We start from the raw sequence: 55,802 nt of genomic DNA, 5'->3' as shown, positions 1-55,802 counted from the left end.
TCGGCACTCAGTATTTTTGCTTTTCAATCAGTAGAGATTGTACATGCATTTCTTGAAACGTTTAGACGCCGCTAACGCTTAAAAAGAGCACCATGCAGCAGGAATACCCGGCTTTCGGGTATTCCTTTTTATGTATCCGCATGTTGGAATCAACAAGAAAAAACCTCCCTCCAAAAAGGAGAGAGGTTCATATATGGCTTAATTAGTTTTTAGTAACGTTCGCAGCTTGTGGGCCACGGTCGCCTTCTACTATTTCGAATTCTACCGTTTGTCCTTCTTCTAAGGTTTTAAAGCCTTCTTCCTGGATAGCGGAGAAGTGAACGAAAACATCGTCTGCACCTTCGCGTTCGATGAAGCCAAAACCTTTTTCTGCGTTAAACCACTTAACTGTACCTTGTTCCATAAAAATAATCCTCCTGCGTGCCCTGTGGCACAAATAATACTTATCTTGCAAACCGCGTAGTTCCAAGTTCAGAAGCTAAAACCCTAACCTTGTTCAAACTAACGGATCAAAATAGTAATTTCATTGTATCATGTCACCCAAATTATAGCAACAGACTTTAATATTTAAATATTAAAGAATGGGTAATTTTTTTGAAAAGAAAAAGCCATTCTCCCGAGAGAGAGCGGCTTTGTATGGTTTAATTAGTTTTTAGTGACATTTGCAGCTTGTGGGCCGCGGTCGCCTTCTACTATTTCGAATTCTACCGTTTGTCCTTCTTCTAAGGTTTTAAAGCCTTCTTCCTGGATAGCGGAGAAGTGAACGAAAACATCGTCTGCACCTTCGCGTTCGATGAAGCCAAAACCTTTTTCTGCGTTAAACCACTTAACTGTACCTTGTTCCATAAAAATAATCCTCCTGCGTGCCTCATGGCACAAATGTTACTTATCTTGCAAACCGCATAGTACCAAGTTCAGAAGCTAAAACCCTAACCTTGTTCTGACTAACGGATCAAAATAGTACATTCATCGTATCATGCGCTCCAAACAATAGCAATACATTTTGCGAATCAATTTTAATGATATTAATATCAGCTGTTCCGCTGTTTGAAACGAATAGCATCCTTTACTGTGCCGAAGGTCTGGAAAGTGGAGAAATCGAAGTCCATATCTTTGGATCGTACCGCAAGACTTGGTGAAATACCGGTGACAATCAGTTCAGTGCCAAGCAATTTTAGAAGATCATTTAAAGTGAAGATCCCTTTCATAATATCATCATTTAATGTAGAAAGGCCGGAAAGGTCGACGATGAGTGTTTCTACTTTGGAGTTGTGAATCACGTCAGTAATATTGGTAAAAATAATCTTCAGCCGCTGCTCGTCAACGTTGCCGATTAGTGGCATGGCGTAAACGCTGTTAATGATTGGAACGATGGGGGTAGAAAGAAGGTTAATTTCATTGAAATACTCTGAAGCATCTTTTTCTGCATTCTTTTGTTTCGTAATATCTTTTTGTACTCCGATAAAGTAATATTTATCCTCTTCCGGTTCATAAACGGGGTCAATGTGGAGTTCGTTCCAAAATTTAGTGCCATCTTTCCGGTAGTTAATAATTTCGATGGAAATGGGTTCGTATGTTTTCAGGGCTTGTCTCATACGCTCAATAGTATGAATGTCGCTTTCCGGCCCCTGAAGAAAACGGCAGTTGCTTCCAAGAATTTCTCCGGCGGAATAACCGGTTAAATTGCAGAAACCACTGTTTGTATAGATAATAGGGTTGTCTTCTATAGCTGGATCAGTAATGATAACTCCAACACGGGTATGGTCAACTGCTGTGAGCAGTAAAGAATTAGTAGGGGTTTTTAATGGGAAGTCCTGATTCATGATTTCGCCGACTCCTTTATTGTGGATTTGTTATTCGAAATGGAAAGCCTTCTGACAGTTATTTTTACTTAATCTTCAATGATTCTATAACAGCTTCCTGCCATGGGCAACTGCCGTATTTACTATTTCTTCAGCTTATGTGAAAAGTGATCGTATAAATTACTTTGGAACGCTGGATGTTTAAAAAATAGATTAAAAGTGTATAGGTACTATTGGAATCAATCGTTATTAAGTTGAATGGAGGAGTTATGTATGGCAGAAACAATATTTACTTCGAAAGCTACTGTAGAAGGTGGCCGTGAAGGACATGTCCGTTCTGAAGATGGAATGATTGATGTGAATCTGGAACAGCCGGGCTCAGGTTCTTCCAAATCAGGATCCAATCCGGAACAGCTCTTTGCATCGGGTTATGCTGCCTGCTTTGACGGCATGCTGAACCTTCAGGCAAGCAAGAAAAATAAAGATGTTTCTTCTAAGACAACTGCAGCTGTAAGTCTGCAGAAGGACGACTCCGATGGTATGTTCCAGTTGGCTGCTGAACTTACAGTAGAAATTAGCGGTGTATCAAAAGAGGAAGCAGACGAATTAGTGGATCTTGCTCACCAGTACTGCCCTTATTCCAAAGCTACACGAAACAACATTGAAGTAAAAGTTCAATCCGAAGTTAAGTAAAGACGTAAAGAGGGCCCGCAAAAAACGGGCCCTCTTTATATGTATACCGCTGCTTTCAGAGAAAGCAGGGCAGAGATTAACGTGAAAGGTTTTCTTTAAAATCATTCATTGGAGAACGGAGGGTGATGATACACTCTTTATGGTAGTACTCTTTAACGCCCTGGAGGAGCTCCTGTTCAGAATCGCAATAATAAATCTGCCCACGGCCTAAGTCCATTTGTTCGATATCTTTAAGTGTTCCCACCGTGACTTGTCTTCCGGAACGGTCAACAAAATATGCAAATTTGTTCCCCACAGCCATTTGCCCGTCCTCCTTACATAATTATACGCGTAATTAAATGAAAATTTTGTAATTTAATTATATCGTCATTTACATAAACTGTTCAATGTAGTTTATGTTACATTTTCATTACAATTAAATAACCAGTGTGAATTTATAGTTAATTGCTGTGAAAAATGAAAATTAGATAGATTTTTTTTCATGAATATGGTAATATTAATTAGTTCATACGAAATGATCGAATAAGCATAAAAGGGGAATATATACTTGACTTTATTTTCAGAACTAAGATTGGAATCACCTATTCTTCAAGCTATTGAAGAGATGGGATTTGAAGAAGCAACACCCATACAATCGGAAGTTATTCCAAAAGCGAAGAACGGAACAGATATTATTGGCCAGGCACAGACTGGTACAGGAAAAACTGCAGCTTTCGGCATCCCGCTTCTTGAAGCAGCCGATCAAACAGCTAATGCTCCGCAGGGAATTGTACTTGCACCTACAAGAGAGCTTGCTGTGCAGGTATCCGAAGAATTAAACCGCCTAGGAAAGCACAAACGTGTTACAGCAGTAGCCGTTTACGGCGGCCAGGATATTCAGCGTCAGATCAAAGCGCTGAAAAGAAAACCGCAAATTATTGTAGCAACACCGGGCCGTTTAATGGATCATGTGCGCAGAAAAACGATTGATCTCGGAAAAATGAATACGGTTGTGCTTGATGAAGCTGACGAAATGCTCAGTATGGGATTTGTGGATGACATTGAAGAAATCCTAAAGGATATCCCAGAGCCTAGACAGATGCTTTTATTCTCGGCTACAATGCCTCCAAAGCTGAAGCGCGTAGCAGATAAATTCATGACTAACCCTGAACAGGTTCAAGTGAAAAACAAAAGCATGACAGTGGCGAAAATCGATCAGTATTATATTGAAGTGAACGAACAGGAAAAGTTCGAAACTCTTTGTAATATGCTCGATTATACCCCGCCGGAGCTTGCGATTGTCTTCGGACGTACGAAGCGCCGCGTGGATGAACTCGCTGAAGCTTTATCAAGACGCGGTTATGCAGCAGAAGGCATTCATGGCGACATGAAGCAGGCTCAAAGAGACAAAGTGCTTCAGAAATTTAAAAAAGGCACGATTGAGCTGTTGATCGCGACAGACGTAGCTGCCCGCGGCATTGATGTGAGCGGCGTTACACACGTCTACAACTTTGATCTTCCACAGGACCCGGAAAGCTATGTGCACCGGATCGGACGTACAGGAAGAGCAGGAAACGAAGGCGTAGCTTACAGCTTCGTACCGTCGAGAGAAATGACGCACCTGCGTCTTATTGAAAAAACCGTACAGGCTAAGTTGAAAAAAGCGCCTAAGCCGACGAGAAATGATGCAGTTGAAGGGCGTGCCCAACAGGCTGTACAGAAACTGGTCGGATCAATGCAGGACGATGATAATGAGTACTGGGAGCGTACAGCAGAAGAACTGCTTAACGAATACGAGGCAAAAGAAATCGTAGCAGCAGCGCTGAAAATGAACTCACGCGAGCTGAAAGAAGAGCCGGTAAAACTTACTTCGGAAGCACCGCTTCGTAATAAGGGTTCCAAAGGCCAGGGCAAGCCTTCCTCGAAATATAAGCAAAAGCGCCCGCAGGGCCACGGCTCCAATAAAAACAGCCGTCCGCCAAGAAACAAAAAGAAAAAAATGGATCTTTCCTAAATCTAATTTTTCGTATAAGAGCACTTTCCCAGCCTGATGGGAAGTGCTTTTTTGTTTTTTGGACTTTAAACAGCCCTGTGTTTTTCAGGAGCACGAGCAAGTATGCTAAGATAGGAAAGGACGAGAAAGGAACGGTGAGAACATGAGTCTGCTTGTAGCAGAAAATCTATACCAGACAACCGGCACCAAGGTGCTGTTTGACCATATTTCATTTACGATCGAGCCCGGAGACCGTATCGGACTGATCGGCGTTAACGGCACAGGGAAATCTTCGCTTCTCCGCGTGATTTCTGAAATTGATTCTTCGGAAAAAGGAAAGCTTCAGCACTCCAAACAGCTGAGAATTGAATACCTTCCACAGGATCCTGAGCTGCCGGAGGAAGAAAATTTGATTGATTATTTGTATGAAGGCTCTTCCGATATCATGAAAGCAGTGAAAGATTACGAAAAAGCTCAGGCCCGTCTGGAGCAGGAGCCTGAAAGTGAAGCTGCACAGGAACAGTGGATGAAGGCCCAGCAGAAAATGGACCAGCTCGGAGCATGGGAAGCAGGTACTGTAGCCCAGCAGGTGTTAAACAGACTGGGGCTGACGGTCTATAACCAGAAAATTAATGAACTCTCCGGCGGCCAGCGTAAAAGAGCTTCTATTGCCCGGGCTCTCATTCAGGACTGTGACATTCTTATTCTTGACGAACCGACGAACCATCTCGACGACGAGTCCATTAACTGGCTTGAAAAATATTTATCCAACTATAATGGAGCTTTAATATTAGTCACACACGACCGTTATTTCTTAAACAGAGTAACGAATAAAATCTTTGAATTGGAACGCGGCCGTCTGTATGAATATGACGGCAACTATGAACTGTTTCTGGAAAAGCGGGCCGAGCGCGAAGCAAATGAAGCGCACGCCGAAGCAAAACGGCAGAACACATTAAAGCGGGAGCTGGCCTGGCTTCAGAAGCAGCCGAAAGCTCGCGGCACAAAACAAAAAGCCCGGAAAGAGCGGGCGGAGTCTTTGAAACAGCAGGAGGGCCCGCCGAAAAAAGAAGAGCTGCAGGTTCCGGTAGGGTCTACGAGACTTGGAAAGAAAGTAATAGAGGCGGAGGACCTGGAAAAGTCCTACGGAGACAAGAATATGTTTTCGCAGTTTAACTATATGTTTACCCCTGGAGAAAAAATAGGGATTGTCGGTCCAAACGGAACTGGGAAAACGACGCTTTTAAACATTCTTGCCAACCGTATCGACCCCGATGCGGGGAATGTAGTGTACGGCCCAACTGTAAAGCTTGGCTACTACTCGCAGCAGCAGGAAGAATTGGATGAATCAAAGCGTGTGCTCGAATATATTCGTGATATTGCTGAAGTTATTTATACTGTTAACGGTGAAAGTATTTCGGCTGAACAGATGCTTGAACGCTTTCTATTCGAACGGGAGGATCAGTGGACGTATATTTCCCGGTTGTCCGGCGGAGAAAAAAAGAGGGTGTACCTGCTCAGTATTTTAATGACCGAGCCGAACGTATTGTTTATGGATGAGCCAACAAATGATCTGGACGTGCAGACACTCAGCGTACTCGAAGAATACCTGCAGCAGTTCCCCGGCGTAGTCGTCACTGTTTCCCACGACCGCTATTTTCTTGACCGGGTAGCTGAAAAGCTGTTTGTTTTTAATGAATCATCCCAGGTTACCTTATTCGAGGGAAATTACTCAGAATTTATGAGTTCAGAAAAGGATGCTTCCCGGCCGGCGCTAAGTAAAGAGAAGAAGCCGGAGCCATCAGCTGTCAGGAGCGCAGTTGGGGAGAAGAAAAAAATGTCCTATAAAGAAAAGCAGGAATGGGATCAGATCGAAGAGCGTATTGCCCGCCTTGAAGATGAACTGGCGGAAGCAGAGCAGCAGATGGAGCAGAGCGGCAGTGACCTCGCGGCCATCGAAAAGTGGTCCAGCATCCAGAAAGAAACCAATGAAAAGCTGGACCAGGCGATGACACGCTGGGCCGAGCTCTCAGAAATAGCAGAGGAACAGTAAAAGCCAGCAGTCTCTTAAATGAGGCTGCTGCTTTTTTTGACGAAACAGGTTCTAAACGTTTATTCACTTGACTTTAAGGCTATAATACCTACATATAATATATTTGCACATACTTATATTGGAATATATAGTAGTGTCTTTTTTTAGATTAAAGGAGTGAAAGAATGACCATAGAAGAAAGAGAAAATATAAAAATAACGCTCGACAAAGTATGCGGGAAATGGAAAGCAGTCATTCTAATGGAGCTCGTCGGGAAAACGCTCCGTTTCAGTGAGATTAAACAGCAGCTGCAGCAGATTAATCATCAGACATTAATCAAGCAGCTCAAAGAGCTTGAGCATGACGGCTTAGTATTGCGCCACGCTTACGCGGTAGTACCGCCAAAAGTGGAATACTCCCTGACAAGCTACGGGGAGTCACTCGAATCTCTCCTTCGGGAACTGGAAAAATGGGGAAGAGAACACAAAATGAAAATGGAGGAAGAAGGCAAAAGCTCCTCCGGAAGCAGTGGGTGCTGATGAGTATGATGGAAAATGATGTATGGAAACTTGGTATCGTGGAAGCCATAGAGCCGATGGGAGAAGGATCGCGTGTCTGCATAGACGCAGCAGATATCTTATCTCCAGCTGAAGGTCTGCTTGTCGGAGACACAGGGCACGGGTACGTTTATACGCTTTCGGAAAACCGTACAACCAGTACGTATCCAGCCCGCGTGTTTCGTATCAACGCCGGCGCTGTGCATCAGTATATTTTCGAAGAAGAGAAGACAAGGTATCTTGCAGAAATAGAACATGATGAGCCGGTAACTGTGTACGAAGGCACAGCTTCACGCCAGGTGCCGGTAGGCAGGGTGAAAATTGAAAAACGCGAACTCGTGAGAATAAAGGTCCGCGCAGGGGACGTAAATTTGTCAGCTACTCTGCAGTGGGCAGACAGCGTTTATTTAATGACGGATCAATATGAGCCGATGGCTTTAAAAGACTGCCGGCCCGGAGATCGGATCTACTGCAGAATCGATGAGCCGGGACGCCATCTCGGTCAGTCCATTCAAGAAGAAATAGAAGAGCGGTAACGAAAAGCATGCTTTGTGTAAAAGCGTGCTTTTTTATGAAAAAATATATTTTTATAAACTGCTTTGATTGAAACGATAGGGTTTAGTATAGTATCTTTTTATTTCAAGTGATTAAAAAGTGAAAGGAATACGAATTACATACAAGATTAAACCCAAAGATAAAAAATGGGAGTGGAAAGAAGGGAAAATATATGCTGGACTCTCTATTGTTTCAACTAATGCTGATCGGTGCCGTCGGAATCGGCTCCCAGTGGCTTGCCTGGTTCTCCAGGCTGCCGGCCATAGTCGTTATGTCTGTTGCCGGACTTTTGATCGGGCCGATATTTGGGCTGATTAATCCTTCCGAAGCATTTGGCGATCTGTATGGCCCCATCGTATCGATTGCTGTAGCCATAATATTATTTGAAGGAAGCCTGAATCTTGATTTCAGGGGACTTCAGGGGCTTCAAAAGCCTGTGTATCGTATCATCACAATAGGAGCCCTTCTGGCCTGGATACTTGGTTCATTAACAGCCCATTTTGTGGCTGGCTTATCATGGGAAGTATCCTTTATTATCGGTGGTTTGCTGATCGTTACAGGCCCTACCGTCATCCTGCCGCTCCTCCGGCAGGCCAAGCTGAAGCCGAGGCCGGCCCGAATACTTAAATGGGAAGGTATTGTCGTTGACCCGTTTGGTGCTCTCCTGGCAGTGTTTGCGTTTGAAATTATCCGAACCTTTACCTCCGAAGAGTCCACCTTCGTCTCGCTCGTCAATTTCTTTATGGCCTCGTTGTTTGCTGTTTTTCTGGGGATTCTATTCGGTAGAATTATCGGGTGGACCTTTGAACGTGGTCATGTGCCGGAGTTCCTGAAATCTCCGGTCGTTCTGTCCATGGTGATTGCAAGCTTTGTCATTTCTGACGTGGTTATGCATGAGACGGGATTGTTGGCCGTCACTGCGATGGGAATGACGCTTGCAAATCTTCATATAAGCTCCATCAGCGATATGCAGCACTTTAAAGAAAATATTTCTGTGCTGCTGATTTCGGGTATATTTATTATGCTGACAGCATCACTCGACCGGGATACACTGATGCAGATTTTCGATCCGCAAATTATTGCTTACGTTCTTTTGATGCTGTTTTTAGTTCGCCCGCTTTCAATCTGGCTGTCGACCATGGGGACCGATTTAACATTCGGGGAAAAAGCTCTTATCGGCTGGATCGCTCCCCGGGGAATTGTAGCTTTGACGGTAGCAGGGTATTTTGCGAATGTCCTTGAAGAATACAACTACGCCGGGGCTTCCATTATTACCCCGCTTACGTTTGCGCTCGTGTTTGCGACTGTATGCTTCCACGGGTTTACGATTGGGCCGCTTGCCAGAAAGTTAAACCTTTCAAAAGAGGGACTTCCGGGAGTTCTGTTTGTAGGAGGAAGCTCCTTCACTACAAGCCTTGCCCAAAAGCTGAAGGAAATGAATGTGCCGGTATTGATTGCCGATTCTTCGTTTGAACATTTGTTCAACGCACGTAAAGCAGGAATCGCTTACTACCGGGGAGAGATTCTTTCCGAGCAGTCGGAGTATTCACTGGACATGACTCCCTATAATAAAATTATCGCGGCTACTGACCGGGATTCTTATAATTCGCTCGTGTGCACCACCTTTGTCCCTGAATTCGGAAGGAAGGATCTGTTTCAGCTCAGCTGGCATCAATCAGACCGGAATGAACCCGATGAATTGATGAGAAAGGTCGGTGGCCGCGTTCTGTTCGAAAAAGGCGCGACATTTGAAGAGCTGAACTGGAAAGTAGATGCGGGTTACGTGTTTAAATTAACGTCTTTAACAAAAGAATATCCGTACCAGTCCTATTTAAATGACCGGGCGGAAGACGTAGTGCTGATCGGTATTCAAAAACCGACTGGACGTCTGGAATTCTTTGCTGTTGATAATGCAATAAAGCCTGAGGCCGGAGACAAAATTCTCAGCCTGAGTCCGCCAAGCAACCATGAAGTAAAAAAGAAAGAGGAACTAAAGGAACAGTCGAGAGAAAAACAGACCGTTCGAAAGCCTTCAGGTCCCTCCTTAAATTAATGAAACTATAAAAAGCCGCCTGTCCAATGTATGGATAGGCGGCTTTTTCGCAGTGTGCCTCCTGCGGCGCGTGAAAGCAGCGGCGTTTTGACTTTATTGGGAAACATCCACGAGCAGCTTGCCCGTGTTCCGACCGGTGAACAAACCGATGAATGCTTCTGGAATACGATCAAACCCAGTGAGAATTGTTTCTTCATACTGCAGGTCCCCGGAAGCTACCCAGGCTGCAAGCTGTTTGGTTGCTTCTTCAAATTCATCAGCGTAATCGCCTACAATGAAGCCTTTCATCAAAGCGCTTGATTTAATGAGCTTGAATTGGACTCTCGGTCCGTAATTGTCCGGATCATTATACGTAGAGATTGCCCCGCACTGGACCACCCGGGCGAATTTATTTAAATGATCGAGCACAATATCGCTCATTTCGCCCCCGACGTTATCGAAGTATACGTCTACTTTGTCGGGACACGTCCGCTTGATGGCTTTTGTTAAATCTTCTGTTTTGTAATTAATTACTTCATCAAATCCAATGCTTTTCATATAATCCAGTTTTTCATCGGTACCTGCAATACCGACCACCCTGGCGCCCTGCATTTTGGCAATCTGGCCGGCAAGCGAACCAACAGCGCCGGCTCCCCCGGAGATAACGAACGTTTCTCCCTGCTTAGGCTGACCGATACTGAGCGTGCCGAAATAAGCAGTGAGTCCGGGCATGCCGACAGCGTTCAAATACGCAGAAACCGGAGCTGCTTCTGCCTGTACCTTTCGTACATCCGAAGCACTCACGTTAACGTATTGCTGCCACGGCAGATTGCCGGTCACGTAATCACCTTCGTTTAAAGAATCATCGCGGCTTTCAACCACCTTCGCAATGGCGCCGCCGGCAATTGGTTTGTGAAGCGGAAAAGGAGGGACGTATGATTCGCGGTCGTCCATTCTTCCTCTCATATAAGGATCCACAGAAATGTAAATCATTTGAAGAAGCACTTCTCCTTCAGCGGGAGCGCCTATTTCTATATGCTTAAATGCAAATGTGTTTTTGTCAGGGAGGCCTTTTGGTCTTTCGTGTAAAAGTATTTGTCTCGTTTTCGTCGCCATTTTATACTAGCTTCCTTTCGTTTATGAAAAGTTTTTCCAATAAGTAAATAGTGGTCCTTCTAAGCCGAAAACGGGATCGGAATCGGGTAGAGGAACGCGGTAAATATTATTAATTTTTTCAGGGCGCTCGGAAGGGTCACCGGTACACATATCATAATCTGAGCCGCCTGGATAAGCACCAATAACTGCAAAGTCTTCACTCTGCTCAATGAGCTTATGGCCGTATCCAGCGGGAAGAATCAATATGTCGCCGTGTTTTACATTAAGCTGCCTCCCCTGTTCGCCGCCTATATGCAAAAGGGCGGAACCACTTACGCAGCCAAGCACCTCATGCGAATTACTGTGATAATGATGGTATTTAAAGACACTTCCTTTCCATGCTCCCAGCCAGTTATTTTTATTAAAAAGTTCTTTAACATCCTCAGAGCCGGTGACAGTCTGTTCATAAACGAGCACAGGAAAACTAGGATGATTAGGTATTGTACCGTTATCTCCCACGGTAAATGTTTCTATATGAACTTCTTCGCGGCTTTTCATACAAGTACCTCCCTTTTTGACTGACTGGCGGCATACTCTCTCAAGTATATTCCACATAAAGACAGAATAAAAACTTCGGGCTCAGGAATAAACATTGACATTGAGAATCGTTTTCAATAAACTATACATAATAAATGAGAATTATTTTCAAATAGGAGGATAAACATGGACGGATTGATGATCATCGGGGCAGACAGACTGGGAGCCATTCCCGACCGGTTAAAAGAATTAGGCTTTCAGGACATCAAGCATGTCAGCGGGCGAAAAGTAAAAATGGTGCAAAAGGAAATTCCGCCAAATATTGATCTGGTGCTTGTGCTTACTGATTTCATCAATCACAATGTTTCCGCCAAGTTAAAGGAACGGGCCAAAAATCAAAATGTACCTATTTGTTATGCGAAAAGATCCTGGTGTTCTATTTATAAAGCATTGAGTAACAGTGACGAAGTGTGTGCAAAGTGCCCGATGCTTCAAAAATGTGATTAATGAAGGAGCAGTATAGAGATGAAAAAACAGCATCATGCGAAAAGAATAACGCCTGAAATTAATGATTTATTTATTTCTATTATTCAGAATGTAATGAAAGAATTAACTGGAGCAAAGATTGAAAGTCAGCTGGATGTAGTAAAATGTGTGAAAAAACATTGGAAAAAAATCGGTATTTCCTCGCCGGAACAGGAGTCGCAAAAAGTTGTGCTGTATGCAGCCCTGATGGATGAATGCCTGAAGGCTTACCGGAACATAAAAACGCTGCGGGGAGCACAGTTTATTTCTCTCGAAAAAGGAGGGGCCTGGCTTACCGGAAAAAACCCAAGGGAAGTGCATGTTTTGACATATACGGAAAGCGCAAGCATGAAATCGGTATGGAGACGCCAGCCCTGCCCGCCCGAAGCAGAGCGCATGTATTGGTCTAATTTATATACTGGCACCAGACGGATGATTCTGCACTGCAAATAGTAAGCATCTCCCTTGTTTTTTTCTCTCTGGAAATGGGAATATACGGTTAGCGTCTTCTAAATAAGAAGCCGTGTATTTGACAGGATAGGGGAGACGTTCATATGTATCAAAAAGCTTTACTTATTATTAACGGAAACAAAGACGTTAATGAAAAACAAAAGCAGTTAAATACATTTATCCAGGTATGGGGAACTTCCATTGTGGAGCTTGTTATCAGGCAGACACAATCCAAAGACGATGTGCGTGAAACATGCGCTTCGATAGATGAACAGGTAGAGGCGGTATTTATTGCCGGCGGTGATGGGACAATTCATGAAAGCATCAACGGGCTGATGGAGTCACCATATGCCCCTGATGTAGGCGTGCTCCCGTACGGCACCTGTAATGATTTCTCCAGGTCTCTCGGTTTGGCACAGAACCCAAAAAAGGCTATGACAGATATGCTCGAAAAGAATACGAAAGAAATTGATATAGGCTCCATGAATGAGCGTTTCTTTGCTAATTTTTACGGGATAGGTTTAATTGTGGAAACGTCGGAAAACATTGATGAAAACTTAAAAGGTGCTATCGGAAAGTTAAGCTATTTCATCAGTACACTGCAAACTGTTCAGAATCCGGAAGTTTTTTCTTATCAAATGAAAATTGACGGAGAAAACTATACTGGGGAAGCGGTAATGATTCTGATCATGAATGGCCACTCCATCGGTACAAACCAGGTGCCGGTAGGAGACACCACGATGCAGGATGAGCAGTTCGAAATCTTCATTATCCCGGAAGGCGGCAACAGCCTGATGAGAGAATTTTTTGCAACAATGGGGACTAAGGAAATTGATAATGAAAACAGTCCTATTGAGCACGTGCTTGGCAGAGATATTGAGTTGACTACAGATCCAGTAAAACAGGCAGACACGGACGGGGAGGTTTATACGGAAACGCCTGTGAAAATTAAGCTAGGGGAGAAAAAAATACGGTTTCTCGTTTCCGCAACCCCTGCACAATAGGAGAGGCCAATCCGGCCTCTCCTTTTTCTATTCTTTGAAGATGTTTTGTTCAAGCTCTGCATCTTTCACATTGGCAAGCGGCTGCATAATAAGAGTAGGATCGAAGCTGTTCATCGACTGACCATGGAGAATGCGGTGGGGAGCGTCGGGATTAGCCAGGGCAGTTCTGCCGAGAGAAACAAAATCAGCAGCACTTTCATTGATAGCATGGGAGGATTTTTCGGGATCTCCAAGATTCCCATTGGCAACGACGGGTAGGCCACTGTATTCTTTAGCCGCCTGGGCCATGCTTAAGGTGTCATTTCCAAACCCCTCGCCGAGGCCGTCGCCGTCTGTAGTATGAATATAATCGAGTGGCGTCTTACCGAGCTCGGAGAATATGACTGTGGCGTCTGCTTCCCCTCCCGGCCAGCGGTAAGACCCATCCGTAACTTTGGCCTGCGAAATACGGATGCCAAGAATAGGAACCGGCCCTATGGCTTCGCGAACGGCTTCGACGACTTCATTAAGAAAGCGTACGCGATTTTCTACAGGACCGCCGTACTGGTCTGTACGTTTATTAGTGGATTCAGAAAGAAACTGATCAAGCAGATAGCCATTCGCCCCGTGAAGCTCTACACCGTCAAATCCTGCTTCTGCGGCACGGAGGGCTGCCTCCACAAATCCCTGCTTAGCGGTGTTCATATCATTTTCATCCATGGCCTTCGGGACGGGGAAGGCCCCCTGTCCGCCGTAGGAAGATACTTTTTCAGCGGGAGGCTGTACGGGAGAAGCGGAAGCAGTCTCGCTTGTGTATTGATTATACTGGGACTGAGCGCCGGCATGCATGAGCTGGGCAATCATTTTGCTTCCATGCTCTTTGACTGCTTGAGTAATCGGCTTCCATCCTTCCTGATGATGTTCATTGGCGAGTCCGGGCTGATTGGCGTATCCCTGGCTGTAGATTTCATCGGTGTAAATCCCCTCCGAAATAACAGCGGAAAAACCTCCAAGAGCATAACGCTCATAGTATCTGCGCATCCGGTCATTCGGCGTACCATTATCATCTGCGCTAATCCGTGTCATCGGAGCGACAATCAGCTTGTTTTTAAAAATGTGATTGCTTATATGCTGCTGGTTAAATAAAATATTTTCAACTTGTGACATACTACTCCTCCTAAATCTTCGTATCTTTCTCTACTATGTCTTTCCCTTTTTCAGCATTAGGAAACTGACTGAAAGTTCATAAGCGAAGGATAAATAAAAATAAGAATTGCGTAATTTAGAAAAGTACGATATCATAATTTTCAAACATATTACTCCTCTGGTAAAAGGAACCTTTACCCAAAGCGTTCTTCTTTTAGCAATCAGGTGGTGAAAAACATTTGTACAACAAGAATACTATTTACATTGTGGGAGAGGCTAAATCTCCTTCGAATAACCCGATCACTGAACAATATCAGGTATTTTTTATTGGATTTGTAGTGGATACTCTAACGGATGAAATCCTGGAGGCAGAATGTTCTGCTATTCTTTCTTTAACAGCCCGGTTTGTAAAAGAAATATTCGCAGGTGCTTCGATTCAGGAAAGTGAGCATCTTGTAGAAATTATTCAAAAACGTTATCACGGCTCGTCCCAGAAAGCGATGATTGTTGCCCTGCGCAACGCCAGCTTAAAGTATAAGCAAATAAAGGCTGATATGTAAGCAGTGCTGCTTTATCTTACCGGATAAAACCCAGCAAAGAGATCTTTTCTCTTTGCTGGGTTTATTTATATTTAACAATCTAAAGGAGGTTATTCAGCATGATAGAAAACGGAGCTCTTTACATTAGTGTTTTGATTGCGATGGTTGCACTTCTCGTAGGTACGGAAAAAGTGACAAAAAGTAAATTTTTTAAGTACGTGCCTACAGTGGTGCTCATCTACATCGTTGCCGCTCTGTTAAACACCTTTGGGGTATTCAGTGGCTCCGAGGCTCTCGGTGAGTTAAATTCAGGCATACGTTCTCTTCTACTGCCGGCAATGATATTTCTATTTTTATTAAACTGTAACATTCTGCAGATTATCAAACTGGGGCCAAAAATGCTGCTTAGCTACGTTGTAGCTGTGATTAGTATAGTTGGCGGTTTTACGGTTACATATTATATTATGCAGGGTTTTTTAGACACGGAAACGTGGAAGGCTTTTGCAGCCCTGGCTGGTTCATGGACGGGAGGTTCAGCAAATCTTGTAGCGCTGCAGGGGATTCTTGAAGTCCCTGAGAATTTATTTGGCTATGCTTTAATTATGGATACAGTAAACTATTCGTTTTGGGTAATGCTTTTATTTTGGCTTGTTCCTTTCCAATTCGCATTCAACCGGTTTACAAAAGCGAAAACAGAAAGCATTGATCAGATGCAGTATAATTTGTCTCTTGAGGAAAAAGAAACAAAACCTCTAACATACGTAGAAATTATTGTCTGCTTAGGATTTTCTATGCTGGTAGCTTCGCTTGCCATTGCAGTAGGAAATACGCTTCCTGAAGCTGGTAATGCTGTGAATGCAACAACGTGGACGATATTAATTGTTACCGTTTTGGGTCTGGGTCTTGCTGTAACGCCGGTTGCCAGGTTAACGGGGACAATGGATATAGGCTATTTGATGCTTTACACGATCATAGCTCTAATTGCTTCCAACGCAGATTTTTCAAATATTGCTGAAGTTCCAGCGTATATTATCTCCGGATTTATGGTTTTATTTTTCCACGGAGCTATTATGCTGCTTTTAGCAAAACTGTTCCGGCTTGACCTTTTTACCCTCGGCATCGCAAGTCTGGCCAATATTGGAGGTATGGCCTCTGCTCCGGTGCTTGCAGGAGCCTTCAGCCGTACTCTGGTCCCAATAGGCGTAATGATGGCATTAATTGGCTCATTTATGGGCACAGTCGTCGGTGTCGCGGTAGCGGAAATCTTATCAAGAATTTAAGAGGCGGGATGTTGAATGGAAATAGCTTCTCTTAAAACGAAAAGAAAAATCATTCCTTTGAATCGACCGTTTGTTACGTCCATAAGGACAGTTACAAGCATTGAAAATGTTGAAGTAAGTGTAATACTGACTGACGGTACTATAGGGAAAGGGGGAGCAGCTCCAGCTCTTGCTGTGACGGGGGAATCTCCTTCAAGCATCGAAACAGTTATTAACGGTCCGGCTGCAGAGGCACTTGCAGGAGCAGAAGACGAAGCTCTGCAGAAAAATGTACGGAGACTTAAGAAAAGCTGCTACGGGAACCCCAGTGCCAAAGCAGCAGTGGAAATGGCTGTTATAGATGCATTTGTTCAAAAGCGCCACTGCAGTCTCCTGCAGTGGCTGGGAGGAACACCGGCTGTATTTGAAAATGATATGACGATCAGTATGGAAGAACCAGCACAAATGAAAAATACAGCAGAACAATATATAAACGAAGGTTATCTCTATTTGAAAATGAAAGTCGGGGATGATATCAAAAAAGATCATCAAAGAATCCGCGCCATCACTGAAGTGCTTCCCCAAGGCGTCATGTTGAGGATTGATGCCAACCAGGGGTGGACTTCTAAAGAAGCAATAGCATTTATTCAGCAGCTTGAAAAAGAACACATCCCGGTACAGTTTATAGAACAGCCCGTAGCAGCCGATGACTGGGCCGGTTTAAAAAAAGTCACAGAATCTACCAGAACGCCTATTATGGCGGATGAAAGCTGTAAAACGTATACAGATGCCAGCAGGCTCATCGAACAGCGTGCCTGCGACATGATTAATATTAAACTCATGAAATGCGGGGGGCTGCTGGAGGCGTGGAAAATTGCTGATATTGCAGAAGCGTCGGGTGTTCCGTGCATGATGGGAAGCATGATGGAATCGACTATAAGCGTTTCGCCGGCAGCTGAGCTGGCGCTTGCCCATCCTAATATTAAGATGGTGGATTTGGATGCTCCAAAATGGCTGCAGGAAAATACTGTTACTGCCGTATCTTTTGAAGGGCATCAGGTACAAGTAATGAATCCCGCGCAGAGGGCGCATATCAAATATGAAAAGGGGGAACTGCGATGAAGAGAGGTCACTGGATTTCAACTGTTATGATTGCAGTTATAGGAGCAGCATTCACGGCCGGCTCTGCGAGTGCAGCAGAAGTGAATGAGACGGCTTATACAGAGGTGAGTGCAATGACGATGTGGACGGAGCCGGATATTCTCCGGGAAATTGATCTTCCCGCAGCCTCCAACCCGGCCAGCCTGAATGAATGGACAGCGTCGATGAGCGTAGATGAAAAGCTCTGGCTCGTTGGGAATCTGGAAAGCCAGGCGTTGTTTGGCTCAAAGGTGCACGTTCTTGAACAAAAGAATGGATGGGTAAAAGTAGCAGCGGAAGGCCAGGAAACTCCAAGAAATGAATTGGGTTATCCCGGGTGGGTCCCGGAAGAACAAATAACCGAGAGTAATCGGATGGAAAAATTAGAAGATGAACCATTTGCTCTCATTACTTCTCCGACCGCAGAATTAACTTATGATAAAAAGGGGAGAAAAAATTACAAAGACCTGAGCTATAACACCCGTTTACCGGTTGTAAAGGAGCATCAGGGAGAAGTCTTGGTAGCTACCCCTTCGGACGGAAATAAGTGGGTTGATGCATCAGATATTGAAATATATGGTAGCGAGGAAGATATTCCATCCCCAGGGGCGGAGGATATTATTGCAGACGGAAAACAGTTTCTCGGCCTTCCGTACCTATGGGCAGGGATGTCAGGGTTTGGATTTGACTGTTCAGGGTTCACACATACTATTTTTGCCGCTAATGGCATAGAAATTCCGAGAGATTCCAGTGTACAGGCAGAGCAAGGTCATCGAGTAGCTAAAGAAGACCTGGAGCCGGGGGATCTTTTGTTTTTCGCCTATGATAATGGGGAAGGACGGGTCCACCACGTCAGTATGTACATCGGCGGTGGTGACATGATTCATTCGCCGAATTCCCGGAGCGCAGTTGAAATCGTAAATCTGGAAGATTCCGGGTATGCAGATGAGTATGCGGGTGCAAGAAGATATTTAGATAAATAATTCGATATAAAAGAAAAGCGGGCCAGTCGCGGCCCGCTTATTTATTGTATTCCCTAATTTGTGTATTAATCTCGTGCATTTCCTTTTCAAGAATGTCGAGCTCGCGCATAATGCCGTCTGTGTTGCCTCCGAAAGATTCAAGTTTTTCCAAATCTCCCTGTATGCGTACATAATCTGATTTTAACATGTCCAGCTTATGATCAAGTTCACGAAGAGTCATAGCAGCATCCGCCTCCATAATAAATTTGTGCATCTGTTTGCTATTTTAACTCAAAATCGTTATAATTTTAAATGAAAATCATTATCAATTTTATAAACGGCCTGGAATAAGATTAAGATTGCAGAAAAGAAAGGGGCTTGCGACGGTGGCAAGACTTCAAGCAGAGCAAGTAGACGTTTCTTACGAAAATAAACAAGTCCTGAAAAATATCAGCGTTGACATACCTGAAGGGAAAATCACTTCTATTATCGGGCCAAACGGCTGTGGGAAATCCACGATCCTGAAATCCCTGTCCCGTATACTGACCCCTGAAGAAGGCGGCGTGTACTTAGACGGCAAATCCATTCATGAAATGAAAACAAAAGATGTGGCCAAAAACATGGCAATGCTTGCTCAGACTCCGGATATTCCGCTTACGTTGACAGTGGAACAGCTGGTATCATTCGGCCGGCATCCGCATCGCAAGCGTACCCGGAAATTAACTTCAGAGGACCACGAGGCTATTCAGGGCGCCATGAAAGATACGGGAGTTTTAGAATTTGCGGGTCGCACGCTAGATTCCCTGTCCGGCGGACAGCGCCAGCGGGCCTGGATCGCAATGGCCCTTGCCCAGGATACGGACCTGCTGCTGCTCGATGAGCCGACTACTTACCTGGATATGGCCCATCAGCTTGAAGTTCTTGAACTGCTTCAAAAGCTGAATGAGAAAGAAAGCCGAACGATTGTAATGGTGCTTCATGATTTAAATCATGCTGCCCGCTTTTCCGATCATTTAATTGCCATGTGCAGCGGAGAAGTACAGTGTATTGGCTGCCCTAATGACGTTATTTGTAAAAATGTACTCAGGCAGGTATTTGGCATTGATGCCCATGTGGTAACCGATCCAAAGAGCGGCAAACCCCTTTGCATGACGTATGATTTAATCGAGCGCACCCCTGCTTCTGCCACGGACTTATCACAGACGAATTAAAAAAAGTAAAGCCAAGAACCCCTTCCGCGGGTTCTTGGCTTTCTTTCTGCATGATTATTACGATTTAGAGCTTCTGTGCATCAGCCATAAAAAGAACGGGGTGCCGATCACAGCAGCCACGAGTCCCGATGGGATTTCATCAGGGGCGAGCACGGTGCGTCCGATCGTGTCGGAAAACACAAGAAGAGAGCCGCCGATAAACAAAGCTACAGGAAAAATGCGCATGTAATCCTGCCCGACAAGCATACGGGCTAAGTGAGGCGCTACAAGTCCGATGAAGCCAATCGTGCCAACGGCAGCTACTGCCATGGCGGCACAGAAGGTGGCAAGCAGTACAGCGGTCCAGCGGGCAAAGGTTAAACGTTCTCCAAGAGCGATCGCTGTCTGGTCCCCGAGCGCAAGCACATTTAGGGAAGGCGCTAAATACCAGGCAAGCGGTATACTTACGGCAAGCGGGAGCAGCAGAAACTGCTGAAGCTCTTCGTAGCCAGTCGCATACGTACTGCCGGACAGCCATGTTAAAGCAGCGGCAGCGTTTAAATTAAAACGGGTTATCATAATTTGTGACAGGGCGCCGCCCACAGCAGACAGGGCGATACCGAGAAGCGCCAGTACAGCGGGGTGAAATTTAGTTTTCCAGGAGAAAAACAAAATCACACCTACCGCTGCGAAAGCCCCGGCAATAGCGCCAATCGGAATAAAGGCAGTTGGAATGTCCCTGAAAAGAAAAAGCACAAACAGAGCACCCGCGCCTGCTCCTGAAGTCACCCCGAGCACTGAAGGATCTGCGAGGGGATTGCGCAGAATACCCTGATACAGCATGCCGCTTAGTGCAAGCAGCATGCCAGCTGTAAGCGCCGTTAAAAGCCTTCCGAGCCTTAAGTCGAATATGATGAACCGCTGGCCGCTGCCTTCCTCTGTGAAGAGTGCCTGCCAGGTGTCCACAAAGCTGAATCCTGTGGAGCCACTGGCTAATCCCGCATAAAAAACGAGAGCGGTAAATGTTACAGCACCTGTTAAAACGACAGGGTATTTCAGCTCCCGCCTTTTACGCCCGCCCCCAATAGCACTTTGCTGCTCTGTGCCGAAAAAAGAGCCCCGGTGCTTTAAAATCAGCCACACAAGAAACGGAGCGCCGACTATCGAGGTAACAGCACCAACAGGGAGCTCACTGAGGGAAGGGTCAACGGCTCTTCCAAGCACGTCGGCCCCGATGAGGAGCACGGCCCCCCAAAGCATGGAACCAAACAGAAGGTTGGAATGAAGCTGATACCCCATCAATCGTGTCAAATGAGGAGCTACCAGGCCGATAAAGCCTATGGGTCCAACAACACTTACGACGATGGCAGTAAGACCTACGGCAAGAAAAAACATCAATGCCTGCGTAGCCCGTACGTTTTCTCCAAGTGTAGCCGCCTGGTTTTTACCGAGAAGCAGGATATCGAGGCGGGGAGCGTAAAAGAACACCAGAAATAAAAGCACAATCAGTACAGGAAAGACAAAGCGGACTCCGCTCCAATCCTGCTGCACAAGAGTGCCATTTCCCCACAAGAACAAGCCGGCTGTCTGCACTTCAAAAAATATTTGCAGAACAGCGGTAAATGACGAAAAGGCGATAGAAAGCACAAGCCCGGCCAATGCCATCCGGACCGGTGTAGCTTCAAGTCCGCCGGCCATCGTAAACACCATCAATGCTGCCAAACACCCGCCGACAAACGCAGCAATGAATCCGCTTAGGCCCAGCCAGTCCGGCAGTATTGTAGCAAAAGCAACGATAAAGAAATAGGCTCCCGCATGGACGCCTAAGGTACTCGGCGCTGCCAGAGGATTTTTTGTGATAGTTTGAAAAATAACACCGGAAGCAGCTAAAGCTATACCAGAAAGTATGCCGATAACGATCCTCGGCAGATACACAGTCCGGAAAATACTGCTTTCTGTAGATTCGGTATTCTGAAGGAGATCCCACCAGAAACGAACTGAAAAAGTACCGGTGCTCTGCACAAGGTGCAGATATACTAGCAGCAAGAGAAGAGCTGCTCCGCTAGTATACAGCAGAACAGCTCTTGAAACGAAAGGCGAATTCATAATTACTCCTCATTTGTTAAAGCGTCTGCAACCTCTTCAGCGAATACTTCGGATGAAAGCGGACCGCCATAAGGCCATGTAGAGCTCGGAAGACGGTGAACATCATCGTTTTCGACGAAAGAAAGGCTGTTCCATACTTCATTATTATTCAGCGTTTCTTCAATATTATCACGATCGCCTTCCGGTGTGGGGATATCTATAAACGTCTGGTCCTGATAATCCTCGAGAGCGTCGACGCCTGTTTCGGTATAGCCGTATTCTTCAAACTGTTCAGCCTCATAGGCATTCTCCACACCAATCTGCTCCATCGTCTGGGCGGCAAGCGAATTGTCGGCAAACAGACGGAAAGTGACATTTTCATTTGCCAGATAAGAAAGGGAAAGCAGTACTTCTTCATTATCCTGGCCGGCGTCTTCAATTTCCGTTGACAGGTCGTCGTAGGTGCTGTCCAGATCATTTAACACCTGCTCCGCCTGGTCTTCCTCTCCAACAGCTGTGGCGATGCTCTCAAAGGTTGATTCCATCTCCTCGTACTGATTGCCTTCTCCTTCTGCAGGATATGGATTATACATCAGCGTCGGTGCAATTTCTTCAAGCTCTTCTTTGATATCTTCATGACGGTAGCCGGCAGTGATAATCAAATCGGGTTCAAGTTCGGCAATGCGCTCGAGGCTTGGCTCCTGTCTCGTCCCGACGTCCTGCACATCCCCGGAAGGAGCGGGCTCGATATCGGATAAATAATCGTTATAGCCGTCCAGGTCAGCAATACCGGCAGGCTGCATGCCCAGAGCGAGCAAGTCTTCTGCATACACCCATTCAAGGGCGACTACATCCTCCGGTGTTTCATCGAGTGTTACTTCGTTGTCATACCCATCTGTTACCGTCACAGATTCGCTGTTTTCAGAAGATTCCTCATTGCTGCCGGATTCTTCCGAGCCGCTGCTGTCGTCTGAAGAACTGCATGCAGCAAGTGAAAGCGATAAAGCGGGTATCGTTAAAAATGTTAAAAAAGTCTTTTTATTCATATGTATATCCCCCTAATTGAAAAAGATTATCAATATCAACAAATCCGACTTTACTATAAAAGGGGGAGGAATTCAATAAAAACAAGAAATTTTTCTTATTTATTATTCATTATTTTGGTCATAAAACCGGGCAGTAATTTCTTTCATTCTATTTTTATTTTTACCCATATCACCTTTGCCGAGCCTTGAAGCCGAACGGAAATGGACGTGCCCATGATTTCCGAAATAAAATACGATGTCATCCTTGAATTTAAGTACCGGGGTCGTGAATACAGCCGAAATATAGTTATCATCCTCATGAACAATTTCCGCATACTTCTGCTGCTGAATGATATGTCGAATAGTGCTTTTCGCTGTTTCCGGGCTGCCTGAATACTGGATGGGCTCCATGTAATGACGTTTATCTTCAGGGGAGCTCATGGTGGAAACGCAATTTGGACTGTTAGGGCAGGGGGAGAGCATAAATAACATCCTTTCGCGGTAGAATTTTATATACAATATTGTGTACACTGTAAACAGATGATTAGATTTAGATCAGCGTTATTCTCTTTCCCGAAAAAATAAAGCGTTAATCGGAAGCAGGAAGGGAAGGGAAAAGGAAGAAAGGAGTGGATCGCAGATGGTGAAAGTAAGCCAGGTGAGTGAAAATATTATTAAGGTGCACATGAAAGTAGGTATTACCATCAGCGCCTGGGTCGTGAAGCATGAGAACGGATCAATCATTATCGATACGGGCATCCGGCCAATGGCGCCGAGAATTTTAAAAGAAGCAGCGCGTTTTGGACGGGTTCAGATGATTTTATTAACCCACGGTCATCCGGATCATGTAGGCGGACTCGCTTATATTCAGGATAAAGTAAATGCACCTGTTTATATTCATGGGCTCGAGATTCCTTACATAACGGGGGAAAAACCTTATCCTAACCGTAAAAAACCGACCGATTATACAAAAGGATTTTCTGTAAAGCAGCTGCCGGGGGACAGCCGTGGCGTTTTTCATTCCATGATGGGAATTGATCCATATTTTACGCCGGGGCACTCGCCGGGTCATACCGCTTATTATCATAAAAAAGATGATGTGCTGATCACTGGCGACATGATTACTTCTAAAAATGGGCGTATAGGCCCTCCAATGAAACAGTTTACTGCTAATATGGACCGGGCGATGCGAAGCACGAAAACTATACAGAAAGTGGCTCCTGGAAAATTATCAATCTGTCACGGAGAAGATCTGGAGTATTCGCAGCATCTTTACAGCGCCTTCGTAAATGAATACCAGTCTAAAGTATAGGGGGCACGGTTATGTATAATGAGTCTTTAATGAAGCGGGCGATTCAGCTGGCCCAAAGGGTAAAAAAAGAAGGAGAAGGGGATCCTTTTGGGTGTGTCATTGTCCGGAACGGGGAAATAGTGGCAGAGGAAGGGAACAAAACGTTTAAAACCTTCGATCCGACGACTCATGCTGAGCTCGAAGCAATAAGGACCGCTTCGCGGCTCTTAGAAACTACGGATTTAAGTGACTGCGAGCTGTATACGAGCGGTGAGCCGTGCCCAATGTGTGAAGCTGCCATCAATTGGAGCGGCATTCCGGTAGTATACACGGCAAAAACAGCAAAGGAGGCCGAACAAGCCGGCCTCCTTCCAGTGCCCGAAGCAACCTACGAGATGCAGTACAAACCACTTCAGGATAAAACACTCGATCCATACCTTAAAAAGTAGACCGGGGCGATTAAAGCAGAAAAAAACGAAAATAAATAAGTATGCCCAGGTAGATAATTAATAATAATGCAGACATGAGCAGAATAAACCACATGTATAAAAGCGGCACGTGATGTGACTGCTTTTTTATTGTGATTGCAGCGAGGGTTGTTGTTGTTCCGAGCGTAAGCAGAATCAGCCCGACCAGCCAGGTGGCAATGGATGGCCACGGTAGAAAATAAACAAAGGGCATAAGCATCAGCAGTACACACATTGTATAAAACGCATAAAGCGATGTTTTATACAGGCGTGTGTCCTTTTGACGCTCTTTGTGCTGCCGCCGCCGGTCCAGTCTGCTGTTTGATTTTTCCCCGTTCGCGGAAGCAGGCTGAAGTGTCTGCTTAACACGGTCCCACAGCTTTTTCGGGGTGAATGCTCTCCATTTTGATGAACTTCCCATTTTTCATGCTCCTAAAGGCAGGCGGAAAACATCAGCATTACGGCCGGCGTGTGAGGCCCATAAACGTTTGCAAAAATGATTTCCAGTTACGGTTTCTGCCATAGTAATAGTCGATGATCTGCGAAAGTGATTCGAACTTTCCTTCATAAGGATACCATAAAATTTCGCTGTTCATACTCCCTCTTGCACTCATAACGGACGTTTCAATACTGAATGAACGCATGCCTGCGGTGGAGTGGTAGGATCCAATGCCGCTCTGTTTCGTGCCTCCATAAGGAAGGTAGTGATTGGCAGCGTGGGATATTACATCATTGATCATGAAGTTGCCCGTGCGGACCTTTGCAGTGAAGTTTGCCGCAAGCTCCTGATCGGAAGTGAAAATGGATCCGCTCAGACCGTAAACGGTATCGTTGAACAGCTCGAGCGCCTCGTCTATTGTAGAATAGGTCCGTACTGAAAATACAGGACCGAAAGTCTCTTCCTTCCATACCCGCATTTCTCCGGTTACTCCAGTCAAAACAACCGGTTCGATTGTCAGGGTTTGGTCGTCCCACTGTTCCGGAGGTTTCCCGGCTATTTGTTCGGCCCCCTGGTCAAGTGCTTCCTGGACCTGGCTGTAGACAATATCCCACTGCTTTTTTGTCGTCATCCGACCGATTTCATACTCCTTGTCGCCATCCCGGCGCAGACCGGCGATGGTACTGCGTACACTGTTCAAAAATTCCTCCTGAGCCTCTTCGTGCACTATCACGCGCTCGACAGATAGACAGACCTGGCCACTGTTCATGAAAGCCCCCCAGGAAGCAGCATTCGCCGCCCGTTCCACGTTTGCATCCTCATGAACGACCATAGCATCCTTTCCGCCCAGTTCGAGGGTGGTAGGGATCAAATGCTCGGCGGCCTGCTTCTGGATAACCTTTCCTGTCGCGACCGAGCCCGTGAAATGAATGTAGTCCGGCTGCTGCTCAATCATTAAGCGTCCAGTTTCAGCTCCGCCGTGAAGGACTTGAAAAACTCCCTCAGGAAAAAGCCCCGAGATTTTTTCGAGAAGAAGGCTCGCAAGCGGCGTTTCTGCGGAAGGCTTTAAAAGCACGCAGTTTCCTGCGGTCAGAGCTTCGACAACAGGGATAAGAGAAAGCTGAAACGGAAAATTCCATGGAGAGATAATAGCAATTTTTCCTCGGGGCTTCCGGATAATTGATGAATTTTTACCCATGAAAATCATTGGGGTTCTGACCCGCTCACGGTTGAAAAGGCCGGGAGCTTCTTTTTCAATGTGGCGCAGTGCTTCAAGCACTGGAATGACTTCAGAACCCATGGCTTCAATAGGTGGTTTTCCTGTAGCGGAGGAGATAATGTCAGCAATCTCTTCGCGAAGCTCACTAATAGTAAAACGAAGCAGCTGTATGTAGCTCAGCCGTTTCTCTATAGGCAGAGAAGCCCAGGGAGCGAAAGCATCATCGGCCTTTTGCCAGGCGGCCAGTATTTCTTCTTCATTAGATGAATGAACGGTTGTTGAATCCAATGTTGACACCCTTTCTGAATCAAAATAATAAGTATAGTACTCCGTTCCCTAATTGGGGGTAATCATAACAGAAGTTACGGAAAAGAAACCGTTGTCGTTCCAAAAGGTGCCAGGCGTCTTTTCCGTGGTGAAGGACGCTTTATTTATCAAAGCCGTATCGGATAAAGCGGGAGATATCTTTCGCAACACCAATATCCCAAAGAATAATAAATAGAACCAAAATGGCAGGCCCCGCCAGCAGACCAACAGCTCCAAACATTTGCAGGCCGGCAAACAGGGAAATCAGCACGGCGAGCGGATTCAGATTCATGCTCGAAGAGAGCACTTTTGGCTCGATAATCTGCCGGACAATCATTGTAATGGTGTAAAGGATCAATAGACCGAGCCCAAGACCGAAATTGCCCGTCAGAATCAGATACACTCCCCACGGAATTAAAATAGTGCCGGTGCCCAAATAAGGAAGAAATTCAGCGACACCAACGATGGCCGCAAGCCAGTAAGCTCCTTCGACTCTCATGATAAGAAGGCCGATTAGCACAATAACGCCCGTCACAAGCATAAGGATCAGCTGTGCCCGGATGTAGCCGAACACTCTCGCCCACATGGCCTGATAAAAAGCTTTCAACCGCTCAATAACAAAGGGAGGCAGGGCCAATTTCATTTTCCCGGCGTATCGATTCCAGTCTTTTCCAATAAAATAAATAGCGAGTACGATAAATAACAGGACAATCAAAAGCGTAGGGATACCTAAAATTAATTGGGTCAAAGCGTCGGCAATGGTTTGGGCGACCGAGCCAAGGCCAGAGCCGAGCTGGCTCCCAAGCTGGGCTATCCCCTGATCTACAGAAGACTGACCGCCAATGCCGGAAGCGGCTCCGGTGGCTCTTTCCCAAAAGGGAAGGATGTTTTCATTGTAAAAATTCTGCATCTGCTGGAAGGTATTCTCCATCCACGCGGGACCCTTCTCAGCGATCACATTGAATATTTCAATTGAAAGAAAGATCAGTCCGGTAATAATGCCTCCAACGATACTTAAAGTAAGAAGGAGCCCTACAAGGGCAGCTATCCCATTTGGCAGGCGCAGTTTATAATGAAGCCATCTCGTAAGCGGCATAAGCATCCAAGCGAAAAAAGCAGCGATCCAGAACGGATACGTATAGGAAAAAATCTTGCCAATCGCCCATGCGAGGGCGAAAGCGGCTATTATAACGATGACAAACCTTAAAATCATCCAGCCGGTCGTTTGTTTCATGGGCCATTCCATTCCTTTCCTTTGGCGGACATACTATCCATCTTTTCTTATTATAACCTTCCCACTGTAAAAAGGAATCTACACGTTTTTTTAAATATTCCCGAAAAGGGAGGCGGATATACTTTTGATGAATGGTTCTTTAGGGTAATTATAAGTTAGAATGACAGTAGTGGCTTATACTTTAGGAACAGACAGGGGAGGAAGCAGTATGGATATTAACGGAAAAGTCTTTTTACTGCCGGGCGGTGCATCCGGACTTGGCGGTGCTACGGCGAATATGCTTGTAGAAAACGGTGCGAAGGTGGTTATCGCCGATTTTGAGGTGAGACCCGGAAGAAAAAGAGCAAAAGAGCTTGGGGACAGCGCCATTTTTATTGAAATGGACGTTACTTCAGATGAAAAAGGAAAAGCAACTATTGATGAAACAATAGAAACGTTCGGGCGTATTGACGGTGTAGTCAATTGCGCAGCTCTCGGACTTGCAGAGAAGATTTTGAATAAAAAGGATTCGCATTCCCTGGAGCATTTCAACCGCGTTATTCAGACGAATCTGGTTGGGACGTTTAATATGCTCCGGCTCGGTGCAGATGCGATGAGACATAATGAACCAAATGAACAGGGAGAAAGAGGCATCATTATTAATACATCTTCGATCGCAGCCTACGAAGGCCAGGTCGGCCAGGCTGCCTACAGTGCCTCTAAAGGAGGCATATGGAGCCTGACGGCGCCGGCGGCCAGAGAGCTTTCAGACTTTGGCATACGCGTCATGGCTATCGCTCCGGGCTTGTTCGAAACTCCTTTTTATATGTCCTTTCCGGAAAAAGCGAGACAGACGCTGGGACAGAACGTTCCTTTTCCAAGAAGGCTCGGGTTTCCGAATGAGTACGCCTCGCTTGTGAAAGAAATTATCCAAAACACGATGTTAAATGGGGAAACTATCCGTTTGGACGGCGCACTCCGTATGCCTCCGAAATAAAAAAGTACCAGCGTCCGACTACGGACGCTGGTACTTTTCGTTTATGGCAGCGGAACGCCGCTTTATTACTGCTCCGGAAAGCACAGTTCATAAAAGTTACACCGCTTGCAGGCGAAGGTGTTGGTCGTTTTTTTGAAATACTCGAGCGGCAGTGGTTTATTGGCTTCTTTGTCCTCAAGGAAGCCGGCCATACGCTCCACGCTCTGGACGAGCAGCTCTCTGACTTCCTGAAGAGTGGAATGATCAAGCTTGTGTTCGACACTGGTGCCTTCGAGCAGATATTCATTCCGCACGACGATATCCTCGAGAGCTGTTTCCGGGTAGTAGTCAAGGACGTACTGCGCATACAGCGCAAGCTGATACGGATCTTCTTCTGTCTGCAGGCCGGTTTTCCAGTCCACGATTACCCATTTATTGTTTTCTTCATCTTTATAAAGAAAATCAAGAACGGCAAACACCTTTGTGTTTTCAAGGCTCATCGTGCGGAGTTCTTCCGATTCGAGGTAATAGGTGGGCCGGTCAGAAGTAAGCTCGAGTACCGTGTCACAGGTTAAAATGTGCTCTACTACAGCCTCAAGACGGTCCTGGATTTTTTTAATTTTCTCCGCGGGCAGCTTTTTCTCTTCTCCGTAGTAAATTTCATGGAGCATTGTCGTATGTTTCGGTTTTTTACGCCACTGTTCGACATTTTGGGTAGAATCGATAAATCCTGCGTTCAGACGGGTGCGGATCGTTTCTTTCAAAGTGTCTTTTGTCGGCAGATGGCCATCAGTTAAATATTTTTTCAGCGTTTCTTCCACTAAATCATGCACAATAGACCCAAACAGCATTTCGAGATTAGTTAAATTTTTCAACCGGTAGACATGACGTGGAAAAGGATCCGCATTACGCAGCCAGCCGTTGTGTGAGGAGTAATACTGGTGGGCATACTGTCGTTCGCATTGAAGCAGCGTTTTATGCCTCGACAGCGACCAGGAAAACTCCGGATAATCCCGTATAGTAAACAGGAGAAATCACTCCTTTGATTTGTCTTTATCTTGCTCCTGATACCATTTTAACGGTGACGACGGGCAAAGTCGATAAAACGGAACTTATCCGAACGGTGCCTGGACTCGGTGTATTGAAATAATTCTGCATTATCGAGATACACATAGTTTCGGACGACTGCAATACTCGAATCCGGGTAAAGATCAAGAAGCTGCTTATCTTCTTCCGTCGGCTTTTCAATAGTAATTTCCTTACGCGCAAAGCTGATTACAAGCTTCAGTTTATTCTCCACGTAGTCATAAATGGAATCGGCGCAAATGTCTTCGGTGAGACCAGGCACCCAGCGCTCAAGCAGGTAGTCAATGTCGAGCACAATGTTTTCGCCATCCATTTTCCGCTGGCGTTTTACTTCCCAGACCTGCTCCGTTTCCTGAACCTCGAGCGCATGCTGAAGCGCCGGGGGCACAGTAGAGAGAGTTAAGGAATGCACATGGGTTTTACTGTTGCTGCCGGTCTGTTCCGCCAGCTCTTTAAAGCTGACAAGCCCGGAAACGGGAAAATCGAACCTGCCAGTTTCAAGCACGACGGAGCCCTTGCCCTGTATTTTTTGAATATACCCGTGCTCGGAAAGCAGATTCAGGGCTTTTCGAATCGTCTCCCGTGACGTGTCATACATAGAAGTAAGCTCATGCTCAGAAGGAAGCAGGGCATGAGGCTGAAACTGCTCATTACGGATGCCTCGTGCTATTTCTTCATAGATGTCTAGATATTTTCTTTTTGTGCTCATGCTCGTTACACCCCAGGACGGCTATTTTTGATAATGCAGAACGATTGTTTCATAAGGCTGCAGACTGTCAGCTTCCAGGGAAAAGCTATCCCGTTTGTAATTGGTGACAAAGACAGTGCCCGCCACTTCTTTTCGGGGAAGAGCCAGCCTGCCGGCCTGAATCGTATCAGATGAGAAATTACTTATAACGAGTAAGGCTTCATCTTCGTCCTCGCGTGTGTAGGCGAAAAGAGAAGGGTGATCCGGCAGATAAAGCTGGTAATTCCCGGTCGTCAGGATTTTGTAATCCTTGCGGAGCTGAATTAATTTTTTGTAAAAATGATACACAGATTCGGGATCGTTTACCGCTTCTTTGGCATTAATGAACGTATAATTTTCCGGCACCGGCAGCCACGGCTCGACTTCACTGAAACCGGCATTTTTCGATCCGTCCCACTGCATCGGCGTACGTGCGTTGTCCCGGGAGCGGGCTTGAATGACAGCGAACGCTTCCTCAGGGCTTTTTCCCTGCTTTTGCATAATATCATAATAGTTGATGGTTTCCACATCACGGTAGTCGTTAATGGAGCTGTAGGAAGGGTCCGTCATCCCAAGCTCCTCGCCCTGATAGACGTAAGGGGTTCCGCGCATACAGTGCATGGTTGCTGCGAGCATCTTTGCCGATTCTACGCGGTACTTGCCGTCGTCGGCGTATCTGCTTACAATGCGGGGCTGGTCATGGTTACACCAGAACAGCGCGTTCCAGCCACCGCCTTCATACATACCGCTCTGCCAGTCCGATAACGTTTCTTTTAATTGCACAAAATTGAATTCGGGCAGGGTCCATTTTTCTCCTCCGGGGTAATCCGCTTTTAAATGATGAAAATTAAAGGTCATGCTCAGTTCTTCCCGGTCCGGGCGGGTGTATTTGATGCAATGGTCGATCGTTGTGGAGGACATTTCTCCGACCGTCATAGCTCCGTGCGGGGCAAATACGTTTTGATTCATTTCATGCATCCACTCGTGCACTCTCGGCCCGTCCGTATAAAACCGGCGGCCATCGCCGATATCGTCATTTGGAAACCGCTGATCCTTTGAAATTAAATTGATGACATCGAGCCGGAATCCATCAATACCTTTATCGAACCAGTAGTGCATCATGTCGTACAGCTGACGGCGCAGTTCTTCATTTTCCCAGTTCAAATCGGCCTGACTGACGTCAAACAGATGCAGGTAGTACTGGTTTGTCGGCTCATGCCACTGCCATGCAGATCCGCCAAATTTAGACACCCAGTTGTTTGGCACGTCTCCTTCCACAGGGTCCTTCCAAATGTAATAGTCGCGGTAAGAGCTCGCGGCATCTGACGAAGCAGCCTGAAACCAGGCATGGTCTGTGGAGGTATGGTTAATAACGATATCCATAATAATCTTCATGCCCTTAGCATGAGCTTCAGTCAACAGACGTTCGAAGTCCTCCATCGTTCCATATACGTCGTAAATATTATAATAATCGCTGATATCGTATCCATTATCCTTTTGAGGAGAAGGGTACACAGGATTTAGCCATAAAACATCGATTCCTAGATCCTGAAGGTAATCAAGCTTTTCGATAATACCGGGGAGATCGCCTACTCCGTTCCCGGTCGTATCGTTAAAGCTTTTAGGGTAAATCTGGTAAATAACTGCGCGTTTCCACCACGGTTCCATTCTGCTCATCCTTTCGCATATATGCTGTATGGAGCAAAGGCGCCTGCCAAGTGGACCAGCAGACGCCTGAATTCATTAGTTAAACTTCTACTTTGCGAATACGCCCATAGAGATAGGTTAATACAATCGGGAGGATAATGACAATCAGCATTCCGATAAAGAACACTCCCCAGTCTCCCGGACGGATGGAAAAGATGCCGGGAATACCACCGACGCCGACAGCAAAGGCCAGGACGTTATTAATACTGATAAACGTTGCTGCGATGGCAGAGCTGATGAGCGCACAGAAGAATGGGAATCGGTACTGCAGGTTGACCCCGAATAATGCCGGCTCGGTAACGCCAAGGTACGCCGAAAGGCCGGCGGAGCCTGCGAGCCCCCGCATGTTCTGATCTCTCCAGGCTAAAATCATTATACCGACAGCAGCAGAGCCCTGGGCGATGTTGGAAAGAGCAAGAATCGGCCATAAGAAGGTGCCGTCAGTTGAAGCTGTAAGCTGCAGGTCCACCGCAAGGAATGTATGGTGGAGCCCGGTAATAACAAGTGGTGCATAAAGGAGACCGTAAAGCAGGCCGCCAAGCCATGCGTATTGATCAAAGGTCCACAGGAAGAAGTCGGTAATCGCGTTCCCAAGACCAAATGTAACCGGTCCGATAATAATAAAGGTAAAGAACCCGGTAACAAGCAGAGCGATCGGTGCCACCAGCAGCACCTGGATGGAGTCAGGAATTCGTTTCCTAAGAAAGATTTCAATCTGTGCCAGTACATAAGAGGCTACAAGCACTGGAAGTACCTGACCCTGATAGCCGACCTGCTCAACGTTCCAGCCAAATAAATCCCAGGTTGGAACTTCATTGTTTGCACTTGCATCACCATAAGCATATGCGCTTAAAAGCTCCGGGTGAACGAAAATTAACCCGAGTACAATACCGAGGAGGGGACTGCCTCCAAACCGCCTGACTGCCGACCACCCTATGAGAACAGGAAGGAAGTTAAATGAAGCGTTTGCAATGATAAAAATAATTTCAGAAAAACTGGTCCACTGCGGATATACTTCGATGACAGCTTCGTCGAAAAATATACCGGGGCCGGTTAACAGGTTATTTAAACCAAGCAGCAGCCCTGCAGTGATAATGGCGGGAAGAATCGGAATGAAAATGTCAGCGAGCAGGCGAATAAACCGCTGAAACCCATTCTGTTTTTTGCCGGATTTCTGCTTTTCGCTGGTATCGCTTTCAGAATCTTCGTTTCCTGCACGGCCGCCGCTTTCTTCAGAACGGCCTGTAACGCTCATCAGCTCTTTATACACTTTGTCTACTGTGCCCTGGCCGATGACGACTTGGTACTGGCCTCCGGAGGCAAAAGCTCCCCGTACAAGCTCGAGGTTTGTGAGCTTTTCCTTGTCAACTTTTTCTTCGTCGTACAAAACGAATCGCAGTCTTGTCACGCAGTGGGTGACTGTTTCTATGTTTTCATTGCCTCCCACGGCTTCTACAATCGTTTCCACGGCTTCCTTTGTGATTTTTGCCATTTTTGTTCCCCCTTAAATGAATGCATTTGAAAACGATACCAATTTATAAATTCACTTTAACTTGTATATACAAATTAGTCAATATAATTATCAATGTGAAAAAGGTTTTTATTAAACGAAAAATAGGAATACTAATAAAAAACCCTTTAATGGAGCGTGAAAGCATGGAACAGCTGATAACACTTGATCAAACAGAAACGTTATACGGAACGCTCACCGTGCCTGAGAACGGGCATGAAAAAGTCCCTGGTGTGCTGATAATTGGGGGGAGCGGTCCTGTAGACCGCGATGGAAATGCCCCGGGGATGAAATTAAACATTTATAACCAACTGGCGGCCTGGCTTGAAAAGCAGGGCATAGCGGCGCTGCGCTATGATAAGAGAGGCACAGGGAGCAGTGAAGGAGATTTCCTTGAGACGGGGCTGCAGGATTTAATCGAAGATGGTGCTGCTGCGGTGCGTCTTTTGAAAATGATCCCTGAAATTGATGAAGAGAAAATTTTCATTCTCGGTCACAGCGAAGGCGGGGCGATTGCTCCAAAAGTGGCTGAAAAAGAAAAGGTACAGGGGTTGATGGCACTCGCATCGTCGCCTAAGCCACTGTTTGATATTTTACTCGAACAGGGAGAATCGGTAGAAAGGGAAATAAGTGAAGGGAAAGGGATCTTTTACCGTGCATTGAAGACGGGGAAAGTAAACAAGCGGATGATCAAAAAGCAGCATAAAGTGCTCAAGGAGCTGCTTGATGAAGAGGCTTCAAAAAAATATAAAAATGTAAACGTAAAATGGTTTCAGGAGCACGCTGACTATGACCCGCGAGAGGCCTTTCACCGCATGCGCATCCCCGTGATTGCCGTAAATGGCGGCAAAGATGCCCAGGTGAAAGCGGAAGACGTCAGTGCAATTGCTCAGCATACAAGCGGTCCGGTGGAGGCTTATGTAGTCGAAGAGATGAATCATATTCTCAGACACCAGCCGGAAGAGTTTTCGATTATGAAAACGCATCGCAGGTACTTAAAACAGCAGAACGACAATCTCTCCCACGAACTGCTGGACCACCTGTACCCGTGGCTGCAAAAACAGATACAGTAGTAAACACTTGAAAAATCTATTATCGAATATAAAAGAATCGTCCCCGGGCTATTAGGCCAGGGGACGATTCTTTGATTATTACATAGAAGCCTTCTGCAGACTGTTGATCATTGCCAGCGATTTACCGGTACCAATCGCGACAGCCTCAAGAGGTGATGATGCAAGGTGGACCGGTACTACAATCTGGCGGCTCAGCCACTCTTGAAGGTCGTTCAGTAGCGCGCCCCCGCCAGTAAGCACAATTCCCTGATCGACGATGTCCCCGCTCAGTTCCGGCGGACACTGCTCAAGAGTAACGCGAATGGTTTCCAGAATCTGCTCGAGGGTTTCTGTGATAGCCCGGTGGATTTCCGGTGACTCGAGAGTAATGGTTTTTGGCAGCCCGTTCACAAGGTCTCTGCCCCGGATTTCCATCGTACGGACTTCACCGTCAGGGATAGCGGAGCCGATCTCCATTTTGATATTTTCAGCGGTCCGTTCGCCGATCAGCATGTTGTATTCCTTGCGGACATGCTGGGTAATGCTTTCATCCAGATGGTCTCCGCCGCGGCGGATCGCCCGGGAGGAAACAATGCCGCCGTAGGAAATAATGCCAACCTCTGTCGTGCCCCCGCCAATATCGACGATTACGTTCGCTTTAGGTTCATCTACAGGCAGCTCTGCCCCGAGCGCCGCTGCAATTGGTTCTTCGATTAAGGAAACAGATTTAGCCCCGCATCCAAGCACTGCGTCCCGGATAGCCCGGCGTTCTACGGAAGTGGAATCACACGGCGTACATACTACGACCTTCGGTTTGCGGAGAGTAAAGCCTGCTTCTTTTTGAATTTTTTTCATGATATGAGAAAGCATTGCGGATGTAATATCATAATCTGCAATAACGCCTTCTTTCATCGGGCGGGTCGCGATAATATTGGCCGGAGTTTTTCCAACCATTTCTTTTGCTTCTGTACCTACAGCGTAGACTTCTTTTGTGTCGATATGAAGCGCTACAACGGAAGGCTCGTTAAGAATAATGCCTTTTTCTTTCGTGTAAACAAGAATATTTGCGGTTCCCAAATCAATACCAATTTCTGTTAATGCCATTTTATTTACTCACCTTTTCCGGGTTATTAGTCTCTAGTATTTCATTGTAGAGGAGTGGAGACACTTAAATAAGGGTCTAAGGTCACGTAAAAAATGAGTAATTTCCCATTTTTACGAAAAAATCATCTGAATTAATAAATTAAGTCCACGACTTCATCAATGGAGATAGCTCCAAAATACGTATACAGATCAAACTGCGATAATGTTTTGTAGATGGCATCGCGTTCATATTTCGTACCCTGAAGTGCTTCCTGGAGATCCTCTACGTTCCCGGTACCAAAAAAGTCACCGTATATTTTCGTTTCCTGAATCACGCCTTTTTTTACGTTGAAGCGGATGTCGAGCATGCCGGCATCAAATTTTTTGCTGCGGTGTATATCAAAAGCCGGGGATCTGCCGTAGTTCCAGTCCCAGTTGCTGTAACGTTCCTCGGATATCTTATGAATTTCCTTCCAGTCCTCATCGGTCAGGCGGTACTGCTCGATGTCTTCGTCGCTTCCAAAAATATAGCGAAGAATGAGCTGTTTGAAGGCTTCTACGGACAATGGCTCATCCAAAAACTCATTGATATTTCCTACACGGCTCCGAATGGACTTGATCCCTTTCGAGCGGATTTTTTCGTCTTTTACATTCAGCGCAGCTACGACGTTTTCAATTTCTGAATCGAGCATCAGGGTGCCGTGGCTAAACATTCTCCCTTTTGTGGCAAACTGGGCATTGCCGGAAATTTTTTTCCCGTTCGCCTGTAAATCATTACGCCCCGACATTTCGGCCGGGACTCCTATATTATTCAAAGCATCGACGATCGGCTGAGTGAATTTTTGGAAATTTTGAAAGCTGTTGCCATCATCTTTAGTTAAAAAGCTGAAATTCAAATTGCCTAAATCGTGATATACTGCCCCGCCGCCGGAAAGGCGCCGTACCACCTGAATGTTGTGCTTCTCCACATAATCGGTGTTGATTTCTTCAATTGTATTTTGATTTTTCCCAATAATAATGGAAGGTTTATTTACATAAAAAAGCAAATACATTTCGTCTTTGTCGAGATCCATGTTTTTTAAAGCAAATTCTTCAATGGCTAAATTGATTCTTGGGTCATTAATGCCTTCATTATCAATAAATTTCATTCGTAACCTCCTAAAAATTGTGCGCTGAACCGATGCTGCTTTTAAAAGTAAGATCCTTTTATATTATGCCATAAATACTGATGTGAAAGCTAATGCTAACAGGAAATAGGATGACCGGGAAAATTCCCCTATGAATAATCCCTAGTTAAACGATTTGTATTGTTGACTTTGCAAAAGGAAGCCACTAAAATATACTGTAAGCTAATAAACCTGATAAACTTACTAAGGATTTCAAAGACTTTAAAATAAGATTTTCATTTTTTATAGAAACAGGTACAATATTAAAGTGAAAGGGATGGAAGCGCATGATAGTATATGATTCCCTGCAGACAAATGAATTGGAGCAAGTGAATAACGAAGTGCTGGAAGGAAAAAGTGCGCTTGAAGTTATCCGCTGGGCCTACGGCGAATACGGCGATGATTTAGTATACGCATGCAGTTTCGGAGCTGAAGGAATTGTATTGATCGATTTAATCAGCCAGGTGAAACCAGATGCAACCATCGCTTTTCTCGACACCCAGTTTCATTTTAAAGAAACGTATGATGTAATTGATGCAGTTCGTGATAAGTATCCGGAGTTAAATATTAAAATGCTGAAGCCGGAGCTTTCGCCTAAACAACAGGCGGCCCAGGAAGGCGATAGACTCTGGGAAACAGATCCGGACCGCTGCTGCAGTATTCGGAAGCTGCAGCCCCTCGAAAACGAATTGAGCCAGTACGGCGCCTGGATGTCCGGCCTGCGCAGGTCGCAGTCACTTACGCGTCGCAACACGCAGTTTGTAAACGAAGATAAGCGGTTTGAATCGATTAAAATCTGTCCTCTAATCCACTGGACGTGGGATGATATCTGGGCCTATATCGAAGACAACAGCCTTCCTTACAATGAACTGCACGAGCAGAATTATCCAAGTATCGGCTGTGTACAGTGCACTGCAAAGGTGCTCGAAGGCGAAGACCTTCGCAGCGGACGCTGGACAGGAAGCGGAAAAACAGAATGCGGCCTGCACCGCTGATGAATTAAGATGAAGAAGGGACGATGATCATGGCTTTAAGCACACCGCACGGTGGGAAATTAGTAAATCGTAAGGACTTGAACAAAGACGTTTCATCCATTCAAAAACAAATTGAGCTTGATGAGGTCGCTTTATCTGACCTTGAACTGCTTTCAAACGGAGCATTCAGTCCGCTTGAAGGCTTCATGAGCGAAGAGGACTACAACTCGGTGGTTTCTTCGATGCGCCTGGCGGACGGTACAGTCTGGAGTATTCCTATTACCCTTCCGGTTACGAAGGAAAAAGCGGAGGAATTGAAAGCAGGAGAGGAAGCCCTTCTGGTTTTTGACGGAGAAACGTACGGTACGATTGAACTTGAAGGATTCTATGCTCCGGATAAAACGCGGGAAGCAAGAGAAGTATACCGCACCGAAGAAGAAGCCCACCCCGGCGTAAAGAAAATGTACGATCGTCCGGACACGTATGTTTCCGGTAAAATTACGCTTGTAAAAGAAATCAGCCACGAACAGTTTGAAAACTATTATCTGGACCCGGAAGAAACGCGCAGCGCGTTTGAAAGCCGCGGCTGGAATACCGTAGTCGGTTTTCAGACGAGAAACCCTGTTCACCGGGCGCATGAATATATTCAAAAAGCAGCGCTTGAAACCGTGGACGGCCTGTTTTTAAATCCGCTTGTCGGAGCAACAAAATCAGATGATATTCCTGCCGATGTGCGTATGGAAAGCTATGAAACCATTCTTGATGAATATTATCCTGAGAACCGGACGTTTTTAGCCGTATTTCCTGCTGCTATGCGCTACGCCGGGCCGAGGGAAGCAATATTCCATGCCATGGTCCGGAAAAATTACGGCTGCACCCACTTTATTGTAGGCCGTGACCATGCTGGTGTCGGTGACTATTACGGCACGTATGACGCTCAGGAAATTTTCTCCGAGTTTACGTTTGAAGAACTTGGCATTCAGCTGCGCTTCTTTGAGCATTCCTTCTACTGCCTGAAATGTGAAAACATGGCAACAGCCAAAACGTGCCCGCACGACAAAGCTGACCATGTCATTCTTTCCGGTACGAAGGTGCGCGCCATGCTGACCAATGGCGAAATGCCTCCAAAAGAGTTCAGCCGTCCGGAGGTCGTGGAAGTATTAATCCGCGGCATGCAGCGCCAGACTTCCAATTCATAAACGACAGGAGGAAAACGATGGGGTCTAAATCCACCGATATCGTCTGGCACGATGCCTCGGTATCCAAAGAAGAACGTCAGGAAAAAAATAAGCATCAAAGCTTTGTGCTATGGTTTACCGGTCTTTCCGGATCCGGTAAATCCACGCTCGCAAACGCCGTTTCCCGGAAGCTTTTTGAACGGGGCAGCCATACTTACGTGCTCGACGGAGATAACGTCCGCCACGGCCTGAATAAGGACCTTGGCTTTTCTCCGGAGGACCGGACAGAAAACATCCGCCGCATCGGAGAAGTGGCAAAGCTGTTCGTTGACAGCGGCCAGATTGTCAGCACTGCTTTTATTTCCCCGTACCGGGAGGACCGCCATCAGGTGCGTGAACTGCTCCCGGATGGAGAATTTATCGAAGTGTACGTAGAGGCGAGCCTCGAAGCGTGTGAAGAGCGGGACCCAAAAGGGTTGTACAAAAAAGCCCGCTCCGGAGAAATTCCTTCCTTTACCGGGATCAACGCTCCCTATGAAGAACCGGAAAACCCGGAGCTCACGGTAAATACGGAACAAAAATCCATTGAAGAATCTGCCCAGGAAGTGGTGGACGCGTTAGTGAACTGGGATTACATCGAAGAACAATAAAGAAAGATACGTAGAGGACGCGGGCTGTAAAGCCGTGTCCTTTTTTACCATTTAATAAAGAGAAAGGAGGGGTTGGGTGGCAGCTGGAAAAGTGTATTTAGTAGGAGCAGGGCCCGGAAATGAAGGTCTTCTTACCGTGCGCGGAGCAGAGTGCATCCGGCAGGCGGACGTCATCTTTTATGACAGGCTGGTCAACCCGCTTCTTCTGGAACAGGCCCCGATTGAAGCGGAACGTATATACTGTGGAAAACTGCCGCAGAAGCATATTCTGCGGCAGGAAGTGATTCAGGAAATGATGGTGGAAAAAAGCCGGGAGGGAAAACGGGTAGTGCGTCTTAAAGGCGGTGACCCTGGTGTGTTTGGAAGAGTCGGGGAAGAAGCGGCCGTGATGGAGGAAAACAGTATCGAGTACGAAATTGTTCCGGGCATCACCTCTGGTATAGCTGCCCCGCTTTATGCCGGAGTACCTGTAACCCACCGCGACTATTCAGGAAGCTTTGCAGCGATTACGGCCCATACGAAAAAGGAAACTGGAGAGCCGGACCTGGACTGGGAACCGCTTGCCAAAAGCATTGATACAGTCGCTTTTTACATGGGGGTCAAAAACCTGCCTTTTATAACGAAGCGGCTCATAGAAGCGGGAAAGCCTAAGGATACGGCCGTGATGGTAGTCGAGTGGGGCACATACTCTAAGCAGCGGACAGTTAAAGGCACACTGGCAGATATCAATGATATTGTACAGAAGCATGCGATTGAAAACCCTTCGATTACGCTGGTAGGCAACGTCGTTAAAGCTGGACCGTCCTCCACCTGGTTTGAAGAGCTGCCATTGTTTGGCCGCTACATATGGCATGTGCGGACAACACCGGGTGCAGGCAGATGGAGCAGTGATTGGAAGAGTCAGGGGGCGGAGGTGTATGAAGGGCCGGTATGGGAAGAAACATTGCCGGAGCTTATCCACCTACAAAAGGATCTTCCCTATGATGAAATTGTATTTGAAACAGCCAGTGACGTTGAAGCGTTTGTGTCTCAGTTAAAGAACTGGCGTCTGGACCTGAGACAGGTAACCTGCCTTCTTACAGCCGCAACCCGCCGGGCAGAAGAAAAATGGAAGGACTACGGCGTTCTTCCCGAATTTCGCCCGAAAGAGCGGTGGGGACATACAGAGAGCGTTCATGCTATTGGAAGCGAAGAATGGATAAAAGAAATCGGTCCCGAGGCCAGCAGTGACATAGGGCATGTGTTAAAGAGTGCCGTGTCTTCAGATCATACACTTGAGCGGCTGCTGATGGATAACTCCATTAATACAGTGATTTTCCCATGTAAAAAAGCTGTCACTACAGCTGTGGGGAAAATCAATGACTTGTATAATGGAGACGCTGGCCGGTGGTGGTCGCAAAAAACGGTAGTGTGCATTGGTGAACGCACGAAAGAGCAGGCTGAAAAATACGGAATCCATGTGGATACGACAGCAGAGGCTTCGGCGGAGGCAGTCACTGCCTCTATTCAAGATTGCTTCAGCCCTATTATTTAAGGAGGAATGATCATGAAAGCTATTTTGTTTGTTGGACACGGCACGAGAGTCCCCGAGGGCAATGAACAGGTAAAAGCTTTTACGAAAAAAGCGGGAGCTGCTTTCCCGGATTACGAGCAGAGAACCTGCTTTTTGGAATTGGAAGAGCCGGATATCGTCACAAGCTCTGTTGAGTGCATTGAAAATGGTGCCGATACCCTGGCTGTTGTGCCGGTGCTTTTGCTTTCAGCCGGTCATATCAAAAAAGATATTCCTGAAGAGCTCGAAAAAGTACAGCAGATGCACCCTGAAGTAACTATTCAGTACGGGAACCCTTTTGGTGTTCATGACCGTATTAACGATCTTCTCCTGGACCGTCTCCGGGTAAAAGGATGGAGGCCGGAGGAAGAAGCAGTCATCCTGTTTGTAGGAAGAGGTGCAAAGGATCCCGGGGCAATCGAAGACTTTTACCGTATAGCCGGAGAGCTTGAGAAGCATACCGGCCGTTCGAGGGTGGAAACAGCTTTCCTGGCTGCCGCCGAGCCGGGGTTTCAGGAAAAAATGAAAGAGCTGGCTGAAGGAGAGCGGCCAGTATACGTTCTGCCATATTTAATGTTTGTCGGACTGCTCATTAAAGAGATGGACGAAGCAGCGGCCCACTACAATCAGGCCAAACCCGGGCATTTTACAAGGTGCGACTTTTTAGGGTTCGACGAACGGCTGCTTCCGGTGCTTGAATCCCGTGTCGCTGAAACACTTGAGAAAGACGCAGGCATTCATGTCTGACTTTCTTTTTCCGCTAGCTGTAAATCTGGAAATGAGGGAAACTGTAATCATTGGCGGCGGCAGTGTGGCGGAACGTAAAGCCGGCAAGCTGTTAAAGGCAAATGCTGCTGTAACGATTGTGGCACCGGAGCTGTCTGAAGGACTGAAAAAGCTTTGGGAAGAAAATAAGGTGGACTGGAAGCAAAAAATGGGCAAGCCGGAGGATTTGGAGAACGCGTGGTTGATTGTGTCCGCCTCCGGGGATAAATCAGCCCAGCAAATGATTGCGAGGAATAAGCATCCCTGGCAGCTGGTGAACGGTGCCGATAACCCTTCAATTGGTAATGTAGCTTTTCCAGCTTCGTTCATGGAAGACGGGGTGCAGATCTCCATTTCAAGCGGCAGCAATAAGCCGGCAAGCGTAAAGGAGTGGAAGCACTATCTCCAGCGTCTTGTAAAAAAACGGTGAATCCTGCAGGTGTAATTTAAAGAACAGCGGGTATACAGTAATAGTCACAGCATATACAGAAAGAAGGTATACAATATGGATTACGTAACTTTAAACAATCAGCTGCAAATGCCTCAGCTTGGCTTCGGTGTTTTTCAGGTAAGTGATGATGAAGCTGAACGGGCTGTTACTCACGCGCTGAACTCTGGCTATCGTTCTATCGATACGGCTATGATCTACAAAAATGAAGAAGGAGTCGGCCGTGCGATTAAAGCGAGCGAAATTCCGAGAGAAGATCTCTTTATTACGACAAAGGTATGGAACTCTGATCACGGCTACGAAAATACGCTGCAGGCATTTGACGCCAGCCTGGAACGACTGGGACTCGATTATGTGGATTTATATCTGATTCACTGGCCGACGCCGGCAAATGACGATTACGTAGAAACGTACCAGGCGCTTGAAAAGCTTTACGAAGACGGCAAAGTAAAAGCCATCGGCGTAAGTAATTTTGAGGTGGAGCACCTGGAAAGAATTTTAAACGAATGCACAGTGAAGCCGGTATTAAACCAGGTGGAATGCCATCCTTACCTGGCCCAGAATGAATTAAAGGATTATTGCAAAAAGAAAAACATTTATGTGGAAGCATGGAGCCCTATCATGCAGGGCGGAGAAGTGCTTGGTGATGAACACATTCAAAACATCGCAGAAAAGCACGGAAAAAATCCGGCCCAGATCGTTCTGCGCTGGCACCTGCAAAATGATACAATCATCATTCCGAAATCAGTGACACCGGAACGCATTGAAAGCAACATCGATGTGTTTGACTTTGAGCTTGAGGATGAAGATATGGCGACCATTAACCGTCTGGATAAAGGCGCACGTAAAGGGCCGAGACCGGCAGAAATTAACTAAAGAGAAGATGAATAATCCTCCGGTCAACAACGGCCGGAGGATTTTTTAAAATGAACATAACGTATATAGGCAGCTGAAGCAGCTGCGGCCAGGTCTTTTAATCAAAGGTGGGTGTTTATGTTTTCCGTTCCTTCCATGAAGCTTAAGCTTCTGAACGCTTTCGCTCTGCGGTGGTCATTGCTGTCAACGGGCTTGCCAACGCTCTGCCGTTAAACGGCCATACTACCGGAAGCATCTCGGACAGCCTCAATGTACTATTCACCCCTGCAGGCTATGTTTTTTCGATATGGGGCGTTATTTATCTGCTGATGATTTTGTGGGTGCTGCGTGCTTTTTTCGCAAAACCGACGGAAGAGCATATATATGCAGGCATCGGTTATACATTTATTCTGTCCTGTATATTTAACGTTCTGTGGCTTTTCTTATTTCATTATGAAATATTTTACGGGACGATGGCGGCTATTCTGGGCCTGTGGCTCAGCCTGGGTGCTATCTATATGAAAATTAAAACGAGCCCGCGCCGGGGGCTTCTGCTGATACCAATCAGTGTATATTTTGGCTGGGTTACAGTCGCTTCTATTACGAACATCGGTGTTGTACTTACAGCGAGTGATGTACGCGGGTGGATCATCGACGGCAGCTGGTGGACTGCTCTTGCGATTACTGCAGCTTCTGCTGCCGTGATTTTGTTTTATAGAAAAACGGGCGATGTTTTATATACGCTGGTATTTGTATGGGCGTTTACCGGTATTTTTGTGCAGCGCTGGCAGGAAGTAAATCTGGTAGCATGGACGGCGGCTGTGGCTGCATTGATTCTGTTTGTGCAGCTGTTTTTCCGTCCTAAAAGGAAATTCATTTAATTGTAATTATATTAAGTGATTAATATTAACAGAGGAAGGGAAAATAGAACTTGATTACAAAGTTGGAAATTCGTATAGAGACAAAGGTTTCCGGCAGCCTTTCAATACGGAATGGAAGTCCAGCGGAATTGCTGGACTTTTTGATTGAAGCCGGAAGTACTTAATTTAGAGGTGATCAGGTTGGAAAACAAACTTTATGATATAGCAGGAATCGGGCTTGGGCCGTTTAATCTTGGCATGGCCGCCCTGCTTGAACCAGTGGACGATATTGAAGCCGTGTTCTTAGATGAAAAGGATGAATTTGCCTGGCACCCGGGGATGCTGCTCGAAGGCACAGTGCTGAATTCCTCCTTTCTTGCTGACCTGGTAACTTTTGCCGATCCGACGAGCCGTTTCACATTGTTAAATTATTTGCATAAGCATAACCGTATGTTTCAGTTCTTTTTTAACAAGCAGCTGAAGGTGCCAAGAAGAGAATACGACTCGTACGGAAAGTGGGTGGCTGCCCAGCTTCCGTACTGCCTTTTCGGGCAGAGGGTGCTTGAGGTTGCTGACAGCAGCTGGGACGGAGTGTCCTGCTACAAAATTACGACGGAAAATACGGGCAGCGGGGAAAAGGAATATTTTTATACAAAAAATGTGGCAGTGGGAACAGGAGCAGCACCGATGCTTCCTCCTAATATTGAAAGGCAGCAGAGTGATGAGATTTATCATGCGGCCGATTATTCTTTTCGCAAGGAGGAGCTGAAGAGTGGAGACGAGGTCACCGTTGTTGGCTCCGGACAGAGCGCAGCAGAAATTTTCCATGACCTCCTGCAGGATCAGAAGCATTTTCATTATAAGCTGAACTGGTTTACCCGCTCCCCCCAGTTTTTCCAGGCCGAGGACGCGAAGGTCGCCCGCGAGATTTTTTCAACGGATTTTGTCGAATATTTCCGATCACTCGATATTAAAACAAGGCTCGAGACACTTCCGGAGCTCGACCATGCGAGAAAGGGCATCGAGCAGCCTACGCTTGAAAAAATATACGATCTTCTTTATCATCGTTCTATCGAACGGGAGGATCCAAATGTTGTGCTCCAGGCTGCCACTGAGCTGTCGGATATTCAGTCGGTGGAGGGGGGCTATCAGTTGAAGCTCCGTCAATGGCAGCAGGATAAAACGTTCCGCTGCTTTTCGGATAAAGTCGTGCTTGCCACCGGCTTTCAGCCGAGCGTCCCGGAGTGGATTCAGAATTACGGAGAGCTTGTGGAAAAGGAAGACGCGGACCATTACATGATTGATGATTATTATCGACTTCAGTTTAAGGACGGCCGTAATAATCATATATACATGCTCACAAATATCGATCATTCGCACGGCACAGCTGCGACGAATTTATCTTTATCCGTTGTAAGAAATCAAACAATTATTAATAATTTGTGCGGATTTGAGCGCTATCCGGTGCAGAAGGATACGGTATTCCAGCGCTTTTCAGCAAAAGAAGAATAAGAAATTGGGCGTCTCTGCTGGTTGGGGACGTTCTTTTTTCCTGGGGAGAGAGACAAATGGCGAAAAAGAAATGGTATGTAGTATGGAAAGGAAAAAATCCTGGGATTTACAGCACCTGGGCTGAATGTGAAAAGCAGGTCAAGGGGTTCAAAGGAGCGAAATTTAAGTCGTTTCCTTCATATGAAGAAGCAGAGACAGCTTTTAACGGCTCCGGAGGAAAACCTGAAGCTGAAAATGGCAGCTACATAATGGAAAGTATTTCTGTAGATGCCGGTTCCCACGGCAACCCGGGGCCGGTAGAATACCGGGGCGTCTATACGAAAACGGAAGAAATTGTGTTTGCCCATCCCGGGTTTAAAAAAGGCACAAACAATATGGCGGAATTTCTAGGGATCGTGCACGCGCTCCGGTACTTAAAAGAAAAGGAGAGCGGAATACCTGTATATTCGGACTCGGCGACAGCCATTGGCTGGGTGGAAAAGAAAAAAGCGAATTCGACGCTTGTTGAAGACGCGGACAGCCGGGAAATCTGGGAGGAGATCCGCCAGGCAGAAAAATGGCTGAAGGAGCATACGTGGAAGAATCCAATTTATAAATGGGATACAAAAAACTGGGGAGAAATTAAAGCGGATTATCAGCGCAAGTAAAGAAAGAAGGGAAACCGTGAAACTGAGTATACTCGATCAATCCATCATGCCCTACGGAGAAACGCCGGAAAAAACATTCGCCTGGACCGGGGAATACGCCCGTATCGCTGAAGAGCTCGGCTACCACCGGTTCTGGGTCTCTGAGCATCACGGCACAAAGCACATAGCCGGGAGCGCTCCGGAAGTATTAATTGCCCATCTGGCTGCATGCACAAAACGTATAAAAGTTGGCTCCGGTGCAGTACTGCTCCCGCATTACAGTGCCTTTAAAGTAGCGGAGGTATTTGAAGTGCTCGCTTCGCTCTACAGAGATCGTATTGATCTCGGTCTGGGCAGGGCGCCGGGAGCCATGCCAAACGTTACAAGGGCGCTTCACGAAGGAGGGTCAAGGAATGCAGCGAGGTATCCTGAACAGCTGAAAGAGCTGCTTACTTTTTTATCCCCGGAAGGCAATAAATACGAAGGGCTGTATGACTACGCTCCGGTGACGCCCCGGGCTCAGGTGAAGCCGGTAGTCTGGATTCTAGGCTCAAGCCGGGACAGTTCTAAAACAGCGGCAGAAAACGGCCTGCCGTTTTGCTTCGCTCATTTTATTAATCCGGACGAAGGCTTTCAGGCAGCTGATTATTATCATGAACATTTTCAGCCCTCGAGCATCTGTCCGGCTCCTTATTTTATGCTGGCGGTTTCGGCGCTCGCAGCAGAGTCCGAACAGCAGGCGGAAGAATGGAGGGCGGTAAGTGATTACGTTTCCTCCGTGACGGCTAAGGGACTCGGACTGCTCGGTATACCGTCGTATGAAATGATTAAAGAAGTTACGTATATGGATGAAGAAAAAGACATGTTTCAAAAAAACCGGTATCATAACGCGGTTGGAACGATAGATCAAGTGGAGGAAAAGCTCAAATGGCTTGAAAAAGCTTATGGTGCTGAAGAAATTATGACTGTAGGCATGACCCCGTCATTTGAAGAAAAGGCCGCTTCGATGCGCCGGATTGCCGACCGGTTTAAAATAAACGGCCGCCAGGTTTAGAATGAGCAGGGACTTGGGTAAACTTATCTGTGTGACTAAAGATTATATCCAGGAAAGGTGATATATGATGAGTAAAATAGCAGTAGTCCTTACAGATCTTTTTGAAGATGTGGAATTCACAGACCCGAAAGAAGCATTCGAAAAAGAAGGTCATGAACTTACCGTAATCGAAAATGAGAAAGGCAAAACCGTTACCGGTAAACAGGGAGAAGCGAAAGTAACCGTCGACGCTTCTATTGAAGACGTGAAGCCGGAAGATTTTGATGCACTTCTTATTCCAGGAGGATTTTCTCCGGATCAGCTTCGCGGCGATCAGCGATTCGTGGATTTCGCCAAATACTTCATGGATCATGATAAGCCGGTATTTGCAATCTGCCACGGTCCGCAGCTGCTTATTACAGCAAAAGCGCTCGAAGGCCGTAATGCGACAGGATTTAAATCCATTCAGACAGATATGGAGTATGCGAAAGCGAAGCTTCATGATGAAGAAGTAGTCGTTTGCAACAACCTGGTTACAAGCCGTGAGCCAGATGACATCCCGGCATTTAACCGCGAATCTCTGAAACAATTAGCAAAATAAGACCGAGAGGCCGGCCGTAGAGCTGGCCTTTTGTTATTGAATGAGATGAACGGAAGAGGATTCAGGGTGAGCACATAAACAGGAAATCAAATGAAGAAATGTTATAATTAACAGTAAATGAGAGATTGGGGTGAATATTATGGCAGAAGAACAAAGTACGAAGCTTGCCACCTTTGCTGGGGGATGTTTCTGGTGTATGGTGGGCCCTTTTGAACAGGAGGAAGGTGTCTACGATATTATGTCGGGATATACCGGAGGTCATACAGAAAATCCGACGTACCGGGAAGTATGTTCAGAAACTACCGGTCACGTAGAAGCTATTCAAATGAAATATGACCCATCGGTGGTATCTTATGAACGGCTGCTTGAAATATTCTGGCGCCAGATTGACCCTACAGATCCGGGTGGTCAGTTTAATGACCGCGGGGAATCCTATACGACGAATATTTTCTACCACGATGAAGAACAGCGCAGGCTTGCTGAAGCCTCCAAACAGGAGCTTGATGAAAATGGCCCGTTTGAAAAACCTGTGGTAACGAGAATCAGGGAAGCCGGGGTATTTTATCCGGCCGAAGAATATCACCAGGATTATCATCACAAAAATCGTTTTCACTATATGATGTACCGGAAGGGCTCCGGCCGTGAAGGATTTATAAACAATTACTGGAGTGAGCAGAATGAGCACCAATAAGAAATACAGTACAGAAGAACTGAAACAGCGGTTAACCCCGATACAGTATGAAGTAACTCAAAATGATGCCACCGAGCGCCCCTTTGAAAATGAATACTGGAACCATAAAGAGGAAGGCCTGTATGTAGACGTAGTTTCCGGAGAGCCTTTGTTTAGTTCAAAGGATAAATTCGATTCCAACTGCGGATGGCCAAGCTTTACCATGCCTTTAAAGGAAAGCGAAGTTAAAGAAAGCTTTGACGATTCTTTAGGGATGAGAAGAACGGAAGTCCGCAGTGACGAAGCAGATTCCCACCTTGGACACGTATTTCCGGACGGGCCTGAACCAACAGGTTTACGGTATTGTATCAATTCGGCTGCCCTTAAATTTATCCCAGTTAATGAGCTTGAAGAGCAGGGTTACAGCGAATATCTATACCTGTTCAAATAAAAAAGAGGTTTTTTCAGCCTGAAAAAGGGTAAAATATACTTTGGAAGGCTACAACTATGAGAAAACATCAATTGCACTAAACAGACGACAGGAGGAATTTATTCATGGAACGCGTAAGAGAAAACGATCCTAAAGTACAGGAATTAATCGATGGACTTAACGTCGACTTAGCACACGAATATGCAGCAGCTATTATGTATACAAACTATGCAGCTGTGGTTTCCGGCATTCACACACCAATGCTCAGACCACTGTTTGAAGATGAAATCGGTGACGAGCAGGGCCACGCTCAATACCTGGCTTCTAAAATTCGTACACTTGGCGGTACACCGACCACAAAGCCTGCTGACGTGAAGCAGACATTCCAGGTGCGCGAAATGCTTGAAGCAGCGCGTGACGCTGAAGCAGACACAATTGAGCGCTACACAAAACGCGCCCAGCAGGCAGAAGAGCTGAACATGATCGAGCTTCAAAACAAACTTGAAGACCTTATTTCTGATGAGACCGGTCATAAAGAAGAAATTGAACGGATTCTCGAAGACTCCGATCTGTAAAATACAGAGGGAAAAGCCGCCGAAAGGCGGTTTTTTTATTGCAGGAAGGTATGCTTACGGATTTATTTAACGAAAAATTCCAAAAATTAAAGGAGACAATATATAAGGATGGCATAGAAATATCTGGAGGGGTGCCATCCTTGCAGCGCTATTAGTTGGCTCGTTTTTTAGTGGCCGGGCGGACATAGACTTCTTTGGATTTTTTTTCGTCAAGCCTGCGGTCTATAGAATCAAGTGCCTGTTTGTTGCCCTTGAGTTCATTTTTATTTGCTTCCATTAAGTCTTCAAATGAAAGTCTCTGCGGTTTTCTCATGCGGACATCTTCCTTTCTTTCTATTATACTCCTGCTGACAATTAGTTTACCCTATATTACTCGTTTGACAAACCATAAAATCATGAAAATGTGATCAAAAGCACAATAGTTTCCTGATAGGTAGATTTTTTTTGATAAGATAAAGTAAAAAAGAATAAATTCATGTAAAATGTGGTATAGGTAATAATATATGCAGAGTCGAAAGGATGGATAGTGATGGCAGAGGAAAATGGAAACACAGCACTCAAAATTGGTTTAATTCTTGGAGGCGTCGTCTCCGTTATTGTTTTGCTCAGTACACGTAAAACCCGTTCCCCTATTGTAGAGGGCACGAAACAAACAGCTTCCACACTGAACAACACCTCCCAGTTTCTTTCAGAGAACAGGGAATCAGTCATTTCTACATTAAGAGAAACGTCAAATTATTATTCTGAGCTGCTCCAGTCAGCAAGCACAGATATCCAGGAAATCGTCAACCGGGTGAACAGTCTGAAAGAAACATTGATGAAAGCAAAAACGACGACGCTTGAAACTACTGGTGAATTAAAAGAGCTAAAAGAAGAAAGTACTGCTATTGAAAGCAGCTCTTCAAACAACAGCTCAGGTCAGCTGCAGAGTGCTGACAATACCCAGTCCTCTTAATAAAAAAGGCAGGTTCTTTCATTTGAACCTGCTTTTTTTTATTGGTTTGAAAATATTATTGTATTTGACGTTTATCGTTCCTGTTCGAAGGAAATACACTTTGTAGAATGGTAATTGAATAGTTAACACAGTCACGGAAAGGGGTAACAGACAATGGGAATTACGAACAATTTAAAACAGCTGAAAAATAAAGAGGATGAATATGGTTTTGTGTCCTTTTATTTGAACACCGATATTGGTGAAGGCGGCCAGCCTAGCGAAGAATGGAAGATTAAATACAAAAAGGCTGTTAACGGCTTAAAGCAGTACGCAGACAAGAGCGAAACAAAAGATGAAAAAAATGCGATCAAAAAAATTACCGATGATATCGAAAAATACATTGAGGACCATCGTTCTGATCTGCAGAAGAGTGTTATTATCTTTGCATCCGGCGACGGATCTACTTGGGAAGCAGACATTTTTCAGGTGCCGGTGGAGACAGAAGTAATGTGGGAGCCAACGCCGCAGACCGAGCAGCTCGAAAAACTGGAAAAAACGTTCCCGCCTACAGCGATTCTTCTTACAAACAAGCAGGATGTTTACCTGATCGATACCTCGATGGGCAAAATCCGCGAAGAAATGCAGTTCCACTGGGACGTGGACAGCGAGGACTGGCAGGAGTATAAAGGTACAGCATCAGCTGACCGTACGGCTGCAGGTTCTACACAAGTGGATAAAGTTCAGCAGCGTTTTGAAGAAAATCGCCACCGCTGGTACAAGAGCCTGGCTCCTGTCATCAACAAACAGATGAAAAACCGCGGTCTTGATACAGCATATATTATCGGCGATAAAGAATATGCTAAAGACCTGGAAGATAACATGGGTGGAAGAGTGGAAGAAGTCATTAATAAAAACTTGATTTCCACTCCAACGCATGAAATCCTAAATGAAATTTATCCTGAAAACGTACGCTAAGTTTTGTCACTAAGGGTTTGAAGTTTAAAAATCTATTTATGTTTTGGCCGGACACGGAGGAAATCTGTGGCCGGCCTTTTGCTGTAAACAAAGGGAGTTATATTATAGGAAAGCAGAAAAAAAGGAGCATTCGAATTATTTTTGCAGAGCTGATATTTGGGAAAAACTGAATTGTAATTGGTCATACAAGTTTCGATATATTTCATACAGCGGCTGGTAGGTTTCGCTTAATGTCTTATCCGGTACAACTAACTGATTCATTGGAATATATTCTTTTATAGAAGCTAAATCTTCTGCTTCCCCCATGGCTATCATACTTAACCAGGCCGCACCCCATGCAGAGCTTTGGTGAGAGACGGGGAGGCGGATTTCCTGCTGAAAAATATCAGCCGCAATTTGCACCCATAAAGGAGAGCGGGCAAAGCCACCACTTGCATATAAGTTCTGAGTCGTCAAAGATAAGGAAGTCATAGCTTCATGTATACTATATAAACTGAAAATAATGCCTTCTAGGCTGGAACGGATGAGGTCGGCCTGCGTGTGGTTCACCGATAAACCTATGTAAGCTCCCCGGGTATTTGCATTCCAGTATGGAGCTCGTTCACCATGAATACATGGGAAGCACAGCAAACCATTTGCTCCAGGAGAAGCAGTCTCCGCTGCTTTAGTGAGTGAATGATAAAGCGAGTTTTCTAGCGTTTTGTTTTTTTGTCTATTTTCAGTGTATAACAAGTGTTTCAACCACTCGAGTATGTTCCCTCCATTATTCGTGGCTCCACCTACGAGCCATTCTGTGTCAGAAACTCTGTAGCAGAATGTTCGCTGGTTTATATCAGTCAGAGGGGCATTCGTCATTTGACGAATTGCTCCACTTGTACCGATAGTAATGGCTGTATGATTAACGTTCAGAACCCCTAAACCAATATTTGCGAGGGCCCCGTCTGACCCCCCTGCTACAAATGGAAGAGAGACAGGTATCCCTATTTTTTCAGCTACACCACGATTCATTCCGTGAAATGAATAAGTTGGTTTTACCGGGGGAGATAGTTGCTCTGCCTCAATACCTGCTAAACGCAGAGCTTCTTTATCCCAAGTGCTTGTATGAATGTTGAACATTCCTGATGAAGAAGCCGTAGAATAATCAACGGCTGCGATTCCAAACCAGCGTCCAGTGAGAAATTCTTTAATCGATACAAATCGGTCGGCCTGCAGGTAAGGTTCATATTTATTTTCCTTCATCCATAATAGTTTTAGCAAAGGAGACATGGGATGAATAGGCGTACCAGTTTTCTGATATATTTTTTCCGCTTCTGGTGTTACTTTTAACTTGTCAACTTGTTCTACACTTCTTCCATCTGCCCATATAAGAGAAGGCGAGAGTGGTTGCCATTCTTTATCTATAGCAATTAATGTATGCATCGCTGATGATAGGCCAACGGATAAAAGTTCTTCCCCTTTAATGTCAGCGCTTTCAATTGCAGTATGCATTGCCTTAATAGCGGCACTTTCAATTTCGACTGGATCTTGTTCTGCCCAAGTTACTGCCGGACGTCGAATTGAGTATGCAATTTCTTGTTCTGCAACGACTTCGCCTGTTTGCATAAATATAACGGCTTTTATACTGGTGGTCCCTATGTCTAACCCCATTACATATTTTTTATTCCCCATTCGAGCATCCCTTTCTTAAAAAACGACTTAGATTCTTTTTTTTGCGATGGCTTGTCTCATTTTAGTGAGAGACTGCTGCATTAATTCTTTTTTGCCGATACTGACATTTACATATAAAGCATCAATCAGACTCAATTGAGCCAGTCTTGAAGACAAAGCTTCTGAACGATAATCGGTTTCCTGGGAAACAGTATATAAAGGGAGATCTACGCGTTCACTCAACGGTGATTTTGCCAAGGTTGTAATACCGATAGTTGTTGCTCCCTGCTCTTTAGCAGTGTCCAGAACCTGTAAAATATCCCGATTAGCTCCAGAGTGTGAAATTAATATTACTGCATCTTTTTCACTAAGTTGGGAAGCCGCCATTACTTGAAAGTGAGAGTCACTGTGGGAATAAACCGGAATTCCGGTTCGCATAAACTTATGATGGGCATCAAGAGCAATGACGCCCGAACCTCCATTTCCATAAAACTCTATTTTGTGTGCTGAAAGGAGCGCCTCTACTGCCTGATTAAAAGTGTCTTGGTTTAAGACAGAAAAAGTGTCCTCCAACGACCTGACGTTTGCTTTAAATACTTTTTCTGCCACAAGCTTGTAATTGTCTCCCTCCTGAATCGTTTCGTGAATATCAGTAATATTATTGTCAGTGATTTCACTGGCGAGAGCTATTTTCATTGCTTGATAGCCTTTGAAACCAATGCGCTTACAAAAACGAAAAACTGTGGCTTCTGCAACGTCAAGTGTTTCTGCAACCTGGCTGATAGTCGAATGAATTATTTCTTCAGGTGATTCCAAAATATAATCTGCAATTTTTTGTTCCTTTTTTCGAAAGTCTGGATACATCGCCCGTATGCGGTGTTTACAGTGGGAAGCTTCTGAAGAAACCATAATATCTACTCCTATAACAGTGGTTTAAATTTCCTCTATAATTAAGAACAAGGACTTTAAGGAAATATAAGCTAGCATAAGTAATTATACATAGTATATAAGAAAAGGAAAAATAAAAAATATTTTTTCATTTTTATTATTGAAAAAGAAATTTTTTATATTATAATAAAAAGAGAAGAAAGATAGAAAATGTTCTGAAAATTATAAGGGGTGAAAAAATGGAAGTAGGGTTAATTGGTCTGGGGAAGATGGGGTACAATCTTGCACAAAATTTAATAGAGCATCAGCATACAGTGATCGCAAACGATGTAAATGAAACTGTCATTAACCAATTAGAAGAAGAAGGCGCCGTGGCAGCTTATTCTATTCCCGAGCTTATAGAAAAAATGGAAGCACCTCGTCATATATGGCTGATGGTCCCTGCTGGAACAATTACTGAGCAAGTGATAGAAATAGTAACTCCGCTACTCGACGCAGATGATGTCATTATAGATGGCGGAAATTCAAATTATAAAGAATCGCTGAAAAGAGCTGAATCACTGCAGGAACGAGGAATTCATTTTCTGGATGCGGGGACGAGCGGTGGTATTGATGGGGCCCGGCATGGTGCATGTATCATGATAGGAGGCACCCAGAGAGCAGTGAAAAGACTGGAGCCTGTCTTTGAAGATATAACTGTAGAGAATGGTTTCCACCACGCAGGTGAGCCTGGAAGTGGGCACTTTCTTAAGATGGTACATAATGGTATTGAATACGGAATGATGCAGGCCATTGCAGAAGGGTTTGATATTCTTAGTAAAAGTCAGTTCGACTATGACTATGAAGAAGTGGCGCGCATGTGGAACAACGGTTCAGTGGTTCGTTCCTGGTTAATGGAATTAACTGAGAGCGCTTTCTCCAAAGATCCTCAACTTGACAGTATCCGTGGAATTATGAATTCTTCAGGTGAAGGAAAATGGACGGTAGAAACAGCGCTGGATTTAGAAACTCCTGCTCCAGTTATTACATTGGCGCTTATGATGCGCTTTCGTTCTCAGGAAGACGATACTTTTACTGGCAAAGTAGTCGCAGCGCTCCGAAATGAATTCGGAGGCCACCAAGTTGTTAAGCGCTAAAAACACGACGGTGGATTAAAGGATTTCTATATAAACATTATCTTATTAAAAAATGAATAGGAAGGGGGAGGATGATGAAATCAAGTTATGTATTAGGCGCCGTTTTAATTTTGTTTAGTGCGCTTGCCTATACAAGAACGCTGAATATGCCTTCTGAAGCTTCTTTATTTCCAAGGTTAATACTTTTTAGCATGGCTCTTACTGGTATTTTAATGATCGTAGATCCGTTGTTAAGAAATCTGTTTTCAAAAAAGAAAAGTACGTCAGCGGACACTGGCACCTCTACTGAAGCAGCAGGTCTTACGAAGGAAATATTATTGTTTAAGATTGTAATTCCCGGGTTGATTTTGTACGGAGCTTATTTGCTTTTACCATTGTTAGGTTTCTATGTTGTATCATTTCTCGTTATTATAGTGGTTTACTTTTATCACACATATCTATCGGAAAAAGCAAAAGCAACACCTAAGCATGTAACAAAGGGCCTGGTTTTCGCGGTAGGGGTAGTGGCAGTTATGTATTTATTCTTTTCTGTACTTATCGGCTTGCCAACACCAGTTGGGACTTTTTTTGAATAATAATGTAAACGCTTTAATTGCGCCGATTGTAAAATTAAGCTAGACAACGAAAAAAATCACTCGTGATACACTCAAGATGAATTTCCGACCAAAGAAA

Annotated in this window: 60 protein-coding genes; 37 read left to right on the top strand and 23 right to left on the bottom strand. The window is 45.5% G+C overall.

Annotated features, from left to right (window positions below):
• Positions 1 to 202: 202 nt before the first annotated feature.
• From ACTRXG_RS09940 to ytvA, 3 genes are all read right to left on the bottom strand, one after another.
• The gene (locus tag ACTRXG_RS09940; RefSeq protein ID WP_027847408.1) at positions 203 to 403 is read right to left on the bottom strand and encodes a cold-shock protein; all 201 of its coding nucleotides are present in this window, start codon (positions 401 to 403) and stop codon (positions 203 to 205) included.
• Positions 404 to 645: 242 nt separating this feature from the next.
• Positions 646 to 846 (bottom strand): cold-shock protein, encoded by a 201-nt coding sequence (locus ACTRXG_RS09935; protein WP_027847408.1) that lies wholly within the window; start codon positions 844 to 846, stop codon positions 646 to 648.
• 185 nt (positions 847 to 1,031) lie between these two features.
• Positions 1,032 to 1,823 (bottom strand): YtvA family blue-light photoreceptor, encoded by a 792-nt coding sequence (ytvA, locus tag ACTRXG_RS09930; protein ID WP_474263672.1) that lies wholly within the window; start codon positions 1,821 to 1,823, stop codon positions 1,032 to 1,034.
• 252 nt (positions 1,824 to 2,075) lie between these two features.
• Here ytvA and ACTRXG_RS09925 point away from each other — a divergent pair, with 252 nt between their 5' ends.
• Complete coding sequence (locus ACTRXG_RS09925; protein WP_474263670.1) at positions 2,076 to 2,495, top strand: organic hydroperoxide resistance protein; 420 nt, start codon at positions 2,076 to 2,078, stop codon at positions 2,493 to 2,495.
• A 76-nt stretch (positions 2,496 to 2,571) separates the two neighbouring features.
• Here the strand turns inward: ACTRXG_RS09925 and ACTRXG_RS09920 are convergent, their stop codons facing one another.
• On the bottom strand, positions 2,572 to 2,796 hold the full coding sequence (locus ACTRXG_RS09920; RefSeq protein ID WP_322526021.1) for a hypothetical protein: 225 nt from the start codon (positions 2,794 to 2,796) through the stop codon (positions 2,572 to 2,574).
• A gap of 246 nt (positions 2,797 to 3,042) precedes the next feature.
• On the opposite strand from ACTRXG_RS09920, the gene cshA reads away from it, so the two are divergent.
• The 5 genes from cshA to ACTRXG_RS09895 all read left to right on the top strand — a co-directional run bounded on the left by cshA (position 3,043) and on the right by ACTRXG_RS09895 (position 9,664).
• Positions 3,043 to 4,488 carry a degradosome RNA helicase CshA gene (gene cshA, locus ACTRXG_RS09915; protein WP_474263666.1) on the top strand — a complete coding sequence of 482 codons (1,446 nt, stop codon included), beginning with the start codon at positions 3,043 to 3,045 and terminating at the stop codon, positions 4,486 to 4,488.
• 142 nt (positions 4,489 to 4,630) lie between these two features.
• Positions 4,631 to 6,520, top strand: a complete 1,890-nt coding sequence (locus ACTRXG_RS09910) for an ABC-F family ATP-binding cassette domain-containing protein (protein WP_474263664.1) — start codon at positions 4,631 to 4,633, stop codon at positions 6,518 to 6,520.
• A 164-nt stretch (positions 6,521 to 6,684) separates the two neighbouring features.
• On the top strand, positions 6,685 to 7,038 hold the full coding sequence (locus ACTRXG_RS09905) for a winged helix-turn-helix transcriptional regulator (RefSeq protein ID WP_022794628.1): 354 nt from the start codon (positions 6,685 to 6,687) through the stop codon (positions 7,036 to 7,038).
• Positions 7,038 to 7,592 (top strand): 3-dehydroquinate synthase II, encoded by a 555-nt coding sequence (locus ACTRXG_RS09900; RefSeq protein ID WP_474263662.1) that lies wholly within the window; start codon positions 7,038 to 7,040, stop codon positions 7,590 to 7,592. Before ACTRXG_RS09905 ends, ACTRXG_RS09900 begins: the two co-directional genes overlap by 1 nt.
• Positions 7,593 to 7,783: 191 nt before the next feature.
• On the top strand, positions 7,784 to 9,664 hold the full coding sequence (locus ACTRXG_RS09895) for a cation:proton antiporter (RefSeq protein WP_474263660.1): 1,881 nt from the start codon (positions 7,784 to 7,786) through the stop codon (positions 9,662 to 9,664).
• 93 nt (positions 9,665 to 9,757) lie between these two features.
• On the opposite strand, the gene ACTRXG_RS09890 is transcribed toward ACTRXG_RS09895, so the two are convergent.
• On the bottom strand, positions 9,758 to 10,759 hold the full coding sequence (locus ACTRXG_RS09890) for an NADP-dependent oxidoreductase (RefSeq protein ID WP_474264220.1): 1,002 nt from the start codon (positions 10,757 to 10,759) through the stop codon (positions 9,758 to 9,760).
• A gap of 21 nt (positions 10,760 to 10,780) precedes the next feature.
• Positions 10,781 to 11,296 (bottom strand): cupin domain-containing protein, encoded by a 516-nt coding sequence (locus ACTRXG_RS09885; protein ID WP_474284809.1) that lies wholly within the window; start codon positions 11,294 to 11,296, stop codon positions 10,781 to 10,783.
• A 165-nt stretch (positions 11,297 to 11,461) separates the two neighbouring features.
• On the opposite strand from ACTRXG_RS09885, the gene ACTRXG_RS09880 reads away from it, so the two are divergent.
• From ACTRXG_RS09880 to ACTRXG_RS09870, 3 genes are all read left to right on the top strand, one after another.
• Positions 11,462 to 11,782, top strand: coding sequence for a DUF2325 domain-containing protein (locus tag ACTRXG_RS09880; protein WP_091616031.1), 321 nt, complete (start codon positions 11,462 to 11,464; stop codon positions 11,780 to 11,782).
• 18 nt (positions 11,783 to 11,800) lie between these two features.
• Positions 11,801 to 12,253, top strand: a complete 453-nt coding sequence (locus ACTRXG_RS09875) for a hypothetical protein (RefSeq protein ID WP_474264224.1) — start codon at positions 11,801 to 11,803, stop codon at positions 12,251 to 12,253.
• 101 nt (positions 12,254 to 12,354) lie between these two features.
• Positions 12,355 to 13,254 (top strand): diacylglycerol/lipid kinase family protein, encoded by a 900-nt coding sequence (locus ACTRXG_RS09870; RefSeq protein ID WP_474264226.1) that lies wholly within the window; start codon positions 12,355 to 12,357, stop codon positions 13,252 to 13,254.
• 27 nt (positions 13,255 to 13,281) lie between these two features.
• Here the strand turns inward: ACTRXG_RS09870 and ACTRXG_RS09865 are convergent, their stop codons facing one another.
• Positions 13,282 to 14,400: an oxidoreductase gene (locus ACTRXG_RS09865; protein ID WP_474284808.1), complete on the bottom strand. Its 1,119-nt coding sequence runs from the start codon at positions 14,398 to 14,400 to the stop codon at positions 13,282 to 13,284.
• 218 nt (positions 14,401 to 14,618) lie between these two features.
• Here ACTRXG_RS09865 and ACTRXG_RS09860 point away from each other — a divergent pair, with 218 nt between their 5' ends.
• The 4 genes from ACTRXG_RS09860 (at position 14,619) to ACTRXG_RS09845 (ending at position 18,300) form a co-directional block, all read left to right on the top strand.
• Positions 14,619 to 14,939 (top strand): DUF3870 domain-containing protein, encoded by a 321-nt coding sequence (locus ACTRXG_RS09860; protein ID WP_091616040.1) that lies wholly within the window; start codon positions 14,619 to 14,621, stop codon positions 14,937 to 14,939.
• A 98-nt stretch (positions 14,940 to 15,037) separates the two neighbouring features.
• Entirely contained in the window at positions 15,038 to 16,198 is a 1,161-nt protein-coding gene (locus ACTRXG_RS09855; protein WP_474284807.1) for a DUF819 family protein, read from the top strand.
• A gap of 15 nt (positions 16,199 to 16,213) precedes the next feature.
• A complete protein-coding gene (locus ACTRXG_RS09850; RefSeq protein ID WP_474284806.1) occupies positions 16,214 to 17,299 on the top strand; it encodes a dipeptide epimerase in 1,086 nt (361 codons plus the stop codon).
• Positions 17,296 to 18,300, top strand: a complete 1,005-nt coding sequence (locus ACTRXG_RS09845) for a C40 family peptidase (RefSeq protein ID WP_474284805.1) — start codon at positions 17,296 to 17,298, stop codon at positions 18,298 to 18,300. The genes ACTRXG_RS09850 and ACTRXG_RS09845 overlap by 4 nt, the downstream gene beginning before the upstream one ends.
• Before the next feature lie 37 nt (positions 18,301 to 18,337).
• On the opposite strand, the gene ACTRXG_RS09840 is transcribed toward ACTRXG_RS09845, so the two are convergent.
• The gene (locus ACTRXG_RS09840) at positions 18,338 to 18,520 is read right to left on the bottom strand and encodes an SE1832 family protein (RefSeq protein ID WP_322526008.1); all 183 of its coding nucleotides are present in this window, start codon (positions 18,518 to 18,520) and stop codon (positions 18,338 to 18,340) included.
• Positions 18,521 to 18,665: 145 nt separating this feature from the next.
• On the opposite strand from ACTRXG_RS09840, the gene ACTRXG_RS09835 reads away from it, so the two are divergent.
• Entirely contained in the window at positions 18,666 to 19,490 is an 825-nt protein-coding gene (locus ACTRXG_RS09835) for an ABC transporter ATP-binding protein (RefSeq protein ID WP_474263471.1), read from the top strand.
• Positions 19,491 to 19,547: 57 nt separating this feature from the next.
• On the opposite strand, the gene ACTRXG_RS09830 is transcribed toward ACTRXG_RS09835, so the two are convergent.
• From ACTRXG_RS09830 to ACTRXG_RS09820, 3 genes are all read right to left on the bottom strand, one after another.
• On the bottom strand, positions 19,548 to 21,575 hold the full coding sequence (locus tag ACTRXG_RS09830) for an iron ABC transporter permease (RefSeq protein ID WP_474282536.1): 2,028 nt from the start codon (positions 21,573 to 21,575) through the stop codon (positions 19,548 to 19,550).
• Positions 21,576 to 21,577: 2 nt separating this feature from the next.
• On the bottom strand, positions 21,578 to 22,600 hold the full coding sequence (locus tag ACTRXG_RS09825; RefSeq protein WP_474284804.1) for an ABC transporter substrate-binding protein: 1,023 nt from the start codon (positions 22,598 to 22,600) through the stop codon (positions 21,578 to 21,580).
• Positions 22,601 to 22,702: 102 nt separating this feature from the next.
• Positions 22,703 to 23,062, bottom strand: coding sequence for a DUF1499 domain-containing protein (locus ACTRXG_RS09820; RefSeq protein ID WP_474284803.1), 360 nt, complete (start codon positions 23,060 to 23,062; stop codon positions 22,703 to 22,705).
• A 157-nt stretch (positions 23,063 to 23,219) separates the two neighbouring features.
• Between ACTRXG_RS09820 and ACTRXG_RS09815 the strand changes: the two genes are divergently transcribed.
• Both ACTRXG_RS09815 and ACTRXG_RS09810 read left to right on the top strand, forming a co-directional pair.
• A complete protein-coding gene (locus ACTRXG_RS09815; RefSeq protein WP_474278689.1) occupies positions 23,220 to 23,891 on the top strand; it encodes an MBL fold metallo-hydrolase in 672 nt (223 codons plus the stop codon).
• A gap of 11 nt (positions 23,892 to 23,902) precedes the next feature.
• On the top strand, positions 23,903 to 24,319 hold the full coding sequence (locus ACTRXG_RS09810) for a nucleoside deaminase (RefSeq protein WP_474284802.1): 417 nt from the start codon (positions 23,903 to 23,905) through the stop codon (positions 24,317 to 24,319).
• 10 nt (positions 24,320 to 24,329) lie between these two features.
• On the opposite strand, the gene ACTRXG_RS09805 is transcribed toward ACTRXG_RS09810, so the two are convergent.
• The 3 genes from ACTRXG_RS09805 to ytvI all read right to left on the bottom strand — a co-directional run bounded on the left by ACTRXG_RS09805 (position 24,330) and on the right by ytvI (position 27,535).
• A complete protein-coding gene (locus ACTRXG_RS09805; RefSeq protein ID WP_474284801.1) occupies positions 24,330 to 24,758 on the bottom strand; it encodes a hypothetical protein in 429 nt (142 codons plus the stop codon).
• A gap of 37 nt (positions 24,759 to 24,795) precedes the next feature.
• Positions 24,796 to 26,283 (bottom strand): aldehyde dehydrogenase family protein, encoded by a 1,488-nt coding sequence (locus ACTRXG_RS09800; protein ID WP_474284800.1) that lies wholly within the window; start codon positions 26,281 to 26,283, stop codon positions 24,796 to 24,798.
• A gap of 139 nt (positions 26,284 to 26,422) precedes the next feature.
• Positions 26,423 to 27,535, bottom strand: a complete 1,113-nt coding sequence (gene ytvI / locus ACTRXG_RS09795; RefSeq protein WP_474282542.1) for a sporulation integral membrane protein YtvI — start codon at positions 27,533 to 27,535, stop codon at positions 26,423 to 26,425.
• Positions 27,536 to 27,743: 208 nt separating this feature from the next.
• Between ytvI and ACTRXG_RS09790 the strand changes: the two genes are divergently transcribed.
• The gene (locus ACTRXG_RS09790; RefSeq protein WP_474282544.1) at positions 27,744 to 28,511 is read left to right on the top strand and encodes a 3-hydroxyacyl-CoA dehydrogenase; all 768 of its coding nucleotides are present in this window, start codon (positions 27,744 to 27,746) and stop codon (positions 28,509 to 28,511) included.
• 65 nt (positions 28,512 to 28,576) lie between these two features.
• On the opposite strand, the gene ACTRXG_RS09785 is transcribed toward ACTRXG_RS09790, so the two are convergent.
• The 4 genes from ACTRXG_RS09785 to treP form a co-directional block, all read right to left on the bottom strand.
• Complete coding sequence (locus ACTRXG_RS09785) at positions 28,577 to 29,479, bottom strand: PD-(D/E)XK nuclease family protein (protein ID WP_474284818.1); 903 nt, start codon at positions 29,477 to 29,479, stop codon at positions 28,577 to 28,579.
• An 86-nt stretch (positions 29,480 to 29,565) separates the two neighbouring features.
• Positions 29,566 to 30,285, bottom strand: coding sequence for a trehalose operon repressor (treR, locus tag ACTRXG_RS09780; protein WP_474263491.1), 720 nt, complete (start codon positions 30,283 to 30,285; stop codon positions 29,566 to 29,568).
• 21 nt (positions 30,286 to 30,306) lie between these two features.
• Complete coding sequence (gene treC, locus ACTRXG_RS09775; protein WP_474284799.1) at positions 30,307 to 31,971, bottom strand: alpha,alpha-phosphotrehalase; 1,665 nt, start codon at positions 31,969 to 31,971, stop codon at positions 30,307 to 30,309.
• 79 nt (positions 31,972 to 32,050) lie between these two features.
• Entirely contained in the window at positions 32,051 to 33,502 is a 1,452-nt protein-coding gene (treP, locus tag ACTRXG_RS09770; RefSeq protein ID WP_474284797.1) for a PTS system trehalose-specific EIIBC component, read from the bottom strand.
• Positions 33,503 to 33,666: 164 nt separating this feature from the next.
• Here treP and ACTRXG_RS09765 point away from each other — a divergent pair, with 164 nt between their 5' ends.
• Positions 33,667 to 34,593 carry an alpha/beta hydrolase family protein gene (locus ACTRXG_RS09765; RefSeq protein ID WP_474284796.1) on the top strand — a complete coding sequence of 309 codons (927 nt, stop codon included), beginning with the start codon at positions 33,667 to 33,669 and terminating at the stop codon, positions 34,591 to 34,593.
• A gap of 78 nt (positions 34,594 to 34,671) precedes the next feature.
• Here ACTRXG_RS09765 and mreBH read toward each other — a convergent pair whose 3' ends face one another.
• Both mreBH and ACTRXG_RS09755 read right to left on the bottom strand, forming a co-directional pair.
• Positions 34,672 to 35,676: a rod-share determining protein MreBH gene (mreBH, locus tag ACTRXG_RS09760; RefSeq protein ID WP_474263499.1), complete on the bottom strand. Its 1,005-nt coding sequence runs from the start codon at positions 35,674 to 35,676 to the stop codon at positions 34,672 to 34,674.
• Between the two features lie 131 nt (positions 35,677 to 35,807).
• The gene (locus ACTRXG_RS09755) at positions 35,808 to 36,803 is read right to left on the bottom strand and encodes a lipoate--protein ligase (RefSeq protein ID WP_474284795.1); all 996 of its coding nucleotides are present in this window, start codon (positions 36,801 to 36,803) and stop codon (positions 35,808 to 35,810) included.
• A 305-nt stretch (positions 36,804 to 37,108) separates the two neighbouring features.
• Here ACTRXG_RS09755 and ACTRXG_RS09750 point away from each other — a divergent pair, with 305 nt between their 5' ends.
• The 15 genes from ACTRXG_RS09750 to ACTRXG_RS09680 all read left to right on the top strand — a co-directional run bounded on the left by ACTRXG_RS09750 (position 37,109) and on the right by ACTRXG_RS09680 (position 49,550).
• Complete coding sequence (locus tag ACTRXG_RS09750) at positions 37,109 to 37,816, top strand: phosphoadenylyl-sulfate reductase (RefSeq protein WP_462864886.1); 708 nt, start codon at positions 37,109 to 37,111, stop codon at positions 37,814 to 37,816.
• 29 nt (positions 37,817 to 37,845) lie between these two features.
• Entirely contained in the window at positions 37,846 to 38,994 is a 1,149-nt protein-coding gene (gene sat / locus ACTRXG_RS09745; RefSeq protein WP_474263503.1) for a sulfate adenylyltransferase, read from the top strand.
• A gap of 17 nt (positions 38,995 to 39,011) precedes the next feature.
• Positions 39,012 to 39,623, top strand: coding sequence for an adenylyl-sulfate kinase (gene cysC, locus ACTRXG_RS09740; protein ID WP_474282550.1), 612 nt, complete (start codon positions 39,012 to 39,014; stop codon positions 39,621 to 39,623).
• Between the two features lie 76 nt (positions 39,624 to 39,699).
• Positions 39,700 to 41,157: a uroporphyrinogen-III C-methyltransferase gene (gene cobA, locus ACTRXG_RS09735; protein ID WP_474284794.1), complete on the top strand. Its 1,458-nt coding sequence runs from the start codon at positions 39,700 to 39,702 to the stop codon at positions 41,155 to 41,157.
• A gap of 12 nt (positions 41,158 to 41,169) precedes the next feature.
• Positions 41,170 to 41,922 carry a sirohydrochlorin chelatase gene (locus tag ACTRXG_RS09730; RefSeq protein ID WP_474284793.1) on the top strand — a complete coding sequence of 251 codons (753 nt, stop codon included), beginning with the start codon at positions 41,170 to 41,172 and terminating at the stop codon, positions 41,920 to 41,922.
• Positions 41,915 to 42,370, top strand: a complete 456-nt coding sequence (locus ACTRXG_RS09725; protein WP_474284792.1) for a precorrin-2 dehydrogenase/sirohydrochlorin ferrochelatase family protein — start codon at positions 41,915 to 41,917, stop codon at positions 42,368 to 42,370. The genes ACTRXG_RS09730 and ACTRXG_RS09725 overlap by 8 nt, the downstream gene beginning before the upstream one ends.
• Before the next feature lie 75 nt (positions 42,371 to 42,445).
• Positions 42,446 to 43,264, top strand: a complete 819-nt coding sequence (locus tag ACTRXG_RS09720) for an aldo/keto reductase (RefSeq protein ID WP_474284791.1) — start codon at positions 42,446 to 42,448, stop codon at positions 43,262 to 43,264.
• 170 nt (positions 43,265 to 43,434) lie between these two features.
• The gene (locus ACTRXG_RS09715) at positions 43,435 to 44,124 is read left to right on the top strand and encodes a TspO/MBR family protein (RefSeq protein WP_474284790.1); all 690 of its coding nucleotides are present in this window, start codon (positions 43,435 to 43,437) and stop codon (positions 44,122 to 44,124) included.
• 180 nt (positions 44,125 to 44,304) lie between these two features.
• Entirely contained in the window at positions 44,305 to 45,615 is a 1,311-nt protein-coding gene (locus tag ACTRXG_RS09710; RefSeq protein WP_474284789.1) for a lysine N(6)-hydroxylase/L-ornithine N(5)-oxygenase family protein, read from the top strand.
• A gap of 56 nt (positions 45,616 to 45,671) precedes the next feature.
• On the top strand, positions 45,672 to 46,262 hold the full coding sequence (locus ACTRXG_RS09705) for a ribonuclease H1 domain-containing protein (RefSeq protein WP_474284788.1): 591 nt from the start codon (positions 45,672 to 45,674) through the stop codon (positions 46,260 to 46,262).
• A 16-nt stretch (positions 46,263 to 46,278) separates the two neighbouring features.
• Entirely contained in the window at positions 46,279 to 47,295 is a 1,017-nt protein-coding gene (locus ACTRXG_RS09700) for an LLM class flavin-dependent oxidoreductase (RefSeq protein WP_474284787.1), read from the top strand.
• Positions 47,296 to 47,359: 64 nt separating this feature from the next.
• Complete coding sequence (locus ACTRXG_RS09695; protein ID WP_322525983.1) at positions 47,360 to 47,875, top strand: type 1 glutamine amidotransferase domain-containing protein; 516 nt, start codon at positions 47,360 to 47,362, stop codon at positions 47,873 to 47,875.
• Positions 47,876 to 48,014: 139 nt separating this feature from the next.
• Positions 48,015 to 48,566, top strand: a complete 552-nt coding sequence (gene msrA / locus ACTRXG_RS09690) for a peptide-methionine (S)-S-oxide reductase MsrA (RefSeq protein ID WP_474263525.1) — start codon at positions 48,015 to 48,017, stop codon at positions 48,564 to 48,566.
• A complete protein-coding gene (gene msrB, locus ACTRXG_RS09685) occupies positions 48,553 to 48,996 on the top strand; it encodes a peptide-methionine (R)-S-oxide reductase MsrB (protein WP_474263528.1) in 444 nt (147 codons plus the stop codon). The genes msrA and msrB overlap by 14 nt, the downstream gene beginning before the upstream one ends.
• 104 nt (positions 48,997 to 49,100) lie before the next feature.
• The gene (locus ACTRXG_RS09680; RefSeq protein ID WP_322525980.1) at positions 49,101 to 49,550 is read left to right on the top strand and encodes a ferritin-like domain-containing protein; all 450 of its coding nucleotides are present in this window, start codon (positions 49,101 to 49,103) and stop codon (positions 49,548 to 49,550) included.
• A 151-nt stretch (positions 49,551 to 49,701) separates the two neighbouring features.
• On the opposite strand, the gene ACTRXG_RS09675 is transcribed toward ACTRXG_RS09680, so the two are convergent.
• On the bottom strand, positions 49,702 to 49,863 hold the full coding sequence (locus ACTRXG_RS09675) for an FbpB family small basic protein (protein WP_474263530.1): 162 nt from the start codon (positions 49,861 to 49,863) through the stop codon (positions 49,702 to 49,704).
• Between the two features lie 216 nt (positions 49,864 to 50,079).
• Between ACTRXG_RS09675 and ACTRXG_RS09670 the strand changes: the two genes are divergently transcribed.
• Positions 50,080 to 50,505 (top strand): hypothetical protein, encoded by a 426-nt coding sequence (locus ACTRXG_RS09670; protein WP_474263532.1) that lies wholly within the window; start codon positions 50,080 to 50,082, stop codon positions 50,503 to 50,505.
• Between the two features lie 153 nt (positions 50,506 to 50,658).
• Positions 50,659 to 51,459 carry a VLRF1 family aeRF1-type release factor gene (locus tag ACTRXG_RS09665; RefSeq protein ID WP_474263534.1) on the top strand — a complete coding sequence of 267 codons (801 nt, stop codon included), beginning with the start codon at positions 50,659 to 50,661 and terminating at the stop codon, positions 51,457 to 51,459.
• A 135-nt stretch (positions 51,460 to 51,594) separates the two neighbouring features.
• Here ACTRXG_RS09665 and ACTRXG_RS09660 read toward each other — a convergent pair whose 3' ends face one another.
• Positions 51,595 to 53,127 (bottom strand): gluconokinase, encoded by a 1,533-nt coding sequence (locus ACTRXG_RS09660; protein ID WP_474284786.1) that lies wholly within the window; start codon positions 53,125 to 53,127, stop codon positions 51,595 to 51,597.
• 27 nt (positions 53,128 to 53,154) lie between these two features.
• Positions 53,155 to 54,015, bottom strand: a complete 861-nt coding sequence (locus tag ACTRXG_RS09655; protein WP_474284785.1) for a MurR/RpiR family transcriptional regulator — start codon at positions 54,013 to 54,015, stop codon at positions 53,155 to 53,157.
• A 218-nt stretch (positions 54,016 to 54,233) separates the two neighbouring features.
• On the opposite strand from ACTRXG_RS09655, the gene gnd reads away from it, so the two are divergent.
• On the top strand, positions 54,234 to 55,130 hold the full coding sequence (gene gnd / locus ACTRXG_RS09650; protein ID WP_474284784.1) for a phosphogluconate dehydrogenase (NAD(+)-dependent, decarboxylating): 897 nt from the start codon (positions 54,234 to 54,236) through the stop codon (positions 55,128 to 55,130).
• Between the two features lie 71 nt (positions 55,131 to 55,201).
• Positions 55,202 to 55,705 carry a tripartite tricarboxylate transporter TctB family protein gene (locus tag ACTRXG_RS09645; protein WP_474284783.1) on the top strand — a complete coding sequence of 168 codons (504 nt, stop codon included), beginning with the start codon at positions 55,202 to 55,204 and terminating at the stop codon, positions 55,703 to 55,705.
• The last annotated feature ends 97 nt before the right edge of the window (positions 55,706 to 55,802 follow it).

This window comes from Marinococcus sp. LNSP9103-4, assembly GCF_056034345.1.
The sequence above is the reverse complement of the archived record's forward strand: the minus strand, read 5'-3'. Positions and strand labels throughout refer to the sequence as shown.

What these genes read in the sequence shown, in the direction of transcription:
- msrB (WP_474263528.1), top strand. Translation starts at nt 48,553, where the DNA reads ATGAGCACCAATAAGAAATACAGTACAGAAGAACTGAAACAGCGGTTA.
- ACTRXG_RS09815 (WP_474278689.1), top strand. Translation starts at nt 23,220, where the DNA reads ATGGTGAAAGTAAGCCAGGTGAGTGAAAATATTATTAAGGTGCACATG.
- ACTRXG_RS09890 (WP_474264220.1), bottom strand. Translation starts at nt 10,759, where the DNA reads ATGGCGACGAAAACGAGACAAATACTTTTACACGAAAGACCAAAAGGC.
- ACTRXG_RS09660 (WP_474284786.1), bottom strand. Translation starts at nt 53,127, where the DNA reads ATGGGGAATAAAAAATATGTAATGGGGTTAGACATAGGGACCACCAGT.
- ACTRXG_RS09670 (WP_474263532.1), top strand. Translation starts at nt 50,080, where the DNA reads ATGGCAGAGGAAAATGGAAACACAGCACTCAAAATTGGTTTAATTCTT.
- ACTRXG_RS09935 (WP_027847408.1), bottom strand. Translation starts at nt 846, where the DNA reads ATGGAACAAGGTACAGTTAAGTGGTTTAACGCAGAAAAAGGTTTTGGC.
- ACTRXG_RS09675 (WP_474263530.1), bottom strand. Translation starts at nt 49,863, where the DNA reads ATGAGAAAACCGCAGAGACTTTCATTTGAAGACTTAATGGAAGCAAAT.
- treC (WP_474284799.1), bottom strand. Translation starts at nt 31,971, where the DNA reads ATGGAACCGTGGTGGAAACGCGCAGTTATTTACCAGATTTACCCTAAA.
- ACTRXG_RS09810 (WP_474284802.1), top strand. Translation starts at nt 23,903, where the DNA reads ATGTATAATGAGTCTTTAATGAAGCGGGCGATTCAGCTGGCCCAAAGG.
- ACTRXG_RS09645 (WP_474284783.1), top strand. Translation starts at nt 55,202, where the DNA reads ATGATGAAATCAAGTTATGTATTAGGCGCCGTTTTAATTTTGTTTAGT.
- ACTRXG_RS09830 (WP_474282536.1), bottom strand. Translation starts at nt 21,575, where the DNA reads ATGAATTCGCCTTTCGTTTCAAGAGCTGTTCTGCTGTATACTAGCGGA.
- mreBH (WP_474263499.1), bottom strand. Translation starts at nt 35,676, where the DNA reads ATGGCATTAACAGAAATTGGTATTGATTTGGGAACCGCAAATATTCTT.
- ACTRXG_RS09755 (WP_474284795.1), bottom strand. Translation starts at nt 36,803, where the DNA reads ATGAAATTTATTGATAATGAAGGCATTAATGACCCAAGAATCAATTTA.
- ytvA (WP_474263672.1), bottom strand. Translation starts at nt 1,823, where the DNA reads ATGAATCAGGACTTCCCATTAAAAACCCCTACTAATTCTTTACTGCTC.
- ACTRXG_RS09905 (WP_022794628.1), top strand. Translation starts at nt 6,685, where the DNA reads ATGACCATAGAAGAAAGAGAAAATATAAAAATAACGCTCGACAAAGTA.
- ACTRXG_RS09695 (WP_322525983.1), top strand. Translation starts at nt 47,360, where the DNA reads ATGATGAGTAAAATAGCAGTAGTCCTTACAGATCTTTTTGAAGATGTG.
- ACTRXG_RS09940 (WP_027847408.1), bottom strand. Translation starts at nt 403, where the DNA reads ATGGAACAAGGTACAGTTAAGTGGTTTAACGCAGAAAAAGGTTTTGGC.
- ACTRXG_RS09840 (WP_322526008.1), bottom strand. Translation starts at nt 18,520, where the DNA reads ATGACTCTTCGTGAACTTGATCATAAGCTGGACATGTTAAAATCAGAT.
- ACTRXG_RS09655 (WP_474284785.1), bottom strand. Translation starts at nt 54,015, where the DNA reads ATGGTTTCTTCAGAAGCTTCCCACTGTAAACACCGCATACGGGCGATG.
- ACTRXG_RS09925 (WP_474263670.1), top strand. Translation starts at nt 2,076, where the DNA reads ATGGCAGAAACAATATTTACTTCGAAAGCTACTGTAGAAGGTGGCCGT.
- gnd (WP_474284784.1), top strand. Translation starts at nt 54,234, where the DNA reads ATGGAAGTAGGGTTAATTGGTCTGGGGAAGATGGGGTACAATCTTGCA.
- ACTRXG_RS09855 (WP_474284807.1), top strand. Translation starts at nt 15,038, where the DNA reads ATGATAGAAAACGGAGCTCTTTACATTAGTGTTTTGATTGCGATGGTT.
- ACTRXG_RS09665 (WP_474263534.1), top strand. Translation starts at nt 50,659, where the DNA reads ATGGGAATTACGAACAATTTAAAACAGCTGAAAAATAAAGAGGATGAA.
- ACTRXG_RS09870 (WP_474264226.1), top strand. Translation starts at nt 12,355, where the DNA reads ATGTATCAAAAAGCTTTACTTATTATTAACGGAAACAAAGACGTTAAT.
- ytvI (WP_474282542.1), bottom strand. Translation starts at nt 27,535, where the DNA reads ATGAAACAAACGACCGGCTGGATGATTTTAAGGTTTGTCATCGTTATA.
- ACTRXG_RS09820 (WP_474284803.1), bottom strand. Translation starts at nt 23,062, where the DNA reads ATGCTCTCCCCCTGCCCTAACAGTCCAAATTGCGTTTCCACCATGAGC.
- ACTRXG_RS09680 (WP_322525980.1), top strand. Translation starts at nt 49,101, where the DNA reads ATGGAACGCGTAAGAGAAAACGATCCTAAAGTACAGGAATTAATCGAT.
- ACTRXG_RS09900 (WP_474263662.1), top strand. Translation starts at nt 7,038, where the DNA reads ATGAGTATGATGGAAAATGATGTATGGAAACTTGGTATCGTGGAAGCC.
- ACTRXG_RS09790 (WP_474282544.1), top strand. Translation starts at nt 27,744, where the DNA reads ATGGATATTAACGGAAAAGTCTTTTTACTGCCGGGCGGTGCATCCGGA.
- ACTRXG_RS09845 (WP_474284805.1), top strand. Translation starts at nt 17,296, where the DNA reads ATGAAGAGAGGTCACTGGATTTCAACTGTTATGATTGCAGTTATAGGA.
- ACTRXG_RS09920 (WP_322526021.1), bottom strand. Translation starts at nt 2,796, where the DNA reads ATGGCTGTGGGGAACAAATTTGCATATTTTGTTGACCGTTCCGGAAGA.
- sat (WP_474263503.1), top strand. Translation starts at nt 37,846, where the DNA reads ATGGCTTTAAGCACACCGCACGGTGGGAAATTAGTAAATCGTAAGGAC.
- ACTRXG_RS09850 (WP_474284806.1), top strand. Translation starts at nt 16,214, where the DNA reads ATGGAAATAGCTTCTCTTAAAACGAAAAGAAAAATCATTCCTTTGAAT.
- ACTRXG_RS09720 (WP_474284791.1), top strand. Translation starts at nt 42,446, where the DNA reads ATGGATTACGTAACTTTAAACAATCAGCTGCAAATGCCTCAGCTTGGC.
- ACTRXG_RS09910 (WP_474263664.1), top strand. Translation starts at nt 4,631, where the DNA reads ATGAGTCTGCTTGTAGCAGAAAATCTATACCAGACAACCGGCACCAAG.
- ACTRXG_RS09750 (WP_462864886.1), top strand. Translation starts at nt 37,109, where the DNA reads ATGATAGTATATGATTCCCTGCAGACAAATGAATTGGAGCAAGTGAAT.
- ACTRXG_RS09725 (WP_474284792.1), top strand. Translation starts at nt 41,915, where the DNA reads ATGTCTGACTTTCTTTTTCCGCTAGCTGTAAATCTGGAAATGAGGGAA.
- ACTRXG_RS09705 (WP_474284788.1), top strand. Translation starts at nt 45,672, where the DNA reads ATGGCGAAAAAGAAATGGTATGTAGTATGGAAAGGAAAAAATCCTGGG.
- ACTRXG_RS09895 (WP_474263660.1), top strand. Translation starts at nt 7,784, where the DNA reads ATGCTGGACTCTCTATTGTTTCAACTAATGCTGATCGGTGCCGTCGGA.
- ACTRXG_RS09875 (WP_474264224.1), top strand. Translation starts at nt 11,801, where the DNA reads ATGAAAAAACAGCATCATGCGAAAAGAATAACGCCTGAAATTAATGAT.
- cysC (WP_474282550.1), top strand. Translation starts at nt 39,012, where the DNA reads ATGGGGTCTAAATCCACCGATATCGTCTGGCACGATGCCTCGGTATCC.
- ACTRXG_RS09885 (WP_474284809.1), bottom strand. Translation starts at nt 11,296, where the DNA reads ATGAAAAGCCGCGAAGAAGTTCATATAGAAACATTTACCGTGGGAGAT.
- treP (WP_474284797.1), bottom strand. Translation starts at nt 33,502, where the DNA reads ATGGCAAAAATCACAAAGGAAGCCGTGGAAACGATTGTAGAAGCCGTG.
- msrA (WP_474263525.1), top strand. Translation starts at nt 48,015, where the DNA reads ATGGCAGAAGAACAAAGTACGAAGCTTGCCACCTTTGCTGGGGGATGT.
- ACTRXG_RS09825 (WP_474284804.1), bottom strand. Translation starts at nt 22,600, where the DNA reads ATGAATAAAAAGACTTTTTTAACATTTTTAACGATACCCGCTTTATCG.
- treR (WP_474263491.1), bottom strand. Translation starts at nt 30,285, where the DNA reads ATGAGCACAAAAAGAAAATATCTAGACATCTATGAAGAAATAGCACGA.
- ACTRXG_RS09765 (WP_474284796.1), top strand. Translation starts at nt 33,667, where the DNA reads ATGGAACAGCTGATAACACTTGATCAAACAGAAACGTTATACGGAACG.
- ACTRXG_RS09880 (WP_091616031.1), top strand. Translation starts at nt 11,462, where the DNA reads ATGGACGGATTGATGATCATCGGGGCAGACAGACTGGGAGCCATTCCC.
- ACTRXG_RS09805 (WP_474284801.1), bottom strand. Translation starts at nt 24,758, where the DNA reads ATGGGAAGTTCATCAAAATGGAGAGCATTCACCCCGAAAAAGCTGTGG.
- ACTRXG_RS09865 (WP_474284808.1), bottom strand. Translation starts at nt 14,400, where the DNA reads ATGTCACAAGTTGAAAATATTTTATTTAACCAGCAGCATATAAGCAAT.
- ACTRXG_RS09730 (WP_474284793.1), top strand. Translation starts at nt 41,170, where the DNA reads ATGAAAGCTATTTTGTTTGTTGGACACGGCACGAGAGTCCCCGAGGGC.